57 protein-coding genes, 4 tRNA genes and 1 other annotated feature (2 of these 62 running past the window's edge) are annotated in these 55,618 nt (G+C 62.6%); of the genes, 31 read left to right on the plus strand and 30 right to left on the minus strand.

The genetic code is table 11. The features are described from left to right. Positions 1-228 carry the 3' end of a transporter substrate-binding domain-containing protein gene (locus OKC29_RS10935; protein WP_226031133.1) on the plus strand. The gene continues 3,186 nt to the left of window position 1, outside the view, so 228 of the gene's 3,414 nt are visible here — the last part of the coding sequence; the start codon falls outside the window, past its left edge; it ends in the stop codon at positions 226-228. Here OKC29_RS10935 and OKC29_RS10940 read toward each other — a convergent pair. The 4 genes from OKC29_RS10940 to OKC29_RS10955 form a co-directional block, all read right to left on the minus strand. Beyond that, entirely contained in the window at positions 190-483 is a 294-nt protein-coding gene (locus OKC29_RS10940; RefSeq protein WP_073349103.1) for a hypothetical protein, read from the minus strand. The two genes, OKC29_RS10935 and OKC29_RS10940, sit on opposite strands and share 39 nt — an antisense overlap. A gap of 134 nt (positions 484-617) precedes the next feature. Continuing rightward, a tRNA-Tyr gene (locus tag OKC29_RS10945) sits at positions 618-702 on the minus strand. Positions 703-733: 31 nt separating this feature from the next. After that, positions 734-818: transfer RNA gene (locus OKC29_RS10950), tRNA-Tyr, on the minus strand. Positions 819-849: 31 nt separating this feature from the next. Then, positions 850-934, minus strand: a tRNA-Tyr gene (locus OKC29_RS10955). 335 nt (positions 935-1,269) lie between these two features. On the opposite strand from OKC29_RS10955, the gene OKC29_RS10960 reads away from it, so the two are divergent. After that, positions 1,270-2,502 carry a cysteine desulfurase-like protein gene (locus tag OKC29_RS10960; RefSeq protein ID WP_162275624.1) on the plus strand — a complete coding sequence of 411 codons (1,233 nt, stop codon included), beginning with the start codon at positions 1,270-1,272 and terminating at the stop codon, positions 2,500-2,502. Between the two features lie 46 nt (positions 2,503-2,548). On the opposite strand, the gene OKC29_RS10965 is transcribed toward OKC29_RS10960, so the two are convergent. The 11 genes from OKC29_RS10965 to OKC29_RS11015 form a co-directional block, all read right to left on the minus strand. Next, complete coding sequence (locus OKC29_RS10965; RefSeq protein WP_039215468.1) at positions 2,549-3,610, minus strand: protein-glutamate methylesterase/protein-glutamine glutaminase; 1,062 nt, start codon at positions 3,608-3,610, stop codon at positions 2,549-2,551. Between the two features lie 10 nt (positions 3,611-3,620). Then, a complete protein-coding gene (gene cheD / locus OKC29_RS10970; RefSeq protein WP_011704960.1) occupies positions 3,621-4,091 on the minus strand; it encodes a chemoreceptor glutamine deamidase CheD in 471 nt (156 codons plus the stop codon). 10 nt (positions 4,092-4,101) lie between these two features. Beyond that, positions 4,102-4,905 (minus strand): CheR family methyltransferase, encoded by an 804-nt coding sequence (locus tag OKC29_RS10975; protein WP_029301656.1) that lies wholly within the window; start codon positions 4,903-4,905, stop codon positions 4,102-4,104. Positions 4,906-4,961: 56 nt separating this feature from the next. Continuing rightward, a complete protein-coding gene (locus OKC29_RS10980; protein ID WP_073349107.1) occupies positions 4,962-7,130 on the minus strand; it encodes a methyl-accepting chemotaxis protein in 2,169 nt (722 codons plus the stop codon). 75 nt (positions 7,131-7,205) lie between these two features. Further along, the gene (locus tag OKC29_RS10985) at positions 7,206-7,778 is read right to left on the minus strand and encodes a chemotaxis protein CheW (protein WP_029301654.1); all 573 of its coding nucleotides are present in this window, start codon (positions 7,776-7,778) and stop codon (positions 7,206-7,208) included. Between the two features lie 12 nt (positions 7,779-7,790). Beyond that, a complete protein-coding gene (locus OKC29_RS10990; RefSeq protein ID WP_073349109.1) occupies positions 7,791-9,713 on the minus strand; it encodes a methyl-accepting chemotaxis protein in 1,923 nt (640 codons plus the stop codon). A 15-nt stretch (positions 9,714-9,728) separates the two neighbouring features. After that, positions 9,729-11,942, minus strand: a complete 2,214-nt coding sequence (locus tag OKC29_RS10995; protein ID WP_073349111.1) for a chemotaxis protein CheA — start codon at positions 11,940-11,942, stop codon at positions 9,729-9,731. 26 nt (positions 11,943-11,968) lie between these two features. Then, on the minus strand, positions 11,969-12,295 hold the full coding sequence (locus OKC29_RS11000) for an STAS domain-containing protein (RefSeq protein ID WP_017408761.1): 327 nt from the start codon (positions 12,293-12,295) through the stop codon (positions 11,969-11,971). 14 nt (positions 12,296-12,309) lie between these two features. Further along, positions 12,310-12,678, minus strand: coding sequence for a response regulator (locus OKC29_RS11005; RefSeq protein WP_011704967.1), 369 nt, complete (start codon positions 12,676-12,678; stop codon positions 12,310-12,312). A gap of 9 nt (positions 12,679-12,687) precedes the next feature. Continuing rightward, entirely contained in the window at positions 12,688-13,902 is a 1,215-nt protein-coding gene (locus OKC29_RS11010) for a methyl-accepting chemotaxis protein (RefSeq protein ID WP_073349113.1), read from the minus strand. A 303-nt stretch (positions 13,903-14,205) separates the two neighbouring features. After that, positions 14,206-15,294 (minus strand): ketoacyl-ACP synthase III, encoded by a 1,089-nt coding sequence (locus tag OKC29_RS11015; protein ID WP_016349740.1) that lies wholly within the window; start codon positions 15,292-15,294, stop codon positions 14,206-14,208. Between the two features lie 203 nt (positions 15,295-15,497). On the opposite strand from OKC29_RS11015, the gene OKC29_RS11020 reads away from it, so the two are divergent. The 4 genes from OKC29_RS11020 (at position 15,498) to OKC29_RS11035 (ending at position 20,021) form a co-directional block, all read left to right on the plus strand. Then, complete coding sequence (locus OKC29_RS11020; RefSeq protein ID WP_073349115.1) at positions 15,498-16,439, plus strand: LysR family transcriptional regulator; 942 nt, start codon at positions 15,498-15,500, stop codon at positions 16,437-16,439. Positions 16,440-16,567: 128 nt separating this feature from the next. After that, positions 16,568-17,176, plus strand: a complete 609-nt coding sequence (locus OKC29_RS11025) for a LysE family translocator (protein ID WP_162275625.1) — start codon at positions 16,568-16,570, stop codon at positions 17,174-17,176. A 239-nt stretch (positions 17,177-17,415) separates the two neighbouring features. Next, a complete protein-coding gene (locus tag OKC29_RS11030; protein WP_073349121.1) occupies positions 17,416-19,275 on the plus strand; it encodes a peptidase U32 family protein in 1,860 nt (619 codons plus the stop codon). A gap of 83 nt (positions 19,276-19,358) precedes the next feature. After that, complete coding sequence (locus OKC29_RS11035) at positions 19,359-20,021, plus strand: class I SAM-dependent methyltransferase (RefSeq protein ID WP_073349123.1); 663 nt, start codon at positions 19,359-19,361, stop codon at positions 20,019-20,021. Positions 20,022-20,036: 15 nt separating this feature from the next. Here the strand turns inward: OKC29_RS11035 and OKC29_RS11040 are convergent, their stop codons facing one another. Next, positions 20,037-20,513, minus strand: coding sequence for a methylated-DNA--[protein]-cysteine S-methyltransferase (locus OKC29_RS11040; protein WP_060388711.1), 477 nt, complete (start codon positions 20,511-20,513; stop codon positions 20,037-20,039). After that, positions 20,510-22,072 carry an AlkA N-terminal domain-containing protein gene (locus OKC29_RS11045; RefSeq protein ID WP_073349125.1) on the minus strand — a complete coding sequence of 521 codons (1,563 nt, stop codon included), beginning with the start codon at positions 22,070-22,072 and terminating at the stop codon, positions 20,510-20,512. Before OKC29_RS11045 ends, OKC29_RS11040 begins: the two co-directional genes overlap by 4 nt. Before the next feature lie 209 nt (positions 22,073-22,281). Between OKC29_RS11045 and OKC29_RS11050 the strand changes: the two genes are divergently transcribed. Beyond that, the gene (locus tag OKC29_RS11050; RefSeq protein WP_045790482.1) at positions 22,282-22,683 is read left to right on the plus strand and encodes a VOC family protein; all 402 of its coding nucleotides are present in this window, start codon (positions 22,282-22,284) and stop codon (positions 22,681-22,683) included. A gap of 69 nt (positions 22,684-22,752) precedes the next feature. On the opposite strand, the gene OKC29_RS11055 is transcribed toward OKC29_RS11050, so the two are convergent. From OKC29_RS11055 to OKC29_RS11070, 4 genes are all read right to left on the minus strand, one after another. Further along, complete coding sequence (locus OKC29_RS11055; protein ID WP_045790481.1) at positions 22,753-24,231, minus strand: carboxypeptidase M32; 1,479 nt, start codon at positions 24,229-24,231, stop codon at positions 22,753-22,755. 102 nt (positions 24,232-24,333) lie between these two features. Further along, the gene (gene smrA / locus OKC29_RS11060) at positions 24,334-24,915 is read right to left on the minus strand and encodes a DNA endonuclease SmrA (protein ID WP_073349129.1); all 582 of its coding nucleotides are present in this window, start codon (positions 24,913-24,915) and stop codon (positions 24,334-24,336) included. 153 nt (positions 24,916-25,068) lie between these two features. Next, positions 25,069-25,254, minus strand: a complete 186-nt coding sequence (locus tag OKC29_RS11065) for a DUF3149 domain-containing protein (RefSeq protein ID WP_011704978.1) — start codon at positions 25,252-25,254, stop codon at positions 25,069-25,071. Positions 25,255-25,386: 132 nt separating this feature from the next. After that, the gene (locus OKC29_RS11070) at positions 25,387-26,280 is read right to left on the minus strand and encodes a TraB/GumN family protein (RefSeq protein WP_073349131.1); all 894 of its coding nucleotides are present in this window, start codon (positions 26,278-26,280) and stop codon (positions 25,387-25,389) included. Positions 26,281-26,367: 87 nt separating this feature from the next. On the opposite strand from OKC29_RS11070, the gene OKC29_RS11075 reads away from it, so the two are divergent. Then, positions 26,368-26,700 (plus strand): DUF1904 family protein, encoded by a 333-nt coding sequence (locus OKC29_RS11075; protein ID WP_024944408.1) that lies wholly within the window; start codon positions 26,368-26,370, stop codon positions 26,698-26,700. A 164-nt stretch (positions 26,701-26,864) separates the two neighbouring features. On the opposite strand, the gene OKC29_RS11080 is transcribed toward OKC29_RS11075, so the two are convergent. The 7 genes from OKC29_RS11080 to OKC29_RS11110 form a co-directional block, all read right to left on the minus strand. Further along, the gene (locus tag OKC29_RS11080; protein ID WP_043159901.1) at positions 26,865-27,692 is read right to left on the minus strand and encodes an SDR family oxidoreductase; all 828 of its coding nucleotides are present in this window, start codon (positions 27,690-27,692) and stop codon (positions 26,865-26,867) included. 118 nt (positions 27,693-27,810) lie between these two features. After that, the gene (locus OKC29_RS11085; protein ID WP_011704981.1) at positions 27,811-29,256 is read right to left on the minus strand and encodes an OprD family outer membrane porin; all 1,446 of its coding nucleotides are present in this window, start codon (positions 29,254-29,256) and stop codon (positions 27,811-27,813) included. 506 nt (positions 29,257-29,762) lie between these two features. Further along, positions 29,763-31,700 carry a methyl-accepting chemotaxis protein gene (locus tag OKC29_RS11090; RefSeq protein WP_073349133.1) on the minus strand — a complete coding sequence of 646 codons (1,938 nt, stop codon included), beginning with the start codon at positions 31,698-31,700 and terminating at the stop codon, positions 29,763-29,765. Positions 31,701-31,819: 119 nt separating this feature from the next. Continuing rightward, the gene (locus tag OKC29_RS11095) at positions 31,820-32,716 is read right to left on the minus strand and encodes a DMT family transporter (protein WP_073349135.1); all 897 of its coding nucleotides are present in this window, start codon (positions 32,714-32,716) and stop codon (positions 31,820-31,822) included. 91 nt (positions 32,717-32,807) lie between these two features. Then, positions 32,808-32,951: a hypothetical protein gene (locus OKC29_RS11100; RefSeq protein ID WP_162847498.1), complete on the minus strand. Its 144-nt coding sequence runs from the start codon at positions 32,949-32,951 to the stop codon at positions 32,808-32,810. 146 nt (positions 32,952-33,097) lie between these two features. Continuing rightward, positions 33,098-33,174: transfer RNA gene (locus OKC29_RS11105), tRNA-Arg, on the minus strand. A 50-nt stretch (positions 33,175-33,224) separates the two neighbouring features. Next, a complete protein-coding gene (locus OKC29_RS11110) occupies positions 33,225-34,379 on the minus strand; it encodes a flagellar assembly protein FlgT (protein ID WP_016349806.1) in 1,155 nt (384 codons plus the stop codon). 194 nt (positions 34,380-34,573) lie between these two features. Here OKC29_RS11110 and OKC29_RS11115 point away from each other — a divergent pair, with 194 nt between their 5' ends. Beyond that, positions 34,574-35,194: a FlgO family outer membrane protein gene (locus tag OKC29_RS11115; RefSeq protein WP_039215697.1), complete on the plus strand. Its 621-nt coding sequence runs from the start codon at positions 34,574-34,576 to the stop codon at positions 35,192-35,194. A gap of 15 nt (positions 35,195-35,209) precedes the next feature. After that, entirely contained in the window at positions 35,210-35,641 is a 432-nt protein-coding gene (locus OKC29_RS11120; RefSeq protein WP_011705018.1) for an LPP20 family lipoprotein, read from the plus strand. Positions 35,642-35,742: 101 nt separating this feature from the next. Here the strand turns inward: OKC29_RS11120 and pheA are convergent, their stop codons facing one another. After that, the gene (pheA, locus tag OKC29_RS11125; protein ID WP_011705019.1) at positions 35,743-36,915 is read right to left on the minus strand and encodes a prephenate dehydratase; all 1,173 of its coding nucleotides are present in this window, start codon (positions 36,913-36,915) and stop codon (positions 35,743-35,745) included. 38 nt (positions 36,916-36,953) lie between these two features. After that, positions 36,954-37,089, minus strand: a sequence feature (Phe leader region). Positions 37,090-37,257: 168 nt separating this feature from the next. Here pheA and OKC29_RS11130 point away from each other — a divergent pair. The 21 genes from OKC29_RS11130 (at position 37,258) to galE (ending at position 55,050) form a co-directional block, all read left to right on the plus strand. Next, the gene (locus OKC29_RS11130; protein ID WP_011705021.1) at positions 37,258-37,857 is read left to right on the plus strand and encodes an HAD family hydrolase; all 600 of its coding nucleotides are present in this window, start codon (positions 37,258-37,260) and stop codon (positions 37,855-37,857) included. Between the two features lie 25 nt (positions 37,858-37,882). Then, a complete protein-coding gene (locus OKC29_RS11135; protein ID WP_073349139.1) occupies positions 37,883-38,161 on the plus strand; it encodes a DUF6482 family protein in 279 nt (92 codons plus the stop codon). A gap of 45 nt (positions 38,162-38,206) precedes the next feature. Continuing rightward, on the plus strand, positions 38,207-39,079 hold the full coding sequence (locus OKC29_RS11140; RefSeq protein ID WP_011705023.1) for a hypothetical protein: 873 nt from the start codon (positions 38,207-38,209) through the stop codon (positions 39,077-39,079). Between the two features lie 95 nt (positions 39,080-39,174). Beyond that, the gene (locus tag OKC29_RS11145) at positions 39,175-39,723 is read left to right on the plus strand and encodes a DUF3157 family protein (RefSeq protein WP_024945692.1); all 549 of its coding nucleotides are present in this window, start codon (positions 39,175-39,177) and stop codon (positions 39,721-39,723) included. A 183-nt stretch (positions 39,724-39,906) separates the two neighbouring features. After that, the gene (locus OKC29_RS11150) at positions 39,907-40,536 is read left to right on the plus strand and encodes an outer membrane beta-barrel protein (protein WP_016349813.1); all 630 of its coding nucleotides are present in this window, start codon (positions 39,907-39,909) and stop codon (positions 40,534-40,536) included. A gap of 172 nt (positions 40,537-40,708) precedes the next feature. Continuing rightward, entirely contained in the window at positions 40,709-41,653 is a 945-nt protein-coding gene (locus OKC29_RS11155) for a YbgA family protein (protein ID WP_011705026.1), read from the plus strand. Between the two features lie 63 nt (positions 41,654-41,716). Beyond that, positions 41,717-42,604, plus strand: a complete 888-nt coding sequence (locus tag OKC29_RS11160) for a MerR family transcriptional regulator (protein WP_073349141.1) — start codon at positions 41,717-41,719, stop codon at positions 42,602-42,604. Continuing rightward, a complete protein-coding gene (phrB, locus tag OKC29_RS11165; RefSeq protein ID WP_073349143.1) occupies positions 42,601-44,022 on the plus strand; it encodes a deoxyribodipyrimidine photo-lyase in 1,422 nt (473 codons plus the stop codon). Before OKC29_RS11160 ends, phrB begins: the two co-directional genes overlap by 4 nt. A gap of 1 nt (position 44,023) precedes the next feature. After that, positions 44,024-44,452: a nuclear transport factor 2 family protein gene (locus OKC29_RS11170; RefSeq protein WP_073349145.1), complete on the plus strand. Its 429-nt coding sequence runs from the start codon at positions 44,024-44,026 to the stop codon at positions 44,450-44,452. Further along, positions 44,449-45,183 carry an SDR family NAD(P)-dependent oxidoreductase gene (locus OKC29_RS11175; protein ID WP_073349147.1) on the plus strand — a complete coding sequence of 245 codons (735 nt, stop codon included), beginning with the start codon at positions 44,449-44,451 and terminating at the stop codon, positions 45,181-45,183. The genes OKC29_RS11170 and OKC29_RS11175 overlap by 4 nt, the downstream gene beginning before the upstream one ends. Further along, complete coding sequence (locus tag OKC29_RS11180) at positions 45,183-46,442, plus strand: NAD(P)/FAD-dependent oxidoreductase (protein WP_073349149.1); 1,260 nt, start codon at positions 45,183-45,185, stop codon at positions 46,440-46,442. Before OKC29_RS11175 ends, OKC29_RS11180 begins: the two co-directional genes overlap by 1 nt. Beyond that, positions 46,439-47,221, plus strand: a complete 783-nt coding sequence (locus OKC29_RS11185) for a DUF1365 domain-containing protein (RefSeq protein WP_073349151.1) — start codon at positions 46,439-46,441, stop codon at positions 47,219-47,221. Before OKC29_RS11180 ends, OKC29_RS11185 begins: the two co-directional genes overlap by 4 nt. After that, positions 47,221-48,477: an SAM-dependent methyltransferase gene (locus tag OKC29_RS11190; protein WP_073349153.1), complete on the plus strand. Its 1,257-nt coding sequence runs from the start codon at positions 47,221-47,223 to the stop codon at positions 48,475-48,477. Before OKC29_RS11185 ends, OKC29_RS11190 begins: the two co-directional genes overlap by 1 nt. Before the next feature lie 20 nt (positions 48,478-48,497). Further along, on the plus strand, positions 48,498-48,959 hold the full coding sequence (locus OKC29_RS11195; RefSeq protein ID WP_232091010.1) for a DUF2878 domain-containing protein: 462 nt from the start codon (positions 48,498-48,500) through the stop codon (positions 48,957-48,959). Next, positions 48,956-49,174, plus strand: coding sequence for a TIGR02450 family Trp-rich protein (locus OKC29_RS11200; protein ID WP_011705034.1), 219 nt, complete (start codon positions 48,956-48,958; stop codon positions 49,172-49,174). Before OKC29_RS11195 ends, OKC29_RS11200 begins: the two co-directional genes overlap by 4 nt. 16 nt (positions 49,175-49,190) lie before the next feature. Beyond that, positions 49,191-49,682, plus strand: coding sequence for a chalcone isomerase family protein (locus OKC29_RS11205; protein ID WP_073349154.1), 492 nt, complete (start codon positions 49,191-49,193; stop codon positions 49,680-49,682). Continuing rightward, on the plus strand, positions 49,682-50,236 hold the full coding sequence (locus OKC29_RS11210; RefSeq protein ID WP_073349155.1) for a DUF3833 domain-containing protein: 555 nt from the start codon (positions 49,682-49,684) through the stop codon (positions 50,234-50,236). Before OKC29_RS11205 ends, OKC29_RS11210 begins: the two co-directional genes overlap by 1 nt. A 124-nt stretch (positions 50,237-50,360) precedes the next feature. Continuing rightward, on the plus strand, positions 50,361-50,828 hold the full coding sequence (locus tag OKC29_RS11215) for a Dps family protein (RefSeq protein WP_011705037.1): 468 nt from the start codon (positions 50,361-50,363) through the stop codon (positions 50,826-50,828). A gap of 327 nt (positions 50,829-51,155) precedes the next feature. Beyond that, positions 51,156-52,805, plus strand: coding sequence for a hydroxylamine reductase (hcp, locus tag OKC29_RS11220; RefSeq protein WP_073352358.1), 1,650 nt, complete (start codon positions 51,156-51,158; stop codon positions 52,803-52,805). A 114-nt stretch (positions 52,806-52,919) separates the two neighbouring features. Next, positions 52,920-53,939 (plus strand): hybrid-cluster NAD(P)-dependent oxidoreductase, encoded by a 1,020-nt coding sequence (locus OKC29_RS11225; RefSeq protein WP_073349156.1) that lies wholly within the window; start codon positions 52,920-52,922, stop codon positions 53,937-53,939. Between the two features lie 85 nt (positions 53,940-54,024). Then, a complete protein-coding gene (gene galE, locus OKC29_RS11230; RefSeq protein ID WP_073349158.1) occupies positions 54,025-55,050 on the plus strand; it encodes a UDP-glucose 4-epimerase GalE in 1,026 nt (341 codons plus the stop codon). A gap of 130 nt (positions 55,051-55,180) precedes the next feature. Here the strand turns inward: galE and OKC29_RS11235 are convergent, their stop codons facing one another. Beyond that, positions 55,181-55,618: the 3' portion of a DsbA family protein gene (locus OKC29_RS11235; RefSeq protein WP_073349160.1), read on the minus strand. It continues 312 nt past the right edge of the window; the window shows 438 of its 750 coding nt (coding positions 313-750); the start codon falls outside the window, past its right edge; the stop codon is at positions 55,181-55,183.

Consider the following 55,618-nt stretch of genomic DNA (forward strand, 5'->3'; position numbering starts at 1 on the left):
GATGACAAGGCGCTTGCAAATTGGGTGCATCGGCAGGCTGGAACGATAGCCATGATGAGGGTTGACGGAGTTGCAGAGCAGGCATGGCATCTGGAAGAGCAAATCCGCAAAGATGGGCGTGCAGGATGCGAGGTGGAGTTGATGAAATTTCGCGATGTTTTGCAACAACTTGTCGATGAGCTAGCGGCACTATCCCGAGACTGTCGTCAGCCTGCTGTGGCTATCTGATGATGACGCAGGGTGACCGGAGGAGGGCGCGGGCTGCACGGCCTGTGCCAGCCAGTCCCAGTCGAGCAGGGGGGTATCGGCCTTGAAGCGCTGATAGGCAAGGCCCTGGTCGACGGTCAGAAACAGGGTGGTCGGCAGGCCGATGCGGTTGATGTAGCGCACCATCACCTCGCCGCGATAGGAGCTCAGTCGTTGCTGCAGCTGCGGCAGACTCAGCCCGGTTGCCTGTCCCTTTTCATCCCAGATCTCGAACATGGTCATGTCTCTTGGTGCAATGGCAATACTGTTTCCAAAAGCGGGCCGGCAGGCAATTGTCAGATCTGACAGTGTCAAATGGATAGACGCGTGAAAAGCGAAAACCCGGCACTGGGCCGGGTTTTCTTGAATGATGGTGGAGGGAGAAGGATTCGAACCTTCGAAGGCAGAGCCGTCAGATTTACAGTCTGATCCCTTTGGCCGCTCGGGAACCCCTCCACAGGGGCCTTGCATATTGTGTTCAGGAAGATGGTGGAGGGAGAAGGATTCGAACCTTCGAAGGCAGAGCCGTCAGATTTACAGTCTGATCCCTTTGGCCGCTCGGGAACCCCTCCACGGGGTATTTTCCTGATTATTGCACTTGAATGGTGGAGGGAGAAGGATTCGAACCTTCGAAGGCAGAGCCGTCAGATTTACAGTCTGATCCCTTTGGCCGCTCGGGAACCCCTCCCCAAGTGCGAGGCGCATACTATCAGATCTTCGCTCTTTGTGAACCCCTGGTGGCCCTATCTGGCGATAAAAAAGTGCCATTCGGTCATTTTTTGATATTTGTCGCTCATTTTTCACGCTTATCAACGACTTCCCTGTCGCTGTCAGACCAGATCCAGGACTCATCGCGGGTGTGAAGCGTCACCAGACAAGATGTACCGAGTAGCGTTTTGTACTGAAAAAATCACCTTCTCTTCTAAGTGTGATGGCTGACCGCTTCCTTGATGGACATTGCTGCTGCCGCATTTTACTCTCGCCATGTTATTCAACTGTTAACATGGATTGTGGACTCTCCCTATGCAGGCTCTCGATATCGCCGTGTTGCGCGGCCAGTTTCCCGCTCTCAATCAGCTGGTTGAGGGCAAAGCCCCCATCTTCTTCGACGGCCCCGGCGGCGCTCAGGTGCCACATGCCGTACTCGCCGCCATGACCGATTACCTCGGTCACTTCAACGCCAATCTGGGTGGCCCCTTTTTCTCGGCCAGGGTGACCGAGCAGCAGGCACTGCGGGCCAGGCAGGCGGTGGCTGCGTTGCTGGGGGCTGAGTGGGCAGAGGAGATAGTGTTTGGCGCCAACTTCACCACCCTGACCTTTGCGCTCAGCCGAGCGCTGGCGCGGGAGTGGCAGGCCGGTGACGAGATCATCGTCAGCGCGCTCGATCATTACTCCAATGTCTCCAGCTGGCAGCAAGCGGCGGCGGATCGCGGCGTGGTGGTGCATCAGGCAAGAGTGGACGTGGCCACCGGTGGGCTGGACTATGAGCATCTGTGCAGCCTGCTGGGGCCCAAGACCCGGCTGGTGGCGGTGACGGCGGCCTCCAATACTACCGGCACCCTGGTCGATATCCCTCGCATCGCCGATGCGGTGCACGGGGTAGGGGCACTGCTCTATGTCGATGCGGTTCACTTTGCGCCCCACGAGCGTATCGATGTGCAAGCCTGGGATTGCGATTTTCTGGGGTGTTCCGCCTACAAGTTCTTCGGCCCGCATCTCGGCATTCTCTACGGCAAACATCGCCACCTGACGCATTTCACTCCCTACAAGGTTGAACCGGCCAAGAACGTGGCGCCCTACAAGTGGGAGACCGGCACCCAGAGCTGGGAAGCGCTGGCCGGGGTGGAGGCCACCGTCGAATACCTGGCCTCCTTGTCTGGGTTGGACGGCACCGAGCATGAGCTGGAAGTTCGCCTCGATCTGGCGTTTGCCCGCAGCCAGGCCCACGAACGCGAGCTCAGTGAACATCTGCTGGCCAAGCTGGCCGAGCGGCCTTGGTTCACCCTGCACGGCATTCACAACAGCCTGGGGCGCACCCCGACCTTCGCCCTGACGTCAAACCGCCATACCCCGGCCGAAATGGCCGAGTTTTTGGGGCAGCATCAGGTATGCAGCTGGGCCGGCCATTTCTATGCCTTGGCACTGGTTGAGCAACTGGGGGTGAGCGATGGGGTGCTGCGCATAGGCTGCATGCACTACAACACCTCGGCCGAGATTGACCGCCTGTTTGCCCTGCTCGACGATATGCCGCATTGAGATAAAACAGCCCGGTTATGCCGGGCTGTGTCGTCTCATCTCTCTGCTAGCGGCCCACGATGGCGTGATGGATATCCTGCAGCGGCAAGACATGGCGGGCGGCGCCAAGCTTGATGGCCTCCTTGGGCATGCCGAAGACCACGCAGGAGGCCTCATCTTGGGCGAAGGTGTTGGCGCCGGCCTCCAGCATTTCCCGCAAGCCGCGGGCACCGTCATCCCCCATCCCGGTCATGATGATGCCGGTGGCATTGCCGCCGGCAAACTTGGCCACCGAGCGAAACAGCACGTCCACCGAAGGGCGGTGGCGGTTGATGAGGGGGCCATCCATCACGTCGACGTGATAGTAGGCGCCGCTGCGTTTGAGCAGCATGTGCTTGCCGCCGGGGGCGATCAGCGCCAGCCCGGGGATCACCCTGTCATTGCTCTTGGCCTCCCGCACTTCTATCTGACACAGGCTGTTGAGCCGCTCGGCAAACGAAGCGGTGAACTTCTCCGGCATGTGCTGCACGATGACGATGCCGGGGCAGACCCGGGGCAGGGTGGTCAACACGGCTTCCAGCGCCTGGGTGCCGCCGGTGGAGGTACCGATCGCCACTATCCGCTCGGTGGTCTGGGCCATGGCATGCTGGCTGGCGGCGGGCATGATGGCGTCTGCGTTGAGCTTGGGGGCGACGCTGGGGGTGGGCACTTTGGCCAGTCGTCTGACATTGGCCTGGGCGGCGGCGCGTACCGCCATGGCCAGCTCCTGCGCTGACTCCTGCAGAAAGCTTTTCAGGCCGACGGTGGGCTTGGTGATGATATCCACGGCGCCAGCGGCCATGGCCTGCAGCGTGGTCTCTGCTCCCTTCTCGGTCAGGGAGGAGCAGATGACCACAGGGGTGGGGTGTTCGGCCATGATCTTGGTGAGGAAGGTAATGCCATCCATGCGCGGCATCTCCACGTCCAGCACGATCACGTCCGGCCACTCCTTCTTCAGCTTCTCCAGTGCAAACAGCGGATCAGACGCGGTGGCGATGACCTTGATATCCGGCTCCTGCTCGAGAATAGCCTGCAATACCTGCCTGACCACGGCGGAATCATCCACCAGCATGACCTTGATCTGTTTCATTCCCGTCCCCTTAGCGATGTGGCAAGCGGTGATGACGCACCCAGACATTGCCGTTGGCCAGCTCAAAAATCAGGCTTCTGTGTCCCGCATGGCCAAGATGGTGGGCCTTGATGGTGAGGCCCAGGTGCTGGGTCAGTTGCCAGGCAGCCTTGATGTTCCTGATGGCCACATTCATGGTGTTGAGCGTTTGTTGTTCGATAAACATGTTGCCGCCACCAAACAGCTTGACCTCGTATTCGTGGATGGGGGCGGGATATTTGCTTATCTCATTGATAAATAATTGAATTGCCTCATCAGCATAGCGACCGTCCAGACTCATGGTGCTGTGACCGCGGCTGGGCAGCATGTAGTGGCACATGCCGCCTCGCTTCTGTTCCGGGTGCCACATGGTAATGGCCACACAGGAACCAAGATGGGTGCGGATGATGGTGTCATCCTGCCCAAAATAGAATTCTCCGGGTTGCAGCGAGACCTCTCTCATATTGAAACCCTTATGGTTTCAGATAGATGGAAGGCGATACCAGTTGCAGGCCATGAGGCAGACCGTTCAGGCTCTCGGCATGGCTGACGATGAGATAGCCCCCTTTGCGCAGGCGCGGCACCAACCGTTGCAGTACCTGGGCCTTGGTCTCCCGGTTGAAATAGATCATCACGTTGCGGATCAGGATGACGTCGAACAGCCCGATGTCGGGCAGTTCCTGATTCAGATTGATGTGATGAAACTGCACCTTCTCGCGCAGCTTGCGATCGATGATGAAGGTGCCTTCCTGAAAACCGACCCCTTTCAGGCAGTACTTCATCAAAAATGGCAGCGGGATGTTGTGGGCCCGCTCGATGGGATATTGCCCCGCTCTGGCCTGCTCCAGCACGCGGGTCGAGATATCCGAGGCGATGACCTCCCAACTGCCATGGTTCAGATTGTCGGCCAGGGTCATGGCCAGGCTGTAGGGCTCTTCACCGGAAGAGCTGGCCGCGCTCCAGATCCGCACCGCCCGTTCTTTTGGCAGTTGTGCCAATACCTTGTTGCCGAGAAATTCAAAGTGCTTGGGTTCGCGGAAAAAATAGGTCTCGTTGGTGGTGAGCAGATCGAGTGCAACCTGCAGCTCTGCCCCCCGGTTATTCATGATCAGGCTGAAATAGTCGCCGTAGCTCTCCAGCTCGTAGTGGCAGAGCCGCTTTGACAGGCGACTGGCGACCAGGGCCTTCTTGGCCGGAGACAAGTCGATACCCGCCGTCTGGTGGATCCAGCGTTGAAACTGCGCAAATTCATCATCATGCAACTGGGTCTGATACACGCGCAAACTCCCTGCGGTGAGCGGGATGCGGGTGAGCTTGGCCCACCCGCATCAGGCTAGAAGCGGATAAAGTCGGCGTCATTGTGAGGGCGTGGCGTGGTGCCTACACCTTCCTGGCCGTTGCCCTCGTGCATGAAACGCCCCCGTGGGCCACCACGGGCCGGTGCCTTCTGGTTGGCGCCGTGCTTGTGCTGTTCCAGCGTGAAGAACTCCATCGCCAACTGCAGCTGCTCTGCCTGGCTGCTCATCTCCTCGGCGGTGGCAGCCAGCTCCTCACTGCAGGAGGCATTTTGTTGAGTGACCTGGCTCAGCTGATTCATGGCGATGTTGATCTGGCTGACGCCGGTGGACTGCTCGGCGGAGGCGGCGCTGATCTCCTGCACCAGATCCGAGGTCTTGTTGATGGAGGGCACCATCTGATCGAGCAGACGGCCCGCCTTCTCCGCCATGTCGACACTGCTAGAGGCGAGCTCACCGATCTCCTGGGCCGCTACCTGGCTGCGCTCCGCCAGTTTGCGCACTTCGGCAGCCACCACGGCGAAGCCCTTGCCGTGCTCCCCCGCCCGGGCGGCCTCGATGGCGGCATTGAGGGCCAGCAGATTGGTCTGATAGGCGATGTCGTCGATGATGCCGATCCGCTTGGCGATCTGTTTCATGGCATCGACCGTGAGCTTGACGGCCTCACCGCCTTCCACGGCCTCCTTGGCGGCCTTGCTGGCCATGCCATCGGTGACCTGAGCATTGTCGGTGTTCTGGTTGATGCTGGCGCTCATCTGCTCGATGGAGGCGCTGGTCTCTTCCATGCTGGAAGCCTGTTCGCTGCTTGACTGGCTGATGGACTGGGCGGTGGCGCTGACCTGCTCGGCCGCGCTGGAGAGATTGTCAGATGCGCCCCGTACTTCGGTGACGATATTGGTCAGCGAGACGATGGTCTGGTTGAGGGAGTCCTTGGTTGTGCCAAATACACCGGGGTAGTCGGCCTCGACCTGTTGGGTCAGGTCGCCTCTGGCCAGGGATTGCACCACCCGGATCACGTCGTTGAGGCTGGTGTCGATCACCTCCGCGATGCGATTGATGCCCTCTCCCAGGGTCTGGAAGAAGCCACTTTTACCGGTCAGGTCCATGCGGCGGTGCAATTCGCCGTTGATCACCGCCTGCACGATCTCCGACATCTCCCGTTCGATGGCGACTTCCTTGGTGCGATCCGACCACTCGACCACGGAGCCCAGTCGTTCACCATCGTCGCCAAATACCGGGTTGGCGATGAGCGAGAAGGTGCGCCCGCCGAGCAGGATCTGGGTGCGATAGGTATTGTTCAGCTTGGCCAGCATGCTGCGCTGATGACCCGGATTCTTGTGGAAGCTGTCGATGTTGGCTCCCATCAGGGTGCCTGCATTGAAGTTGTAGAGTTCTTTGCGAATATCGGGTTCAGCCAGGCTCAGCATCTCTTTGACGGATTCATTCATGTAGATGATGTTGAGATCGGTGTCGGCGATCATCACGTTGGTGCTGGCACCATCGAGCGCCTTCTTGACGCGCAGGCTCTCTGCTGCGGCGATCTTGGCCGCAGCGCTGGCAGCCTTCATCTCGTTCTCGATGGCGATCTCCTTGGTCCGATCGGCCCACTCGACAACGGAGCCAAGCCGTTCGCCGCCATCGTTGAAGACCGGATTGGCGATCAGCGAGAAAATGCGCCCCCCGACGGTTATCTGGGCGCGATAGGTGCTGTTCAGTTTGGCCAGCATGCTGCGCTGATGGGAGGGATCTTTGTGGAAGGTATCAATGTTCTTGCCCATCAGCTGTCTGACATCAAAATTGGGCAGGTCCTTGCGAATGTCCGATTCGGCCTGGCCCAGCATGGCGAGCACGGCTTCATTCATATAGACGATGTCGAGATTGGTATCGGCGATCATCACATTGGTCGAGGCCCCATCCAGCGCCTTGCGCACTCGCAGATTTTCGTCATACAGGGTCTGGTTGGCACTGATGGTGGCGATAGTGTTGCTAAGGCGCTCCCCCAGCAGCGTCAGCACGGTATTGAATTCCTGACAGAGTTCCCGCAGCGGGCCGCTGAGCGAACCCAGTTCAAGCTGGGCTGACTGGTCGCCTTGTTTGATCCCCTGCTGGAGCGATCGGGTTGCACCAATGAGCTGGAGCAGTTGTTCCTGCAGCAAGGCATGAGCGCTGCCGTTGCCGAACAGATTGCCAAAAAATGATTGAGTCATGAGCCTTATCCTTGTGCGACATGTCATTGCTGTGTGGTGTGGTGAGCGACACTCTTGTTGCTTGCTACGCCTGAATCACGGTGTCTGTGGCTTCTGTTCCAGCAACCGTTCCTGCTGCTGGGTCAGTTCGCTGAGCTGTGCCATTTCGTCGATGGAGAGCACCTTCTCGGTATTGATGAGGATGACAAATTTGCCATTTACCTTGCCCATGCCGCTGATAAAGTCCGCCCGGATGCGAGCCCCGAAACTCGGTGGTGGCTCTATCTCATTGCAGGGAATGGTCAGCACTTCGGAGACGGAGTCGACCACCACGCCGATGTCCTGATTGCCGTGTTCCGGATCGTCCGGATGCACTCCCTCGATAATGACGATGCAACTGCGACGGGTGATGCTGGAGGGGGCATTGCCAAAGCGGGCATTGAGATCCACCACCGAGACCACGGCTCCCCTGAGGTTGATCACGCCGCGGATGAAGCTCGGCATCATGGGGATGGGGGTGATGTTGCCGTATTCGATGATCTCCTTGACCCCGAGGATGTTGATGGCAAACATCTCGCCGTTGATGAGAAAGGTCAGGTACTGGGCATCGCCCTGGTTATCAGGGGCCAGCGTGCCATGCTGGACGGCCACTTCGGTAGACATGCTCATGGGGCTCTCCGGTTAAAAACGGACAAAATCGGCCTCGTCAACCTGAGGTTGCGCTGCCGTATTGCCGTGCAGTGGGTGCTGGGTCGGCATGACAAATTTGCCTCTGGGGGGCAATCCTTTATGTCCGCTCTCGTGGGTCCTTGCCGGTTTGCTCAGGTTCTCCAGCGAGAAAAAATCCATGGTCTGCTGCAGCTCGTTGGCCTGAGAGCTCATCTCTTCGGCCGTGGCCGCCAGCTCCTCGCTGCTGGCGGCATTTTGCTGGGTTACCTGGTTGAGCTGGCTCATAGCGAGGCTTATCTGGTTGGCGGCGCTGGCCTGCTCACCGGAGGCGGCATTGATCTCCTGCACCAGATCGGAAGTCTTGCGAATGGAGGGCACTATCTTGTCGAGCAGGCTGCCGGCCTTCTCGGCAGTATCGACGCTGCTCGATGAGAGTTCACCTATCTCCTGCGCCGCTATCTGGCTGCGTTCGGCCAGTTTGCGGACCTCGGCGGCCACCACCGCGAAGCCCTTGCCGTGTTCACCGGCCCGCGCCGCCTCGATGGCGGCGTTGAGTGCCAGCAGATTGGTCTGGTAGGCAATATCGTCGATGATGCTGACCTTGCGGGCGATCTGCTGCATCGCGGCCACCGTCTGCTGGACCGAGCGGCCACCTTCGGTGGCTTCGAGCACGGCACTGCTGGCCATGTTGTCGGTGACCTTGGCGTTGTCGGTGTTCTGGTTGATGCTGGCGCTCATCTGCTCGATGGAGGCGCTGGTCTCTTCCACGCTGGCAGCCTGTTCGCTGGTGGCCTGACTCAGGGACTGGGCCGTGGTGCTGACCTGGTTGGAGGCATTGGTCAGGTTGTCGGCGGCGTTGCGCACTTCTTCGATGATGGCGGTCAGCGCCTCTATGGTGCTGTTGAGGCCATCCTTTGTCTGGCCAAAAATACCCGGATAGGGTTGTTCTATCTTCTGGGTCAGATCACCCCGCGACAGGGCGGTGGCGATGCGCATCACATCGTTGAGGCTGGTGTCGGTGACGTTGGATAGGCGGTTGAGCAGTTCGGACAACCGCTTGATGTAGCCCTGGCGTCCATCCAGTTCGATCTTGTAACTGAAGTTTCCCTGCTCGACGGCGGCAGTCACCAGGGTCTCGATGTCGTTGATGAGTGCGGTCAGCTTGTTGACCATGTTCTGCATGGCCAGCAGCAGTTGTCCAGCTTCGTCGTGGGCACCGATGTCGATGGTGACGTCGAGGTTGCCTTCGGCCAGGTGGTTGGCTACCTGCAGTGCCTGGTTGATGGGGGAGATGATGCTGCGGATGAGGACGATGCCAAACCAGGCGGCAGCCACCATGCCCGCGGCAACGACCGCCAGCATGGTGAGCAGCATGACGTCGTACCAGGCCTGCGCCTGCTCGTACTCGGATTTGGCGACGTCGAGCTGCAGGCTGACCAGCTCGGTTATCTTGCCACCGATGGGATCGATGGAGCTGTACAGCTTGCCGTCAAATTCGTTGAGCATGCCGGTGACGACACCGCGCTGGGTCGAGAGAAACGCTTCCAGTCGGGTAATATCCCGATCCGCTGCGCTGAACAGGCTGTTGGCCTCGGCTGACAGCTTCTGCTCGGCTTCGGTCAGCTTGGTGGCCTGGTAATGCTGCCACTCCAGTTTGATCTGCTGCTGGGCATGCTGGATCTGCTGCCGCGCCTCTTCAGCGCTGATGAGGCCCGCATTGGCCTTGTTGACGTTGTCGATGATGGCGACGGCATAATTGTCTGAGATGGTCTTGAGCTGTTTGAGCGGCACCACCCGATCGTTGTAGACCCGCTGCAGACCCTTGTTGCTGCTCTGCATGTTGTAGAGCCCCAAGGCACCCACTCCCAGCAGCAGTGTGCAGAGCAGGCAGAGTAAAATGGTGAGTCGCAGCTTGATGGTGGAGTTTTTAAACATGACAGGCTCCTGGCGTTAATTGACTCTAGGTTGGGTTTGCAGACGTGGAATGGCGTACTGGCTCAGCTGGCCCAGCTCCTGCTCGATGGCGTGCTGAATGAGAGAGGGGATATCCAGAATGAGGGCAACTTCACCACCTCCCAGAATGGTGGAGCCGCTGATCCCCTGCAGGCGCTGGAACAGCTTGCCAAGCGGTTTGATGACGGTCTGGAATTCACCCAGCAGCTCGTCAACCACCAGGCCGGATTTCTTGCCGCCGTGGCTGACGACCACGATGTTTTCCCGGCGACCTCTGGTTCCCTCGACATCGAAATAGTGCTGCAGCCGGACAAAAGGCAGCACTTCGCCGCGCAGATTGATGTAGTTGCGTCCCTGGGTATCGGCCAGCGCGCTCTGGGTCAGCTCCACGCATTCGATCACCATGTCGAGGGGGATGACGTAGTGGGTCGTGCTGACGCGCACCAAAAAACCATCGATGATGGCCAGAGTTAGCGGCAGCCGGATCTGGACCCGGGTGCCGAGGCCGGGTTTGCTGTCGAGTTCGACACTGCCACGCAGGGCCTGGATGTTGCGTTTGACCACATCCATGCCCACCCCGCGCCCGGAGAGATTGGTGATGGCCTCCGCCGTGGAGAAGCCGGGTTCGAAGATGAGCTGGTAGATCTCCTGATCCGTCAGGGTGGTATTGGTGGTCACCAGGCCGCGTTCTTGCGCCTTTTGCAGGATCTTGGCCTTGTTGAGGCCGGCGCCATCGTCCTGGATTTCGATGACGATGCTGCCGGAGTCGTGATAGGCGTTGAGAGTCAGGGTGCCCCGTGCCGGCTTGCCGGCGGCCACTCTTCTTTCAGCCGGCTCGATGCCGTGGTCCATGGCGTTGCGTACCAGGTGCATCAAGGGATCGCCGATCTTCTCCACCACTGATTTGTCCAGTTCGGTATCGCCGCCGGTGATGACCAGCGCGATGTCTTTGTCCAGTTCATGGCTGACATCCCGCACTACCCGCTGGAAGCGGTTGAAGGTATCGCCGATGGGCACCATGCGCAGGCGCAGCGCACCATCCCGGATCTCTTCGACCAGCATGGCAATGGTGGAGTTGGCCTCCTGCAGCTGGCTGTCCCGTGAACGCTGGGCCAGCAGGTTGGCTCCCGAGCTGGCGACCACCAGTTCGCCCACCAGATTGATCAGGTCATCCAGCTTGTCGGCATGGACCCGGACATAGCGTCCCTCCTTGTTTTTGCTCTCCTTGTTCTGGCTCTGCTTCTTGAGCGCGGCATCCACCACCACCTCGCTGACGGCACCCTGGGCAATCAGGATCTCTCCTAGTTTGCCGGCGTCGGTCTGCGGCTGTTCATGCTGGGTCTGCAGCCCGAGTACCAGCTCGCTGGCCGTCAGGGCACCGGTCTTGACCAGCAACTGCCCCAGCATCTCGTTGTCTTCCGGCAGGGCATTGATGAGGTCGATGTACTCGGCCAGCTTGCTGTGGGGCGGGATAATGGTGATACGGCAGTCATCGCGCACGAATTCGAACACATCGCTCAGGGCATTCTTGTCGGCCTGGGTATCCAGATCGAGTTCATAGCCCAAGTAGCAGCTCTCCGGATCGAAATGTTCCCAGTCGGGCAGAGCATGGTGAATGGTCTCGATGGCGCAGAGGGTACCCATGGTGCCGAGGTAGCGCAGAAAAGAGGTGGGATCCATGCCATTGCGCAGCACATCCGGGCCAAAGCGCAGGGAGATGTGCCACAGAGACGTGGCGCTGACATGGCCCTCCTCCTTGCTGACCAGGCTGGTCTCGGCCGGCGGGTTTCGTTCCGGCAGGCCGGCTTGGCTGGTGGTTTGATGGCGTGCCAGGTTGCTTCTCAGCTGCTCATCCTGAGCCTGCTCATCCGCACCGAGCGCTTCCCCTTGTTCGGCCACCAGGCTGACCAGGCGTTCGATGTGATCCCGGCTCTCCAGCAGATCCTTGATGAGTGCTTCACTGATCGCCAGCTGCTGGTTGCGTACCTGATCGAGCAGATCCTCGACGATGTGGGTGAAGCTGACGATGGGTTGCAGGCCAAACAGGCCGGCGGAGCCCTTGATGGTGTGGGCCGCCCGAAAGATGGCGCCGATGAGCTCGCTATTGTCCGGCTCGTTTTCCAGCGTCAGCAGTGCGGACTCCATCTCCTCAAGCAGCTCACGCGCCTCGGCGATGTAGGTTTGCAGGGCTTGATCAAGATTGATGTTCACGAATGACTCCTTGTCCGCAGAACCGGCTAGGCGTGATCGGGGTGGGGGATGAGTGTGGGATCGCCGAAGAAGGTTGCCAGCTGGCACAGCTCAAGGGCATCAAGTACCGCATGGCTGTGCATGACCAGATGCAGCGGATAGCCGCCCTGCAGCGCCGTCTTCTTGGCGGCCAGCAGCAGTTGCAGGCCGGCACTGTCCATTTCGCTGACCTGGGAGAGATCCAGCTCTAGCTCTTGCTGGCGATAGAGCAGGGGTGTGAGCGCCTGTTTGAGTTCGGCTGCGGTATAGATGGTCATCTCACCCGCAATGGCCACAACTGTCTTCTCTTCGCCCGTTTCGATATGCAGCGGCATGAACGCCTCCCGACTCAGGGCATGATGAGCTTGGCGACGGCAGCCAGCATCTGGTCCGGCTGGAACGGCTTGACCACCCAGGCCTTGGCTCCCGCAGCCTGCCCTTCCTGCTTCTTGCTGTCCTGGGACTCGGTAGTCAGCATGATCACCGGGGTGAACTTGTAGCTGGCCAGTTTCTTGGCCTCCTTGACGAAGCTGATGCCGTCCATGTTCGGCATGTTGACGTCGCTGATGATGAGGTTGATCTTCTTGCCGTCGAGTTTCTTGAGGGCGTCCTTGCCATCACAAGCCTCCATCACCTCGTAACCGGCGCCCTTGAGCGTCATGCCGACGACCTGGCGTATGGTTGCCGAGTCATCCACGATCAGGACTGTTTTGGCCATATCTCTCTCCTAGAAAAAAGTGACATCAGCGTTGCTGGATGGGGTTGCCGTCGGGGTTTTGCGACCGTGATGGATATTGCGCTGCTCATCGGTGGCATATGAGAGTTCCATGTCTGCCAGCCAGCTTTCCGCATCGATCTGGATGGGGCCGGACTGGTGCGTTCTGGTGCGCGACGAGATCAGGTGATCGTTGAGGCTGTCCATGTTCTGACGAACATGGCCAAGGATTTGACTGACTCTATCCTGGAACTGTAACGAAACGATGACATCGGAAATCTCACGGTGGATCCCGGTACTCTCGCTCTGCAGCAGGGCAGCCGATTCGGCCAGGCTGGTGGTGGCCATCCGAAAGCGCTCCAGTACCTGTTCGATGGCATGTTCGGCGTCGCTGACGGCGGCCTGATCCCGCCCTGCCGCACTCTCGGCAATCTGGAAGGCCCGGCCGATGCCGGTGTTGATGGTATCGACCTTGTCGGTCATCTTCTGGGCGGTCTCGCTGGAGAGGCGCGACAGGGTGCGCACCTCGTCCGCCACCACCGCGAAGCCACGACCCGCTTCACCGGCCCTGGCCGCCTCGATGGCGGCGTTGAGGGCAAGCAGGTTGGTCTGGGAGGCTATCTTTGCCACGTCGAGCGCCATGGTGTTGAGTTCGATGGTGTAGGCGGTGAGGGTTTTTATCTCTGCCAGCATGGCGTCACGGTTGGCCTGGGTGGAGTGCATGATGGCGACGACCTGGTTGAGCTGGGCCTGACTCTCGGCCAGCACGGCGGTCATGCCGGCGGATTTCTCGCCGCCCAGATCACCGGCGGCGTTGTGGGAGGCGGCGACCGCCTCTTCCAGCTTGGTGGTCAGCCCGGCAAAACGCTGGGTGAGGTCAATCATGGCCCCTTCGGTTTGCTGGCGAGAGTTTTCAATCTGTTGCGACCAGATGGGCACGGCCTTTTCGCACACCTGCTCGAGCCCGATGATGGAGTGGTTGAGCCCGGCAGCGGACCATGACGGAGTCTGTTCTTGTTCATCGGGCTTGCCGGCAGGTTTGGCGTGGTAGTGGCGGGCACTCCACAGGGCGGCAGCCACGGCCAGTACCAGGTTGGCCAGCAGATACGGCAAGGGGCTGCCTGCAAGTACCAGCAGCAGGGTGCTGAACAGGCCCAAGCCAAGGCCGCAGGCCCAGCTGACAGGCTCCCAGAAAGGGGAGGAGTGTGCCCTTGTGTTGTCTGTCATACGCGAACTTGCCCCTGCATATGGATGGAAGAAGGTGAACCGCCGTCCCCTCAGGTAGGGACCCAAGCGCCAACTTGCTAGTTATCAATAGCTCAGTAAGGTTAGCGCAAAAAAATGGGCTGGTTACAAATTGGTCCTATTCGGGGGGCGCTACTGAGAAAACTGGAATATGGAGACTGTCACAGGGCCATCGTCGGGAGTCACAGCGGTGAGAGGGCCAGAGCCTGGGAGGAGGGGAAAAGTGCTGGGCGCGGCAATAAAAAGAGCCTGCATTGGCAGGCTCTTGGTGCTGTATGTGTAGATTTACGCTTCGTCGGCGTGGGCCTTCTGGCACCCTTCCACGGCATGGGCGATAAGCTCGAGCGCGCTCTTGTCGCACGGCGGCAGTTCGGCCTCGCACGCCTTGATGGGCGTCACGCGATCGCCCCACTTGATGATGGCTGCGCCCCAGGTCAGGCCGGCACCGAAAGCGGCGGTCAGCAGATAGCTGTTCGGCTGGACGCGGCCCTGCTCCAGTGCCTCGCACAGGGCGATGGGCACGGTGGCGGCGGAGGTGTTGCCGTAATGCTCGATGTTGACCATCACCTTCTCCATCGGTGCGTTCATGCGCTTGGCGAGGGTCTCGATGATGCGGATGTTGGCCTGGTGCGGCACGATCAGGTCGATCTGCTCCGGTGCGATGCCGGCCTGTGCCAGTACCGTATTGGTGGCTTCGCCCATGCCGCGTACGGCCCGCTTGAAGATCTCCTGGCCTTCAAAGTTGAAGGTAAACAGGCCGTCGATGTCGGCAAAGCGCACCCGGTCGGTACCGAAGTTCGGCACGTGCAGGATCTCGCGCGCCTCGCTGTCACAGCCCAGCTTGTTGGCGATCAGGCCGCTCTCCTGCTCGCTCGCCTCGATCACCACGGCGCCGGCGCCGTCGCCAAACAGCACGGCGGTATCGCGACGGGCCCAGTCCAGCAGATAGGTGAGGCGTTCGGCACCGATCACCAGCACCTTCTTCATCATGCCGGTCTGTACCAGCGAGGTGGCGACCGAGAGGGAGTAGACGAAACCGGTGCAGGCGGCGTTGAGGTCGAACACGGCGGCATTGACGGCGCCCAGCTTCTTCTGCACCGCGGAGGCGGCGCTCGGCAGCAGGTTGTCCGGCGTGGCGGTGGCCAGGATGATGCCGTCGAGGTCGCTGGCTTCCAGCCCGGCGCAGGCCAGTGCACGACGCCCGGCCAGGGTGGCCAGATCGGACGTGCTGACATGGGAGATGCGGCGAGCCTTGATGCCGGTGCGCGGGTAGATCCACTCATCCGACGTATCCATGATGGTGCTGAGGTCGTCGTTGGTCAGTACGGAGGGAGGCAGGCATTTGCCCCAGCCTGTGATATTGGCGTATTTCATCTTGTTACCGCTTCTCAAGTGGATCGCCCGCGGGCGGAAAATCGCGCAATTATGCCGCACGAGGCAACCACTGTCATCTTGTGGTCATGGTTATCTGGCAGCTGGGTCACGCCAGGTTACGAGCGCCAACGGGAAATTTTGCTTAAACCACAGGGCTTGCCTGCCCTAAGATAGGGCTTTCGTCACTGGATGGAACTCCCCCCTTGCACAAAGCCAATCTCAACCTGCTGCCCACCCTCAAGGTGCTGCTGGAGACTCGCAACATCAGCCGGGCGGCGGAGCTGCTGCACCTGAGCCAGCCCTCCATCAGCAAGCAGCTGGGCCAGCTGCGCAGCGAGTTTGGCGACGAGTTGTTGGTGCGGGAGGGGCAGCGCTGGCTGCTTACACCGAGGGCCGAGGCGCTGGCTGCCCAGCTGGCGGACTCCCTCGGTGCGCTGGAGCGGCTCTACGAGGCCCCCGGTTTTGACCCGAGCCGCTGCGAGCGGGTGTTCCGGCTCGCCTCCTCCGATTACGTGGCCCAGCACATCCTGCCGGATATCTGCGCGGCGCTGGCCAGGGAGGCGCCGCTGGCGGCGCTGGAGTACAGCCTGTGGGACAAGCGACTGCTGCCGCAGCTGTGGCAATCCGAGCTGGACATGGTTTCCACCATCACCGAACTGGTGCCGGATCAGATCCGCGGCCTGCATCAGGGGGAAGATCGGCTGGTGGTGTTGATGGGTAGCCACCACCCGTTGGCGGGGCGGGCGCTCAGTCTCGATGACTACCTCGCCTGGCCTCACCTGCAGGTGAGTGGCGGTGGCGACAAGGACAGCCCGGTGGAACAGGTGCTGGCCCCGCAGGGGCTGTCCCGGCGCTGGTTTGCCCGGGTGCCCTTCTTTCAGGCGGCGGTGGAGGTGTTGCTGCGCACCGACTGCCTGCTGACCACCCCGGCCCACATCGCCTGGCAGCTCTCCTGCGAACACGCCCTGCACTTTTGTGATCTGCCGTTTGTCAGCCGTACCCAGCAGTATCATCTGCTGTGGCACCAGCGCCACCATCAGGATCCTGCCCACAAGTGGTTTCGCGAACTGGCCTATCCCTTCCTGCGCGAGCACCTGCAGCGCACGGTGGCGGCGAGCCGCAAGGTGTTGATCCTGCCTCGCTAGCAACAGACGCTTGTGTTGGCCTATAGCCGTTGGCTATGGGTTCTATTCCCAACTTTCACTTCTGGCATAACCAAGGGCCCTTTACCCTGAGCGCAGACATTCATCTTCCGCTTGAGACAAGGAACACCATGGAACTGACGAGTTGGCTGGCACTGGCTGCAATCTGCGTGATGGGCGCCATCAGCCCGGGACCGAGCCTGGCGCTGATCATCCGCAACACGGTGCAGGGGGGGCAGGGACACGGAGTGGCCACCGCGCTTGGCCACGGCTTCGGGGTTGGCATCTATGCGCTGATCACGGCTTTGGGTCTGGCCATCCTGATCACCCAGACCCCGCTGCTGTTTGATGTTATCCGCTACGGCGGCGCCGCGTTTCTCGCCTGGCTCGGGGTCAAGGCGCTGCTGGCCAAACCCGCCAAGGGGGAGGCGAGCGAAGAGGTGCACCAGCTGCGCGGTCGGCAAGGCGCCTTCGAAGGCTTTATGGTGGCCTTTCTCAACCCCCAGCTCGCGGTCTTCTTCATCGCCCTGTTCAGCCAGTTTGTGCATGCCGACACCGACTGGCGCGAGGGGGGCATCATGATGCTGACCACCGGCGGGATCGACGCGGTCTGGTACGTGCTGGTGGCGCTGGTGCTCTCTCGTGGCCCCGTATTGGCCTGGCTCAAGGCCAAGTCCTTCGTCATCGACAAGGTAAGCGGTCTGGTGCTGCTGGGGCTGGCCTTGAAGGTGGTGCTCTAGTCATCCCGCGGCACGATCTGCTGCTTGCCTGGCTCAAGGCAAAATCCTTCGTCATCGACAAGGTGAGCGGTCTGGTGCTGCTGGGGCTGGCCTTGAAGGTGGTGCTCTGATCCGGCGCCCCTGAGATAAGGGTCTGATCCAATCCTGTATTTTGCGGTGATCTTAAGCGGGATCAAGGCGGGGAGGGGGGCAATGCCCTAGAGTGGCGCCCATTTGCTGTCCGCCCTGATCCAGAGACCATGCACCAGAACAAGCACCCGTTAAGCCACACCAACCGGTTGGAGCTGCTGGCTCCGGCCAAGAACCTCGCCTACGGCATCGAAGCCATCAACCATGGCGCCGATGCCGTCTACATGGGCGGCCCCGCCTTTGGCGCCCGCAGCGCGGCGGGCAACTCCCTCGAGGATATCGAAGCGCTGGCGCGCCATGCCCATCGCTTCGGTGCCCAGGTCTTTGTCGCCTTCAACACCCTGCTGCACGATCACGAACTGGAACAGGCCCGGCGGCTGACTCACCAAATTTACGAAGCGGGGGCCGATGCGCTGATCGTGCAGGACATGGGGTTGTTGGCGCTCGATTTGCCCCCCATCGCGCTCCATGCCAGTACCCAGACCGACAACCGTACCCCGGAGAAGGTGAAATTTCTGCAGGATGTGGGCTTCTCCCAGGTGGTGCTGGCGCGTGAGCTGTCCCTTGCGCAGATCCGCGATATTAGCGCCACGACCAACGTGCAGCTGGAGTTCTTTATCCACGGAGCGCTCTGCGTCTCCTACAGCGGTCAGTGCAACATCAGCCATGCCCGGACCGGCCGCAGCGCCAACCGTGGCGAATGTGCCCAGCTCTGTCGCCTGCCCTGCTCGCTGCAAAAGCCGGATGGCGAGGTGCTGGTGGCCGACAGCCACCTGCTCTCCCTCAAGGACATGGATCAGACCGACAACCTGGAGGCGCTGATCGAGGCGGGGATCCGCTCCTTCAAGATTGAGGGGCGCCTCAAGGGGCTCGATTACGTCAAGAACGTCACCGCCTGGTATCGGCAGAAGCTTGATGCCATTCTGGATAGCCGCAGCGATCTGGTAGCCTCTTCGGCTGGCCGTTGCAGCTACAGCTTCACGCCTGATCCAAAAAAGAGTTTCAACCGCGGCAGCACCGACTACTTCCTCCATGGCCGCCAGCCCGGGATCGACTCCACCAAGAGCCCGAAATACGTGGGCGAGCCGTTGGGCCGGGTCACCAGAGTCACCAAGGATAGCATCGAGATCGATGGCAAGCCTGTGAGCCTCAACAACGGCGATGGCCTTGGCTTCTTCAAGCCGAACAACGAGCTGGTAGGGACGCGTCTGAACAAGGTTGATGGTAAGCAGTTACTCCTGTCAGAGCGCATGCCGGGCTTGAAGGTAGGCACCGAAATCTACCGCAACCACGATCAGGCATTCAGCAAGGTGCTGGAGAAGACCAGCGCCGATCGCCGCATCCGGGTCGATATGCAACTCTCTGAGTGCGATGAGGGCTTGCGCCTCACGCTTACCGACGAGCAGGGCATCAGTGCCGCGGTCGCGCTCCCCTGTGACAAACAGCCGGCCGGCAACCCGGAGCGGGCGCTGCAACAGGCGCGCGACCAACTCGGTAAACTCGGCAATACCCTGTTTGTGGCGCGCAAGGTTGAGTTGGCGTTTACTCACCCGCTATTCGTTGCCGCATCCATGCTCAACGGCTTGCGCCGGGAGGGTATCGCTGCGCTGGAGGCTGCCCGTCTGGCCAGCTACCAGCGCCCCGAGCGGCGCATCGCGCTGCGGGATATCCACTATCCCCAGCACCGTCTCTCCTACCTTGGCAACGTGCTGAACAGTGCGGCCGAACAATTCTTCCGCGAGCACGGGGTGGAGCGCATCGCGCCCGCCTATGAGGCGAACAAGGAGGAGCGGGAAGTGGTGCTGATGATCACCAAACACTGCATCCGCTACAGCCAGAACCTCTGCCCGAACGAGGTGCCGGGCCTCAAGGCCGAGCCACTGGAACTCAAGATGGGCAAGGACATCTTCCGCCTGCGGTTTGACTGCCACCGCTGCGAAATGCATGTGATGGGGAGTTTGAAGCGTTGATGAAGCTCACCTCTCCCGACATCTGATGCTTTACCTTCTCCCGGCGGCAGGCTCTATCAAGGAGCTTTTATGGGGAGGAGAGGATGACGCGATTCAATGGAGAGGGGGCGCTGGATTATGATCTGCGCATTACCCGATTGGTGCCCGGTTATGAGCTGCTGCACCAGCTCAGCGCGTCCCAATTGATGGGACGGCTTGGGCAGGAGGCACGCGTTCTGCTGGTGGGAGTCGGCACGGGCAGCGAACTGCTGTTGCTGGGCAGCCTGTGTCCCCGCTGGCAGTTCATTGCCCAGGACATATCGGCCGACATGCTGGCGCAGGCCAGAAGGCAAGCCGAGCAGGCGGGGATGGCGGCGCGGATCACATGGTGGGAGGGGCCGTTGCCGGCCGACAGCATGGCGTGTGACGGTGCACTCTGTCTGCTGGTGCTGCACTTTCTGCCGCAGGAACAAAAGGCGGCACTGCTCGCCGACATCGCCCGCCAGCTCAGGCGCGGTGCCCCTCTGTTGCTGGCCGACCTGATGGCTGCGCAAGACGATGACGAGCACGCCGTGATGGGGCTGCACGCGCACCGTGCCGGTCTGCCTCGGAGCGCCAGCGAACAGATGGTACTGCGCCTGGCACAGGACTTCTTTCCCCTCGATGAGACACAGACCCGGCACCTGTTGCAGGCGGCGGGCTTTGGCGTTGGTCGGCGCTATTTTCAGGCGCTCGGGTTCCATGGCTGGCTGGCCGAGCGCCTGTGAGTGGGCGCCGTGTCGTCAACCAGAGATACCCTCCAGAGTGAGCAGCGCCTGCTTGATGGGCAAGCCCCCCGCATAGCCGGTCAGGCTGCCGTTTTGGCCGATCACCCGGTGGCAGGGGATGATGATCGAGAGCGGGTTTCGGCCGTTGGCGGCGCCCACCGCCCGCACTGCATTGGGCTTGCCGATGGCACGGGCGATGTCGCTGTAGCTGCGGGTCTCGCCGTAGGGAATGTCGCACAGCGCCTGCCAGACCGCTTGCTGAAACGCCGTGCCTCTTGGTGCGAGCGGCAGGGTGAAGCGTTGCAGGCGGCCGGCAAAATAGGCCTCAAATTGCGCGAGAAAAGGGGCCAGCGCCACCTTGTCTTGTAGCCAGCCACTCATGTCGGGCAGCGCGCGCAGTCCCGCCACGAAGTCCACGTGCAGCAGGCCGCGCTCGTCGATGGCCACCAGCAGATCGCCGCAGCGGCTGGGCAGGATATCATAGCGGATCATGGGGTTGTCTCCTCTGCTTGGTTGTCGCTTGCTGCGCCTGGTGCCGACTCGGTCAACAGTGCTGGCTCCTCACTCATGGCATGCCATAGCCAGCTCGCCGCGTAGCCGCGCCAGGGCCGCCACCTTTCGCTGTGGGCCAATACCGTTTTCACCGGCAACTTGGTGCCGCCCCCCAGCGCCTTCAGTAGCACCAGATCCGAGGCGGGGAAGGCATCCGGGTCCAGCCCGCAGCGCAGCCGCCAGTAGGCGACCGTCCAGGGGCCGATACCGGGCAGTGCCAGCAGCTGTTCATCGCTGGCGCTGGTCAGGCTCAACTCGCCGCTAGCCAGCGCCTGCGCCAGTCCCTGCAGCGTTCTGATCCGGCTGCCGGGCATGCCGATACCGTCCAGATTGAGCTCGCACAGCTGGGCAGGGGTGGGCAACTGCGCCACCCCGAATTGCGCCTCGGTGCGTGCCACCAGCCGCCCGAGTATGGTGATGGCCCCCTTGACCGACACCTGCTGGCCGACGATGGCGCGCAGCATCACCTCGTACTCATCCCAGCCGGCGGGCAGCCTAACCCCCGGCCAGCGCGCCTGCAGGCGCGCCAGCAGCGGATCCTGCCCGAGCCGCGCACCGATGCGCTGCATGTCGGCATCGAGATCCCACATCCGGCGCACCCGATACAGCAGATCCGGCAGCGCGGTGGGCGGCAGATCATGGACGCTGAGCTGCAGGCTGTTCCCCTTGCCCTGGCTGATGCGCACCCGCGCGAGCTGATCGCCGACCCGGTGCCAGCGTTCATAGACCTCGCCATCCACCCGCTCCAGCCCCGGAATGGCGCGCAGCCGGTAGAACGCCAGCATGGCCGCCACGTCGTACGGGGGGCGGTAGGGCAGTTGCAGCGTGAGCATCGCCCCCTCCTCGGTCTGCGGTTCAGTCTGCGTCAGGGAGGCGGCGGCGCCGGCTGGCTCGCTCTGACGGCGCAGCGCCCGCGGCGCCAGCCCGTATGCCTGCTGCCAGGCGTCATTGAAGCGGCGAATGCTGGCAAAGCCCGCCGCAAACGCGATATCGGTGATGGGCAGCCGGGTTTCGGTCAGTAGTCGCTTGGCGAGCAGCAGCCGGCGCGTCTGCTCCACCTGTTTCGGCGAGGCGCCGAGGTGCTGCTCAAACTGGCGGCGCAGCGTGCGCTCACTGATACCGGCCTGTTCCGCCAGCGTGGTGAGCGAGCCTTCCGCCAGCTCGCCGCGATCGATCCGGGCCAGCAGGCGCGCCAGCGTCGGCGGCAGATCGCCGGGGGCGGCGGGCGCGAGCTCAGGCCGGCAGCGCAGGCAGGGGCGCAGGCCGTGCTGCTCCGCTGCGGCGGCGCTTTGGAAGTAGCGCACGTTGTGCTCGTGCGGTGGTCGCGCCGGACAGACAGGCCGGCAGTAGATGCCGGTGGAGAGTACGCCGGTAAAGAAGCGGCCGTCGAAGCGCGCATCGCGGGCCAGACGGGCGGCATGGCACTGCTCGGCGCTGAGCGGCAGGTCTGCCTCATCCTCTGTGGCCGGCGGCATCGTCATGGCGTGATCTGTTGGCATCGGTGGCTCCTTGCGCCGAAGACGGGGTGGGCGCAGCGGCCCGGATGAGTGAGAGACTAAGCAGGAACGAAGGCGATGACTAGCCAGAAACGGACAGCAATTGAAATAAAACCGAGGCCGCGCCCGCGACTGCAGGGCGTGAAAAACAGATCGGTTTGGCGTGGCAAGTGTGCGAATCTGGGGTGACAACATCCAAGGAGGAGAGAGCCATGCCAGGACCCGCACGTGCCGGCGCCCTGATCTATGCCAGGGATCCCGGCCTGCTGAGCCACTTTTATCGCACCCTGCTGCAGATGGAGATCCGCAGCCAGAGTGACGAGCTGATCGTGCAGGAAAACGCTGACATCCAGCTGTTGCTGCACGCAATCCCCGCTCCCTATGCCGAGCAGGTGGTCATCACCACGCCGCCGCAGCTGCGCGAGCAGGGTGCCATCAAGTTGTTCTTTACCGTGCCGAGCCTCGCCTGGGCGGAGGCAAAGGCGGCCGATCTCGGCGGCGGCTTGCTGCCGCAGCAGTGGTCCGGCCCCGGTTTCGTGGTGCGCAATGCGTTCGACCCCGAGGGCAACATCCTGCAGCTGCGCGAGTTCGTTGGTGTGCCGGAGGGGCGCTGATGCGCCGTGTCACCATGAAAAACGGGGCCGCGAGGCCCCGTTTGTTATCTGCTGGCGGGCGCGCTGGCCCTACTTCAGATAGCGCTGCTCCAGATGGCGGCGCAGCCAGTGCGGGTTCAGCGCCTCGCCGGTGGCACGGCTGACCAGTTCGTCGGTGCCGTAGCGGCTGCCCTGGGACCAGATGTGACGGCCCAGCCAGGCGAAGATCTCCGGCAGGCGGCCCGCCGCGATCAGCTCGCCCATGTTGCCGAGCTCCCGCTCGAGCGCGAAGCGCAGCTGCGCCGCGTACATGGCGCCGAGCGTGTAGCTCGGGAAGTAGCCGAACGAGCCGTCGGTCCAGTGAATGTCCTGCATGCAGCCATTCTGGTAGTTGCCCTGGGTGGAGAGCCCTAGCCACTGCTGCATCTTGGCGTCCCACAGTGCGGGGATGTCTGCCACCTCGATGCGCCCCTCGATAAGGTCGCGCTCCAGCTCGTAGCGTAGGATGACGTGGGCCGGGTAGGTCACCTCGTCCGCATCGACCCGGATAAAGCCGGGCTCGACCCGATTGTAGAGCTTGACCAGGTTCGCCGGCGCCAACGCCGCCTGCTCGCCGAAGTGGGCGCGAATGTGCGGCGCCAGCAGCGTGAGGAAGGCGGGATCATGGCCGAGCTGCATCTCGCAGAACAGGCTCTGGCTTTCGTGAATGCCCATGGAGCGCGCCTCGGCCACCGGCTGACCCAGCAACTGGCGCGGCAGGCCCTGCTCGTAACGGGCATGACCGGTTTCGTGGACTATGCCCATCAGGCTGGAGACGAACTCCTGTTCGTTGTAGCGGGTGGTGATGCGCACGTCGGTCGGCACCCCGCCGCAGAACGGATGGCTGCTCACATCGAGCCGGCCGTGGGCAAAATCGAAGCCGAGCAGCCCCATCACCTGCTGGCCGAGCGCCTGCTGGGCGGCGATGGGGAAGGGGCCTTGCGGGATCAGCACCGACTCGCGCTTTTGTTGCTCGCTCACGGTCTGGATCAGGTTAGGCAGCCAGCCGGTCAGATCGCCGAAGATCTCGTCGAGCCGGGCGCTGGTCATGCCCGGCTCATAGAGCGCCAGCATGGCATCGTAGGGGCGTACCCCCAGCGCGTCGGCACGCAGGCGAGCCACCTCGCGCGAGAGCGTCACCACCTCGGTGAGGTTGGGGGCAAAGCCGGCCCAGTCGTTCTCCTTGCGCTGGCGGCGCCAGGCGTGCTCGCACTTGCTGCCGGCGAGCGACAGCGCCTCCACGAGATCCCCGGGCAGCAGGCTCGCATCCTGCCAGTGGCGCTTGATCTCGCGCAGGTTGGCGCGCTGGATCTCGTCCAGCGGCTCGCTCTCGGCCTTGGCAATCCAGTCGCCCAGCTCGGGGGCGGTGCGCCTGTGGTGGATCAGCAGCCCCAGTTCGGCCATGGCCTCGGCGCGGGCTTCGTTGCCCCCCTCCGGCATCATGGCGGCCTGATCCCAGCCACAGATGGCAGAGAGGTGGGAGAGCCGGTGCAGCTGTTGCTGATGTTGTTCAAGTTTCTGATATGACATGGGATTGTCCTTGTTATCGTCCCTGATGGCGTGTACCCCGTACCTGGCATGCTCGGGGCCGTTCGATGCTACCACTGCTCACCGGTCGGTGCGAGTCGCTACTCAGCCGAGCCGTTTCTGATGGCGTTCGCGGTTCTCTGCCTTCTTGCGCTCGCTCTTGCGCAGCAGCACGTAGAGGGCCCCGCCGCCGCCGTGGCGACGCTCGGCGCTGTGCATGGCCATCACCGCCGGCAGTTGCGGCAGCCAGGCGCTGACATAGCTTTTGAGCAGGGCGCGCGGCGTGCTGCGCTCTCCCTTCCCGTGCAGGATCAGCAGGCAGCGGATGTCGCGCAGTGCGCAATCCGCAATGAACTGCACCAGGCTCTGGCGCGCTTCGTTCAGGGTCTTCTGGTGCAGGTCCAGGCTTGCCTGCAGCTCGTATTTGCCGAGTCGCAGCTTCTTGTAGACCCCCTCCTGTACCCCGTCGCGCTTGAAGCCGACAATGGCGTGGGGGTCGAGCATCTCGACCGCTTCCATGCTGAGGTGATCCAGGGCGAGTTGCTCGGCGGTGGCGGCCTGGCGCCGCGCCAGCTGGGCATCGGTCGGGCTGTTGCCGGCCGTCTGGAGGCGGATATGGTCGTTGCGAATGGGGCGCACATCGGCCACTTCATTGCGAAACAGTGAGAGTTCGTCGTTATGAGACACGGCAGGCTCCCCGCAGGTGGAATGAGCGGCCATTATAGCGGGCGGGGGCGGATCTGAAAGTGGCGGGCGTGCTGGTGGCGCTGGGTTGCTCAGCCCGTGAGCAAAGGGGAGGCGAGCGCGGGATCAGGCGATCGGGGATCGCCTGACGCAGGCTTATTGGCCCTCTTTCGGTGGCTTGGCGTTCATCACCTTGTAGATGAAATAGGCCGCGTAGGAACTGATCAGCAGGAAGGTACCGATAATCACCAACATGGACATCAGTCCCACGCTGTTGCCGAACATCAGGTTCATCCAAAATTCCATCTCATGCACTCCAGTCATCCCATTGATGACAGGCATGATAGATACCTCTTTGGGAGCAAAGAGATGATCTCGATCAAGTCCTTTCGTGGTTATTAAATCGGCAACCAGATCTGTGAGCGCCCTCCCATATAAAGACCCTGACGGGGCCGATGTGGCCCCGCCTGCGCCCTACTGGCGGGCCGGCTTGCGTGGACCCGGCTCGGTGAGCGGGGTGATGCGCCAACCCTGCTGCTCCAGCAAGGCGAGCAAGCCCTGATCGCCATAAAGATGCAGCGCCCCTACCACGATGAAGCTCTCGTTCGGCAGGGTGGACCATTTCTTCAGCCAGTTGTGGTTGCGCTCCGCCAGCAGGGTCTGTTCCAGCCAGGCCTGCAACTTGGGCGGCGCCATTTCCGATTTGAGCAGGTTGATGAGGGTCGCCTCGTCCCCCTCTTCCCACGCCTTCATCACCTCGCGAAAGCCGCGCTCGAGCTCGGGCAGCTCGTCCAGGGTGCTCTCCAGCATCAGGGTCTGGTTGTCGCCGACGCTGGCGAGGTAGCCGAGCTGCTCGAGCAGGGTCTCGAAGCCGATGATGGGCTTGCCGCTGTCGCCGGCCTGCTTGGCGAAGTGCTGATCCACCCCGAGCGCGCTACTGAAGTCGGTGCGCTCCAGCGCCGCCTGGGTGAGGGTGATGGCGGCGAACCAGGGGCGCAGCGGGGCCAGCATGTTCTCGGTCAGGCCGTTCTGGCCGGCGGCGATGATGGTGCGCCGGTAGAGAGCGAGCGGCACGTGCTCCTTGAGGGTCTTGCCGTCCACCAGCCGGGTGATGGCCCCCATCTCCTGCCACTGCTGCTGGCTGATGTGGGTCAGGTCGACCTCCAGCACCAGGGCGCGACTCTGCAGCCAGGCCCGCTCGATGGGGTCGGGCAGCGGATAGAGCGAGGGCTTGCCCGCGTGGATGGAGCCCAGCAGCCAGTGCTGCTGATCGCCCTTGCTGACCTTATAGAAGGCGGGGTCGGCAAAGACGCTCAGCGGCAGCAGCAGGCAGAGCAGGAAGGGGAGCAGCAGGCGATGGAGTCTCATGGGGCACCTTATGTCAGCGGATGGCTTCTCTTCGTCACAATAACCCCTATGATAAGTCCTCATTTGTCACAGCCAAGAGGTTTTCCCATGCCCCACCTTCGTTTTCGGGCCGTCTCCGTCGACACCCTCAAGCAGATAAGCGCTCCCCTGCTGGCGGATCTCTGTGCCCTCACCGGGGGCAAACCGGAGTTCGTCACCCTGGAGAGCATCGACAGCCACTGGGTGCGCGAGGGGGAGGTCGAGGCCGGCTTTCCGTTCGTCGAGCTGGTCTGGTTCGAACGCCCGCAGGAGCTGCAGGACGCGGCGGCAGCGCTGATCACCCGTCACCTGAAAGCGGTGCTAGGGGAGCAGACCTATGTGGTGGTGCAGGTGCTGCCCATCGTCAAGAGCGGCTATTACAGCAACGGCCAGCACTACTGAGCGGGGACTGCCAGGGATGGCGGTTTGGCTGATTCAAGCCACTCTGGTGCCGCATTCTGGTGCCGGTTGGTGGGGATGAGACGAGAGGCGACGATGCTCGTCGTCGCCTCTGGCCCCTGGCTGCAGGCTGCTTGCGGGCGTGCCGGGCAGCGAAGCGGTCGCCGTCAGGCCGACTTGGCCAGGATCCGGTCGAGCAGGCGACTGGGCAACAGGCGGCGCAGCACCCCGAACAGCCGGGTCGGGAAGGTGACCGGGTAGCGGTGCTTGGGGCGCGGGCTGCCGAGTGCGTGCAGCAGCGGCGCGATGCAGGCCTCGCTTGGCAGGGTAAAACCGCGGGCACCCCCTTCACGCTCCAGCCGGCTCAGGGTCTGCTGGTAGGCGGCCTGATGGCGGCTGGCGGCGGGCTCTATGTGGCGCAGGAAGGCGGCGCGGGCATTGGCCCGAAAGCGGGTGTCGATGGGACCCGGCTCGATCAGGCTGATCTGCACGCCGCTGCCGGCCAGCTCCAGGCGCAGGGTATCGGTATATCCTTCCAGCGCGAACTTGCTGGCGTTGTAGGCGCCGCGATATTTCATGGCCACCAGCCCCAGCACCGAGCTGTTCTGCACGATGCGCCCCTCGCCGGCCGCCAGCATGGCCGGCAGCAGCTGGCGAATCAGGTGGTGCCAGCCAAACAGGTTGGTGTCGAACTGCTCGCGCAGCGCCTGGGTGGGCAAATCCTCCAGCGCGCCGGGCTGGCCGTAGGCGCCGTTGTTGAACAGGCCATAGAGGCGGCCGCCGGCCAGTGCCTGCGCCTCGGCCGCGCCCCTCTCTATGCTGGCCTCGTTGGCCAGATCCAGCTCGACCGCCAGCAAACCCAGCTGGCGCAGCTGCGCCACGTCCTCGGCCTTGCGGGCCGAGGCGATGACGGTGTAGCCGTGCTGGCCGAGCGCCTTGGCGGCGGCCAGGCCGATGCCGCTGGAGCAGCCGGTGATCAGAACGAAGCGGGACATGGGCGCATCCTTGTGTGACGAGGCAGGCAGAAGCGCCTGCGGTTTTGCATGTTAACCCGCTGATCAGAAAAAAGAAAACCGGGCCAATCGGCCCGGTTTGCTAACTTCAACCACCTGCTTACAGGATGGTGAACGGCATGATGATGTGGAACTTGACGTCTTTCTCGGAGGCGAAGATGTTGGGGTATTCGGTCCAACCGCCGCTCTGGCTGATGTCGTTGTTGTAATCGGTGTAGTGCAGCTTGAACAGGGTGCCCTTCAGCTTGCCATCCTGCACTGTGTACATGACGTCGAAGTTGGCTGCCCATTCGGTATCTTCACCGTTGGTGGCCTTGGTGCCGTCGCCTTTCTGGATATCCCAGCCGTAGGCACCGGAGACACCGACGGACCAGCCAGGTGCACCCACCAGGTCATCCAGGGAACGGGTCACGCCGAAGTACAGCGCTTTCTCGTTGTTGGCGTTCCAGTCGGAGCGGGAGTCCCACCAGATTTCGTTCGCGCCCTGGGAGTTGCCGTAGCCACGGGTCAGACGGGGCAGGTAGTTGCCTTCGTTACCCTCGGCCTTGGTCCACAGACCTTCCAGACGGAAGCCGTACGGGCCCATGCCCCAGGCGGCGGTCAGCGCTTGCTGCCATGCCAGACCATCGTAAGTCTCGATGTCGGCACCACCCTTCTGATAGGTCTTGGTGTCGGAACCGTAGAACTGGTAGCTGGTGGAGAGGCCGTTCAGCACGTCGAATTTATGGGCCAGCTTGAAGTGGTAGCTGTCCATGTAGTTTTCGGAGTTACCGTAGGAACCGGTGATGGCGGTGCCGTTCTCGAAGGTGTAACGGGCGGCGACACCCTGGATGTAGTCGATGACGTTTTCATCGGCGAACGGATCCATCCATGCCTTGGCACGGGAGAACTTCTGGGTCTCTTTGTACCAGGGAGATTTGTACTCGTCGGCGATGGCGTAGGTCAGGTAGAGACCACCGAAGTTACCCTCGATCTGGCCACCACGGTAGGTACCCGGCTGATAGGACCAGTTCACACCGATCACGCCCGGTACGTAGAGCTGGGTCAGGCCACCCTTGGCGGTGAGGGCACCGTCCAGCGCCTTGAATTTCAGCGAGGCGTTGGCCAGGCTGAAGCCGCCTTCCGGGGAGCCGTCCTTGTAGTTTTCGCCCCATTTGTTGCCGGCGAAGGAGAATTCGTTCTCCTGGTTGACCGGGTGGTTTTCGGTCACGGCCAGGTCATAGGCACCGAAACCGCCCACATCGATACCCACCACGTCCCAGGCGTAGCCGGAGTTGAAGTTCAGGGAGGCCTGGGTGGTGGCGTGGCTCAGGTTGGACTGGTACTTGCCTTCTTTGTTCTTGGCAGTGGGGTCGCCGTCGATACGCTGACGATCACGCTGGAAGTAGAAGAGGCCACCGTTGAGTTTGCCTTCTTCATAGAATTTGCTGGCGGCGGCTGCATAGGTGGGGCCGGCTTCGTCGGCAGCCAACACCATACCGGGGGCGAGCATGGCAGCAACGATGGCTGCGCTCAATGCGGCACGTTTGAAGATCACTTTTTCCATTTTGTATTGCTCCTGATTTTATGGACTTAGCTTTTTTTGTCCGGCAGTCAGGCAAGCGCCCGCCGCTCGGTATTGGCATTGCAATCAAGACCCCGAAGGGCAAAAAGTTCGAGTATGTCGGCTGCGGCCGCGACGTCTTGGCACATCTGCGGTGGTGCAGTTCTGTTCATCACATAGTTTGTTTTTTGTGTTCCGATCCTTGGCTATCGGACAATCCAAGAGTACGTTCGCGGTGCGAAATATCAATGGAAAGTTCCCACCAAGTTTCAAAAATATGACCGAGTGCAAATAATCATGACGCTTGCTGTGGACACTCCCAGCCCGCTGATATCGGTGATGATAACGTTTTCAGGTGAAATTGCCGGCCGATCCGGACGGATCGCACTGTGCAGAGGGATCTTTCTTCGTTAACTAGCGGATAACAGATAATTTTGTGCCACAAAAAAAGATAAACCCCTGCGCGATGGCAGGGGCCGGGTAGGGGGCGCCGGCTAAACCGGCGCGGATCAGGCCTGGTGGCCGAGGATGCGCGGGATCTGGCTGGCCTGGTGGTGGATGTGCTCCGACACCTGCACCGAGAGGCGGCTGCCCTGGCGGGCGTGCTGGCTGATGCGGCCGATGAGATCGGCAAAACTGGCCAGCTTGTGCTCCTGGCTCTTGGCGTTGTCGGCCCCCTGCAGGGCGATGACCGCCGTGCTGCGCGCCATCTCCCGCACCGCCTGGGTGGTCTGGCGCAGCTGCTCCGCCTGCTGGCGCTGGGCGGCGGCTTCTGCGGTGATCCGCGCCAGCACGGCGCCGAGCTGCTCCCCCGCCAGGGTCAGCCTGGTCAGGATCTCGGTGATCTGGCCAAGGGATCGCTGGGTATCGGCGGAGAGGTGGCGCACCTCGTCGGCCACCACCGCAAAGCCACGCCCCTGCTCGCCGGCCCGCGCCGCCTCGATGGCCGCGTTGAGCGCCAGCAGGTTGGTCTGCTGGGAGATGTGGCCAATCACGTCGACGATGGCGGTCACATCTTCCACCGAGCGCTTGAGCTGGTTCAGGGCGCCGCCGCTCTCATCGATGGCGAGCCCGGTCTGGGCGGTGGCCTGCAACATGCCGCCCACCAGCTGCTCGCTCTGGCTCATGGAGTGCTCGTTGTGCTGGGCGTGCTGCGCTATCTCGGCGGCCACCTGATGCACCTCGCCGGCCAGCTGGTTCAGCTCGCTCATCATCAGATCGCTCTCGTCCACCGCCTGCTCCGTGGTGCGGGTGCTGTGATGGATCTCCTGCACCTGGTTGACCATCCCTTGCAGGCTTTGCGACACCGCCGACAGCTGGCCCTCTTTCTGCTGCTGATCCTGCTGCAGCCGCAGGATGAGGCGGTTGTAACTGGCGACGATGTCAGCCAGCTCGTTGCGCTCGCGCCCCTCTGGCAGGGTTTCGGCCTGCCCGGTCTCGTCGAGCTGCAGAAAGGCCGTGCGCAGGCGCAGCAGCGGCCTGACCAGCCAGCGGCGCTGCACCAGCGCAAACAGCAGGGCGACCAGTACCAGACAGAGCGCCAGACTGCCGAGGATGGCGGCCAGCCGCTGGTTGACCGCCTGGCGGGCAGCGGCCAGTTCGCTGCCCATCTGGCCGGTGGCCTGCAGCATCTGGCCTATGTCTTGTTGCACCGCGAGACGGCCCGTCTGCTGCTGTTGCAGCGCCTTGCGGCTGTTCTCCAGCTCCTGCGGGTAGCGCTTGAGCAGCGAGAGCAGTTCGGCTTTGGGCAGCTCCCCGAGCTCCTTGCGCTCCGGTTCCCCCAGGGTGAATTCGTCGGCGGGGGGCACCTCGAACAGGCCGAGCGGCGGCAGGGCCGCCAGCTGCTCAGCTTGTTTTTGCAGGGCTGCCAGCTCGAACTGCAACCCTTCCAGCAGCTTGGGGCTGGCCTGCTCCATGTAGTTCTGGCGCAGGTGAGCGAGCCCCGGCAGGGCCGCCAGCAGGTCGCCGGCCAGCTGGCGATAGTGCTCTGCGCTGGCCGGGTCGCTCCCCGTTGCCCCTTGCTGGCCGTAACGCAGCAGCGCCCTGGCCTGATCGGTCAGCTCGTTCTCGGCATTTTGCAGCAGCCACTGGCTGTTGCCGGAGAGCTTGCCGGCCGCCAGATAGTCGCTGTCGATGCGCGCTCCCATCTGTTCGAGCAGGGTGCGCAGCGGGGCGATGAGCGCCACATCCTGCTGGGTGAGCTGGGCAAGCGCCTGTTTGCGCACCGCTTCGGCCTCGGTCAGCCGCAGCGGATCGCCGCTGGCGAGGTAGTCGCGCAGGGTGCCCTGCAGGGTATCGGTGAGCCGCTGCTGCAGCCGTTCGTGCTGGTACTGGGCCTGCTCGGCCTGGTTCAGCTGTTGCCAGCCGTGCCAGAGGGCACCGACCTGCACGGCGGCGACCAGCAGCAGAGCGAGAGAAGAGAGGGAGGCGTAATGGGCAATTTTCACGGCAGCATTCCTGCTTGTTGAACCACGGCGATGGGCGTCGGCGTGAGCTTAAGCAGCAGAGATGGCGCTTTTATGACAGTCAGCCCGGCGGCCAGGGCTGACTGTCGAGGGGGATTGGCTTATGGCTGCGGTGCCGGGGCTTCCTGCAGCTGGCGGGCAGGGGGCTTGCCCAGCATGCCGAGCAGGGCGCCACCCATGATGAGGGCGCCGGCCAGCAGGTGACGGGGGGTGAGCTGCTCGCCATTGAGCAGCACCAGCAACAGCGTACTCAACAGCGGCGTCAGATAGGCCAGCGCCCCGATCCGGCGCGGATCCCCGTCCCGCAGCGCCAGATACCAGGTGACGAAAGCCGCCCCCATGGGGCCGAGCGCCAGCCCGATGATGAGGCCCCAGTCACCGGCCGGGATGTGGGCCACCGGCAGCGGTCCCTCCAGCAGCCAGGCCAGCAGCAGCGCCAGCAGCCCGGCGGGCAGGCAGGCTGCCGCCGTCATCACCGCCGGGGCTGGCGGCAGCCGGCGCGACAGCACCGAGTAGGCGCCCCAGACGATGGCGGCCCCAAGCGCCAGCAGATAGCCCGGCAGATAGGCCTGTTGCAGTTGCAGCTCGCCGTTCACCATCACCAGTACCGAGCCAGCCAGGCCCAGGGCGCCGGCCAGCAGGTGACGGCCGTGCAGCGGGTGGCCCGGCAGCAGCAATGGGGTGAACAAGATGATGCACAGCGGCCACAGGTAGTTGATGAGGTTCGCCTCCAGCACGGGGGCATGGCGAAAGCTCATGAACAATAGCAGGTGGTAGAGCAGCAGGGCACTGATGGTCACCAGCCAGTTGACCGGACGAGCCCGCCACTGACGCCAGAACGGCAGGGCTCCCACCCCGCAGAAAAACAGCACCAGTCCCACCAGCACCAGCGGCGACACGCTGGTAACCCGGGAGGTGAGCGCCGCCAGCGAGGCCCACAGCACTATGGTCAGCAGCGCCAGTCCGGTGGACTTGTCCCACCACGAAGCAGCAGACATCCAACACTCCTTTGCAGATGAATGAACAAAAAGAGGGCCAGTCTAGCAGACCGGCCCTCCCTGGTGGCCATACCTCGGTGTGGCGACGGGATTATTTGCTGTCAGCCACCGCGCTGCTGATGGCTGGCAACTGCTGGCGACGCACGCCCCAGATGATAAGCGCCAGTACCAGCAGGGGCAGCAAGGGATCAAACCAGGTGCCGCCAGAACCAAACAGCAGGTTCAGCAGCGCCACGCCACGGGGCTGGCAGGTTAGTTTGGGCAGGCATGGTTGTGGCGGGATGCGGGGCGGCTGACGTGACTGCAATCAGCCGAATGGCGGCCTTGGCCTGAAACGAGCAAGGGGTTGGCATCGTGATGATGCCAACCCCTTGTTTTGTATGGCGCTCCCGACTGGAGTCGAACCAGTGGCCTGTCCCTTAGGAGGGGACCGCTCTATCCTACTGAGCTACGGGAGCCTTGTGGCGGGCATTATACAAGAAGCCGCTCCCTTTTAAACCCTTGATTCTTATTCCAATACTGCCAGATCCCCGATCTGGATGTTAAACGGCGAATATTTGTTCTGGCTGCTGATGATGGCGCCATCCTCGAACACCTGCACCACTTCGAACAGGCCGTCGGCGGGGTTGCGCATCATGCGCGACTTGCCATAGGGGTCGATGAAATCGGCATCGTGCTGGATGCGGAACTGATCCCCGAGCCGGACGCCGTTGCGGCGGCCCAGATTGATATGGGGGCCGCGCTCGTTCTGGCCGACCACCCGGGCGGTGACCGGGGCGCAGCTGAGCTGGGCCACCAGATCCTGCACCGCTTCCTGCAACTGGTAGTTGACCTCCTGGCCGTAGCTAGACTGCCAGAACTGGCCGCTGCTGCTGCCCACCTGATCCCGCTTGGCAAAGGTCCAGTTGGCCCGGCCTTGGTATTCCTTGCGGCCGAGCAGGCTGCCGTTGATGCCGTCGAACAGATAGAGCTGCATGCGAAAGTTGCGGATGGGGTCTTCATACCAGCTGGTCAGCTGGTTGCCCTGCGGTTCGAGGGAGAGATCGTCGATGCTGCCGAGCACCAGATACTGGCTGTCGGTGCGCAGGCTGAGCGCCTTGATCTCCTCGAGGGCGCTGCGATCCCCCTGTTGCAGGTGGAGCGGGTCGATGCGCAGGTTTTCGTCCAGCCACTGGCGTACGGCCACCCCTTGCGGCGCGTTGGCCAGGGCCTCGAACATGCGGCGTGACAGGTTGGCGGGCATGTCGTCGAGGGCGCCGTAGCTCGCCTGCTCGGGATAGCGCAGCCGCAGCCGTACCAGCGTCAAATCCTTGGCGTAGTGCTGGGTCTGGCAGATCTGGCGCTCGGCCTGGATGTCGGCCTGTACTGTTATATACATGCGGCCGTTGCGCACCTCTTCCCGCTTGAGCCGGTACTGGCGAATGTCGCCGCCGGAACGGATCTGGATCTGCTCGGAGCGCAGGCTGCCGTTTTCCAGGCGCTGGATGCTGGAGACGGCGGCGCCGCTGGCCAGCAGAGCCTGCCGCAGGGCATCGCGGGTCGCCTGCTCGCGGGCGTAAACCTCGTCTCCGCCCAGGATGGCGGCACTGCCCTGCGCCTCGATGATCTCGGCTCGGGCCGACAGACTGGCCAGCAGCAGGGTTAACAGCAGCGGTAATTTCATGACAAGCACCTTGAATATGCGGGTCGGCGTGATTCACCCCTGTCGAAGCGAGGTCGCCGGCCGATACAGATCACAGAACCGTGCCGGTTGCACAGCACACGCGAATATTTAGCAAGATCCATGCCTCATTCCCGGCTCAAGCTTTGGCCGGTCGAACCGATAACAAATCAGGTGCAGATACAGGAAAGGTATCCATGAACAAACTCATCACGGCGTTGGCGCTCGCCCTGGCATTGGCCGGCTGCGGCTCCGACCCCATCAACCGGGAGCAGGGTGATCCTCGTCAGGCGGCGCAGGGGATGGAACTCAACTGGCTGGTGGCGCGCATGACCGATCAGCTGATGGAGCGCAAGTCGCTCTCCACCCTGACCGAACCCATCGCGGTCTCCTCTTTCGTCGATCTCGATACCCTGCAGGACACCAACTGGATGGGGCAGCAGATCGAGGAGAGCTTTATTTACGAGCTGAACCGGCGCGGGGAAGTGGTGGTGGATTTCAAGCTGACCGGCAGCATCAAGGTCACCCCGCAGGGGGACTTCGTGATGAGCCGCAACTATCGGGATCTCTCCCCCCGGCTGCCCATCTCCCGCATCCTGACCGGCACCTTCAGCCGCAACAAGCAGGGGATCCTGGTCAATGCCCGCATCATCGACCTGCGTACCAAGATGGTGGAGACCACGGCCCAGAGCCTGATCCCGCAACAATACCTGTTCGGTGCCAACAATTCGTTTGGCCGGGCCTCGATCAACCGCGGTTACCTGATGCGTGACAGCCAGGCGCGTCCCGGCGGCCATCTGGTCAATCTGACGCCCTGACAAGGAGTAGATGCAATGAAAATCCTGTTCGGATGCCTGCTGGCCCTGCTGCTGACGGCGTGCAGCGGCGGCAATCGGGTGGTCAACTATGGCGGCGGCAACAACAAGCCGGATGACTTCCCGGTGCTCAAGGCGGTCGGTTACGCGGTGATCGACATCCAGCCCGGTCCGTCCCAATCCGAGAAGATGCTGCAGGCCATCCGCGCTTCCAAGATGGATGCCTATCGGGAGCTGGCGGAACAGCTCAACGGCCAGCAGGTGCGTGGCCAGAGCAGCTACAAGGACTTGACCCAGACCTCCAACTCGCTGGACGTGTCGGTAGCCGGCATGGTGCGCGGCGCCAGGGTGGTGGCCTCCTATCCCCGCGGCAACACCTATGCCACCGAGATGGAGCTCGATACCCGCGCCCTCTACAACATCAACCAGCTGATGGCGGGCCAGTTCTGACGGCGTGCACGCGAAGAATGGACGACAAAAAGGCGACCCCGGTGGGTCGCCTTTTTCATTGGCGGTGTCGGCCGCCCAAGCCTGGCTGATTGCAGCGCTGGCTAGTTGCCCAGCAGCACCGGCGGCACGGCGGTCGGCTTGACGTCTTCGCTCGGGTAGCAGCCGAGCACCTTGATGTAGCGGGTGATCTTGGTCAGCTCCATCAGCGCGGCCTGCATGGCCGGAGTCTGCAGGTTGGCGGAGACATCCAGGTAGAACATCTCCTCCCACGGGTTGCCCTGCACCGGGCGGGACTCGAGCTTGGTCATGTTGATCTCGTTGCTGCGCAGCACCAGCAGCGCCTCCACCAGCGAGCCCGGTTTCTGGGAGGTGGACATGATGAGGGTGGTCTTGGCCGGGATCTGCGGTGCCACGTCGATGGGCTTGCGTGCCACCACGATGAAACGGCTGTAGTTCTCTTTCTGGTTGGCCAGCTGCTCGGCCAGCACGTCCAGCCCATACAGCTCGCCGCCGGCGGCGCTGCCGATGGCCGCTGCCTCCGGGCTCGCCAGTTCCTTCACCTTCATCATGGCGCTGGAGGAAGAGTCGCAGATCTCGTGGCGCGCCCCTTCCAGCTTGCTGAGGTAATGGGAGCACTGCTGGAATACCTGCGGGTGGGCATAGAAGGTCTTGATGCGGCCCAGTTCGGTCGGCACGGCGGTGAGGATGCAGTGCTCGATGGGGTAGGTCAGCTCACCGACGATGGAGAGGCTGGTGTGCTGCATCACGTCGTACACCTCGTTGATGGAGCCCGAGCTGGTGTTCTCGATGGGCAGCACGCCGAAGGCGGCACGGCCCGACTCCACCGCATCCAGCACCTCGCGGAAATTCTGGCAGTTCACCTCGATCACCTGATCCTTGTAGCGGGCCAGGTACTTGCGGGCGGCGAGACTGGAGTAGGAACCGCGCGGCCCCAGGTAGGCGACGCTGGTCATCGGCTCCTGCTGCTCCGGGTTGAGCAGGCTCTGCAGATAGGCCTGCTGGGAGAGTACCGAGTCTTCGATGATGGTGTGGTAGATGCGGGTGATGTACTGGGCGTCCAGCCCCAGCACACGCCCTTTCTGGATCAGGGCGACCAGCAGATCCTGCTCGCGCTGGGGATCGCGGATCGGGCGCGGGTTGGCCTGCTTGGCGCGGGCGACCTCGATGCTGAGGGTCTTGCGTTTGGCCAGCAGGGCGAGCAGCTCCTGATCCAACTGGGTGATGTCTTGTCTGATCTCGTCGAGCGTTGCCATGATGGTTCCCTATCCAAGTAATCGATTGTGGTGGCTGCAAAAAAAAAACCTCCGCTAGGGGAGGCTCGATTCGTCTTTGCTTTCTGTTTACGCGAGTGCTTCACGTGACGACGGGCCTTCCCTCATGAGGGCCGGATAAACGAGAAAGCAAAAAAGAATGGTGCGTGCATGAGTGTGTCCTTGAGGTAACGCCATAACCATTAAGGGATTTGACCGTGCGATGCAAGTAAAACTTGCCCGGGGGAGGCGAACGGGGCAGGGTAGGGGCGTGAGCCTGCGGGGCAAAATAGGGTAAAACGGACCCGCTTGCTGTCGTAATGATGCAGATAGCTGGAGGTGAAGATGGCGATTATTTTCGATCTGGGACGGGTGGTGGTGAGCTGGGATCCGGTCGGTATCGTGCGCTCGGTACGCGGGGAGCACGGAGCGGAGCAGCTGGCGGAGCGGCTGTTCAACCACCCGGACTGGCTGGAGGTGGACCGCGGCACCCTGTCGCTGCACACCATGGCCCGCCAGGCCGAGCATCGCACCGGGCTGAGCGCCGCCGAAAACCTGGCGATTTTGCAGGCGGTGCCCGCCTCGCTGGTGCCGGATCCCGCTATGCTGAGCCTGATAGAGAGCCTGCATGGGGCGGGTCATACCCTCTACGCACTCTCCAACATGGGTCATGCCAGCATCGACTGGCTGGAACAGCATCAGCCCTTCTGGCGTTTCTTCAGTGGCAAGGTGGTGTCGGCAAGGGTACGGATGATGAAGCCGGAGCCGGATATCTACCGCTATCTGCTGGTATCGTTCGACTTGCAGGCCGAGCAGTGCCTGTTCATCGATGACAGCCCGGCCAACGTGACTGCCGCACAGGCGTTGGGGATCGGCGGCCTGGTGTTTACCGATGCATACAGTTGTCGCCAGCAACTGGTGGCGCAGGGTTACCTGCCCGCCTGAATGGCAGGATGTAGAGGGAGAGGGTATGGAGCATGGCCGGTTTCGCAATTGGCTCAGTCACTATCCGGACGCGGGGCTGCTGATCGCCTGTCTGGATGGCAGCGGGTATCAGCTCTGCGTCGAGGCCGACGGCGAGATGCAGTGTCTCACCGACAGCGGAGGGGGCCGGCTGACCTTTGTCTCCCTCGAGCAGGCGGAGGGATTTCTGCGCATGCATCAGGTTCATCAGGCGAAACTTCGGATTTATGATGCTCAGCTGGATGAAAATGAAACTAATTGGCATGAAATTATCATTAAATTCTGATTTATCCCTGCCCTTTAAGGGTTTATTCAGGATTGTTGCAGCACAATGGCGCCCAATTCATCATCCGGTGCCGTCGTTATGGATGCCAATATCGTTGTGCTGAATCGGGGATACGATCAGACCTTTCAGACCAGGGAACAGTCACTTATCGAGACCCTGGCTGGCTACGGCGAACTGGCGGTCTCCTTCTCCGGTCGACTGGAATCCTGCTACAGCATGGACCTGTGCCGCGCCAGCGGTATCCGGATCCGGGCCATCACCCTGGACAGCCCGACCCGCAGCCGCAAGGAGGTGGCGCGCGCCAAGCGCTACTGCCAGCGTTACGGCATCGAGCAGCGGGTGATCAAGACCGATGAGATGATCTTCTGCGATCACCTGCGCCACCTCAACGAGGTGATCGACCCGGTGCGCTACATCTGCCACCTCACCGCGCTGGAAACCGACTGGAGCCACCTGCCCATGCTGCTGCCGGCGCCGGTGGAGGAGCTGCAGGAGTATCTGCGTCGTTTCGGCAGCCTGCCGACCAATACCCTCTGGCTGTTCGCCAAGCAGGGCATGACCCACAGGGACTTTCGCTACGGCTTCAACAAGCGCCAGCTTGGGCGCTGGGGCAAGAGTGCCCACGGCTGCTTGAGCTACCGTTTTTCCGACCCCGAGCTGGTGGAGCGCCGTCATCTGCGGATGGTGGACATGGCGGAGCAGATGCTGGCCGACATGGGGCTGGAGGAGGCACAGGTGTTCTTTCATACCCTCGCCGATCGGGCCACCACCTTGGCCCGGGTGCGGGTGCCAGCCCGGCTGCGGGCGCAGGCCTTCGATCTGCAGCCGGATATCCTCACCGCCCTCAAGAGCACGGCCTTCGATCTGGTGACGCTGGACATGGCGGCGGAAGAGGAGCGGCAAGAGCTGGTGGTCTAGGCAACCGAGGGCAGGAACGTGAGTGCGGTCATAGGCAAGCCGGGACGGACTCTTTATACTGACGCCCTTTTCCATCGACGCCGAGTCATCACCCTATGAAACCCTTGTCCCGTCTGCTGGTTGCCCTCTGCCTCTCACCCCTGCTGGTGCAGGCCGCTCCGCTCACCCAGGTGACCCTGCCGGATGGCCGCCAGGTGCAGCTCAACGATGACTTCACCTGGGAATACCTGCTGCTCAAACCCGCCGCCGACGGCAGCGCGGTGCAGGGCACGGTGGCCGTGCCGGTGCTGACCGAGCAGGCGATGAGCAACCCCGAGCTGCTGGCTCAGGCCGTCAAGGACGGGATCGGCGTCAAGCTGGCCAAGGTGGAGGGCTCGGATCCTCTGCAACTGCAATTCATGGTGAGCAACACCGGCACCCGCAATGTGGTACGGGTGCGCGGCAGCGTCACCCTGTTCAGCGAGCAGGGGGCCCAGCTGGCCAAGCAGGAGGCCCGCTTCTGGGTCGGCGAGAACCGCCTGCCGGAGTCCTATCTGCGCAAGGGGCAGCAGCGCCCCTCCATGGTGCTGGAGGTGCCGCGCCCGGCCGGCCTCACCGGCAAGCCCCTGGTGCGGGTCGAGATTGAGGAAGTGGAGTTCCGCTGATCCCTCATGCAACAGGCTCCTTCGTGGAGCCTGTCTTGATTGTTAACCCGGTAACCACCTGCAACAGTTGCTTACATCTGACATGATTTGGCAACAGCTTGCCGCTCGGCATTTCTCCCCGCCCTCTGCACAATGACCCCATTCCAGCTAGGTCCCAACTAGCTCAACGATGGAGTCATCAAAATGAAAAAAGCTGCACTTTCAGTTCTGGTTCTGGCCGGTTTCGCTTCCACTTCCGCTCTGGCTGAGGATGCCTTCAGCTACGCCAAAGGCGGCCTGACCTGGGCGCACACCAAGTCCGATTACATCGGCGGCAAGGATAGCAACAACCGCGACTTCGGCGGTCTGAACCTGGACCTCTCCAAGAGCTTCGGTTCCAACTTCTACGGTCGTCTGGGCAGCGAGTACACCTCCCGCAACGATGGCAACGACAGCATGGGCATCTCCAGCCTGGGTCTGGGTGTCTACACCCCGCTCAGCACAGGTCTGAACCTGTATGGAGAAGCGGGCCTGATGGGTTACACCATGGAGCGTCAGGTGGCTGCCAACGTCAAAGACAGCGGCTGGGACGTGATCACCCGCAAGAACAGCGGCAGCATGTACGGTGAAGCCGGCCTGCGCTACGACATCGGCGCGGTCGAACTCTCCACCGGCTACCGCTACGCCAACATGACCGACGACATGCACGACTTCAAAGTGGGCGCCGCCTACAAGGTGAGCCAGAACCTGGCCCTCACCGCCGACTACACCTATCGCAAGTGGGACCTGCAACAGGGCTCCATCACCAGCTTGGGTGTGAAGTACAGCTTCTAATCATCCTTCCTGTAGTGTCTTCATTTTTACCCATGACTTCGGTCATGGGTTTTTTCATTTCCGGTTGATCCACCCTTCACCCTTGTGCCGTATCAGTCCGCAATAGTTATACGACTTCCAATTTTTTGTATAACTGCTATAACTGATTCAGACTTATACAAGGAGTGATGGTATGTACAAGATCAAGGTTGGTATCAGCGCCTGCCTGCTGGGACAGGAGGTACGGTTCGACGGGGGCCACAAGCGTTCCAGCTTCTGCGAGCGGGATCTCGGTGCCCACTTTGACTATCACCCCGTCTGTCCCGAGATGGCCATTGGCCTGGGGGCACCCCGCGCCGCGATCCGGCTGGTCAAGCGCCACGGCGAGATCCGTGCCGAGGCGAGCAACGGCAGCTTCGACGTCACCGAGAAGCTGATTGCTTTCAGCGAGCAGAAGGCGCGCCAGCTCGACTTCATCTCCGGCTACATCCTCTGCGCCAAATCCCCCAGCTGCGGCATGGAGCGTGTGAGAATCTATGGCGCCAACAACGAGGGGAGTGCCAAGGAGGGGGTCGGCCTGTTTGCCAAGGCGCTGATGGAGGCCAATCCCCTGCTGCCGGTGGAGGAAGATGGCCGTCTGTGCGATCCCATCTTGCGGGAGAACTTCGTGCTGCGGGTCTTTGCCTACCACGACTGGCAGCAGCTCTGTGCGCGCGGCATCACCGCCTCTGCGCTGATCCGCTTCCACTCCCGCTACAAGTATCTGGTGCTCTCCCACGCCACCACCCACTACCGGGCGCTTGGCAAGCTGCTCGGCAATCTGGCCAAGGCCGACCTGCAGCAGGTGGCCGACAGCTACATCAAGGGGTTGATGGCGGCGCTGACTTTGCGGGCCAACCGGCGCAGCCACACCAATGTGCTGATGCACCTGCAGGGCTACTTCAAGCGGGTGCTGACCCCGGCCCAGAAGCAGGAACTGTGCGACACCATCGACAAGTACCGCACGGGCGTCTTTCCGCTGCTGGTGCCGCTCACCCTGATCCGCCACTACCTGCGCGAGTACCCCAATCCCTATCTCGCCGAGCAGGTGTACCTCAATCCCCATCCCGACACGCTGAAACTGCGCTACGGGCTCTGAATATCCTGTGCAGGCCCCGGCGGATGGCCGGGGCCTCTCCCTCAACCTTTGCTGGATGCCGTTATGTCTGATTTACCGCACGCCGCTTCTCCTTCGCCGGAGGAGGGGATCTACCCCATTCGCGAGGTTTCCCGCCTCACCGGCGTCAACGCCGTGACCCTGCGCGCCTGGCAGCGCCGCTACGGGCTGGTGCAGCCGGCCCGTACCGAGAAGGGCCACCGCCTCTACAGCGAGCAGGATATCCGCCAGATCGGCGAGATCCTGAGCTGGCTGGAGCGGGGAGTGAGTATCGGGCAGGTGAAGGGGCTCTTGAGTGAACCCCATGCCCAGCCGGTGAGCGATCACTGGCAGCAAACCCTGGAGCAGTTCAGTCAGGCGCTGCTCGCCTTCAACCAGCGCAAGGCGGAGGCCGAGCTGAATGACCTGCTGGCGAGCTACCCGTTCGAACTGGTGCGCAGCCGGGTGCTGCAGCCGCTGGTGGAGCGGCTGCTCGGGCTGTGGCGCGAGCGGCCCGATGGCGAGCTGCTGCAACAGGTATGGCTGGGTTGGCTGCATACTCGCTTCGCCCGCCACCTCATCGAGCAGGAGAAGGGCGTACCGGTCACCTTGGCGAGCTGGGGACAGGTCGGCCCGCTCGATCTGGTCTGGGCCGCTTACGAGCTGATCGGTCAGGGTCATGAGGTGCAGCTGCTGGGGGCGGTGGAGCCGCGCCATGCCAGCCTGCTGGAGGGGCGCGCCGTCACCCCCTGGCTGGTGCTGCTGGGGGCCGGCCTTGGCAAGCAGGAGCTGGCTGCCGACTGGCCAGCCGGTACCCGCTTCTTTGGTGAGCTGGGGCGCCTCTACGATGGCGAGTGGCTGCAAGCCCACGGCTGGCAGGCAAGCCTTGCCGAGGCGATGGCGGGCAGGCCCGCAGCGGGTGGCGCCAGCGGATGCGGGAGGAAAAAATCATGAAGCTGGTCTGGTTTCGCAATGATCTGCGCCTGGCAGACAACCCGGCGCTGCGGCATGCCTGCGCCGGTGATGAGCCGGTGGCCGCGCTCTTTATCCTCTCCCCCACCCAGTGGCAGCAGCATAAACTGGCCCCCGTCCGTCAGCGCTTTGTGCTAGCCCAGGTTGAAGTGCTGGGCCGCGAGCTGGCGGCGCTCGGCATCCCGCTCCATCTGTTGCGAGTGGAGACTTTTGCCGAGGTGCCGGCGGCGCTGGCAGATCTTTGTCGCGAGCTGGGCGTAACCCAGCTCTACGCCAATCAGGCCATCGAGATCGATGAGCAGCGTCGGGATCAGGCCGTCAGCGCCGCGCTGGCGGAGCAGGCGGTGGGTTGCCACTGGCTAAACGGCTGCTGCGTGCTGCCGCCTGGGCGGGTGCTGACTGGCTCTGGCGAGATGTTCAAGGTTTTCACTCCCTTCAGCCGCGCCTGGCTCAAGGCCCTCGACGAGGATGGTTTCGTCATTCATCGCGCGCCCACGGCCCGCGGTGAGCCGCTGCCGTGGCAGCCGCTGACGGAGCGGGACTTCGTTGATGCCGCCCTTGGCGAACTGACGGCAGAGCCCCGCTGGCCGGTGGGGGAAGCCGAGGCCAGCCGCCGTCTGAATGATTTTCTGGAGCAGGCGGTGCTCGATTATGGCGAGACCCGGGATTTTCCTGCCATAGCGGGTACCTCCGTGCTCTCTCCCTATCTGGCGGCGGGCATCATCAGCCCGCGCCAGTGCGTGGCTGCGCTGCAGCAGCGACTCGGTTACCGGCCCCAGTCGAAGGCTCAACCCGGCTTTGTCTGGCTCAATGAGCTCATCTGGCGCGAGTTCTATCGCCACCTGTTGGTGCTGATCCCGACCCTTTCCATGAATCGGCCCTTCAAACCGGAGACGGCGGCCCTGCCGTGGAGCTGGGATCCGGATGCCTTCGCCGCCTGGTGTGAGGGACGTACCGGCTATCCCATCGTCGATGCGGCGATGCGCTGCCTCAACGCCACCGGCTGGATGCACAACCGGCTGCGGATGATAGTGGCGAGTTTTCTCACCAAGGATCTGCACATCCATTGGCGGCTTGGGGAGGATTATTTCATGAGCCGCCTGATCGACGGCGATCTGGCGGCCAACAACGGTGGCTGGCAGTGGGCGGCGGGCACAGGCGCCGATGCGGCGCCCTATTTCCGGGTGTTCAACCCCACCACTCAGGGGCAACGGTTTGATCCGCAAGGGGAGTTCATTCGTACCTGGGTCTCTGAGCTGGCTGATCTGCCTGCCGCCTATCTGCATCAGCCCCACGACTGGTTGCGGCTCAAGGGGCGACACGATTATCCGGCCCCCATGGTGGACCACGCCGTTGCCCGGGTGAGAGCCATCGAGATGTTTCGCGCCCTGGAGAAATAGCATGGATGAGTCGCTGGCCCGCTTTGTGGCCCTCTATCAGCAGCTAAGCAGAGACGAGCTGCACCGTTTGCCGGAGGTTTACTCAAACGAGGTGGTTTTTACCGATCCTGCTCACCGCATTGAGGGGCTGGCGGCGCTCACCGACTATTTTGCCGTCCTCTATCAGCGTCTGGCCTACTGCCGTTTCGTCATCACCAGCCAGCTGCTGCAGGGGCGCCAGGCCTGGCTCGGCTGGACCATGACTTTCTCCCATCCCAGATTGCGTGGCGGTGCGCCGGTGACGGTGGAGGGGGCAACCCGCCTGGAGTTCGATGAGGCGGGCAAGGTGTGCCTGCATCGCGACTACTTCGATCTGGGCGCCATGCTCTACGAGCAGTTGCCGCTGATAGGCCCCCTGGTGCGCACCATCAAGGGGAGGCTGGGCGCATGAGTGGCGGCAGGGTGCTGATTACCGGAGCCACCTCGGGCATCGGCTTTCAGCTGGCGCTCGATTATCGGCGTGCAGGCTGGCAGGTGTGGGGTTGTGGTCGCGATGGCGAGCGGCTGCTGGCACTGGGTCGTCACGACATCACACCGCTGCAGTTTGACGGGCGCGATGCAAGCGCCGTGAGCGAGGCGGCCGCCTGCTTGCCGCAGGTTGATCTGGTGATCCTCAATGCCGGCAACTGCGAGTATATGGATGTCGCCGAGGGGTTTGACGGCGCCCTGTTTGCTAGGGTCATCGAGACCAACCTCGTTGCCACCGGTCATGCCCTGGCCGCTTTTTTGCCGCTGCTCGGGGCGGGCGGGCGCCTTGCCATCGTCAGCTCGTCGGTAAGCTGGCTGCCGCTGCCCAGGGCCGAAGCCTATGGCGCCTCCAAGGCGGCCCTCGACTATCTGGCGGATACCTTGCGTCTCGATTTGGCCGGCAAAGGGATTGGCGTGACCCTGATCCGCCCCGGTTTCGTGGCGACGCCGCTCACCGCTAAAAATGATTTTGCCATGCCCTGCCTGGTGACGGTGGAAGAGGCTTCCCGCGCCATCATGGTGGGGCTCGCCGCCAGTCGTCACCAGATCCACTTTCCCCGCCGTTTCATCTGGCTGCTGCGCCTGCTCGGCGCGCTGCCGACGGGGCTCTGGCTGCGCCTTGGCCGCGCACTCGTATCGAAAGGACGCCCTTAATGAAGAAAAAGATCGCCATCGTCGGTTCCGGCATTTCAGGTCTCACCGCCGGTTTCCTGCTCCACAAGCTGCACGACATCACCCTGTTTGAGGCGGCGCCGACCCTGGGTGGCCACACCGCCACCGTCGACGTCCACCAGGCGGGGCGAAGCTATGCCATCGACACCGGCTTCATCGTCTTCAATGACCGCACCTACCCCAACTTCCTGCGGCTGCTCGAGCGGATCGGGGTGGCGCGGCAGCCGGCCGAGATGAGCTTCTCGGTGAAAAGCTCGCAGGGGCTGGAGTACAACGGTCACAACCTGGATACCCTGTTTTCCCAGCGCAGCAACCTGTTGAGCCCCCGTTTCTACGGCTTCGTCGCCGAGATCCTGCGCTTCAACCGCGAGGCGCGGGCTTGGCTGGCCGATGGTCAACATCAGGGCGAGGGCCCCGAGCTGACCCTGGGGGATTTTCTGCAGGTGGGGGAGTTCAGCGACTACTTCGCCCGCCACTACATTTTGCCGATGGGGGCCGCCATCTGGTCGTCGACCCTGGCCGATATGCGCGCCTTTCCGCTGGGCTTCTTCCTGCGCTTTTTTGCCAACCACGGGCTGCTCGAGGTGGCCAACCGGCCTCAGTGGTACGTGATCCCTGGCGGCTCGCGGGAATATATCGGCCCGCTGACGGCCGGCTGGCAGGCTCACATTCGTCTGGCCTGTCCGGTGCAGGGGATCCGGCGCCAGGCGGACGGCGTGCTGATCCAGAGCAGCTACGGCGAGGAGCGGTTTGACGAGGTGATCCTCGCCTGTCACAGCGATCAGGCGCTGGCGTTGCTGGCGGATCCGGGCGAGCGGGAGCAGGTCATTCTGGGCGCCATGCCCTATCAGGCCAACGACGTCTGGCTGCACACCGATGTGCGCTGCCTGCCGGTGCGCCGCAAGGCGTGGGCCAGCTGGAACTATCAGCTGGGCGAGGATGACGGGGCGCGGCCGCTGGTGAGCTACAACATGAACATACTGCAGGGGGTGAGCTCGCCGCAGCCCTTCTGCGTCAGCCTCAATCCCCAGGGCAAGGTGGACGAGAGCAAGGTGCTGCGCCGCTTCGTCTATCACCATCCGGTGTTCAATCAGGCCGCCATCGCCGCCCAGCAGCGGCGCGCCGAGATCTGCGGCCAGCAGCACACCCACTTCTGCGGTGCCTACTGGTACAACGGCTTTCATGAAGACGGGGTGCGCAGCGCGCTGGACGTGGCCAGACGGTTCGGGGCCGAGCTATGAAGGGTGCAGTCCTGAGCGGCCAGGAGGCGAGTGCCGAGGCCATGACCGGCACCCTCAGCGCCATCTGGCAGGGGTCGGTGCGCCATCGCCGTTTCGCCCCCCGCGCCCACGCTTTCTCCTACAACCTCTTCATGCTGGGGCTGGATCTCGACGAGTTGGCCACGCTCGACAAGGGGCGCTGGTTCGGGGTGGAGCGAGCAGGTCTGCTCTCGTTTCGCCGTGACGACTACCTGCGCGGCAGCGAGGGGCCGCTCAAGCAGGCGGTGTGGGAAAAAGTGAGCGAACTGGGTGGCGATGCCGAGCCCGAGGGGCGGGTGCTGCTGCTCGGCAACGTGCGCTGTCTGGGCTTCTACTTCAGCCCGGTCAATTTCTACTTCTGCTACCGGCAGGGGGGGGCGCGCTATCTGCTGGCAGAAGTGTCGAACACCCCCTGGAACGAGCGCCACTACTACCTGCTGGATCTGGCGGCGCTGGCCCCTCACGACAAGGATTTTCACGTCTCTCCCTTCATGGGGCTGGCGATGCGCTATCACTGGCGCATTCGTCCGCCCACGCAGGAGACACTGATCCACATCGAGAGTCATCCCGTATCCGGGGAGGCCAAGCTGTTTGACGCCACCCTGGCGCTGCGCCGGGCGCCGCTGTCGCGCAAGGGGCTGGTGGCCCTGCTGGCCCGCTGGCCCTGGATGACCATGAAGGTGCTGCTCGGGATCTACTGGCAGGCCCTGCGTCTTTTTATCAAACGAACACCCATCTTTACCCATCCGGAGAGCCGCTAATGGAACTTGTGCAATCAACCCTCTCTGCCTCTTTCATCGACAAGGGGGCCAGGCAACTGCTGCTCAATCTGCTGGGGCGCCTCGAACACGGCCAGCTGCTGCTGCGGGATGGCGCTGAGCGCCACAGTTTTGGCGTGGCGGGCACCGACCTGCACGCCGAGCTGGTGGTGCAGGATCCGGCCTTCTATCGCCGCCTGCTGCTGGGGGGCAGCATCGCCGCCGGAGAAACCTGGGTGGAGGGGCTCTGGACCAGCCCGGATCCGGTGGCACTGGTGCGGCTGCTGGCCCGCAATCTGACCCTGCTCGACTCCCTCGAACGGCGCCTCGGCTGGCTCAGTTTTCCCTTCAACAAGGTGCGCCACTGGCTCAATCGCAATACCCTGACCGGTTCGCGCTCCAACATCGCCGCCCACTACGATCTCGGCAACACCCTCTATCAGGGTTTTCTCGACAGCCACATGCAGTACTCGAGTGCCATCTACCCCCATGCAGAGGCCAGCCTGGAAGAGGGACAGCAGGCCAAGCTGCGCACCATCTGCGAGCGGCTGGCGCTCGGCCCTGACGATCATCTGCTGGAGATCGGCACCGGCTGGGGCGGCCTCGCCGTCTATGCGGCCCGTCACTACGGCTGCCGGGTGACCACCACCACCATCTCCCGGGCCCAGCACGATTACGCCAAGGAGTGGATTGCGCGGGAGGGGCTGGGAGATCGCATCACCTTGCTGCTGGAGGACTATCGCAAGCTGGAGGGGACTTACGACAAGCTGGTTTCCATCGAGATGATCGAGGCGGTGGGGCACGCCTTCCTGCCCGATTATTTCCGCCAGCTGTCGCGGCTGCTCAAACCCGGTGGTCGCCTGCTCATTCAGGCCATCACCATCGCCGATCAGCGCCATGCCCAGTATCTGCGCGGGGTTGATTTCATCCAGCGTTACATCTTCCCCGGCGGCTGCCTGCCGAGCGTCTCCCAGATGGCGGGGCTGCTGGCGCGCGAGACCGACATGCAGCTGGTGCGGCTGCACGATCACGGCCACCACTATGCCCGCACGCTGGCTGATTGGTGCGAGCGCTTCCTGGCGCTGGCGCCCGAGCTGCCAGCCCTCGGCTACAGCCAGGACTTCATCCGCTTGTGGCACTTCTATTTCGCCTACTGCGAGGGGGGGTTCTGGGAGCGCACCATCAGCCTGGTGCAGCTGGAGGCGGCCAAACCGGGCCCACTCGGCTGGAGTGGGGATCTGCCTGTCGGCGGGCACTGATCATGTGACAGTGGGCCCATCTGCTGGGGTTCAACCTCTACTGGTTGCTGGCGGTGAAGTGGCAGCAGCCGGGCCCGCTGATGGCACTGTTGCTGCTTCATTTTCTTTTTTCTCCCTGCCGCTGGCACGACTGGCGGCTCATCCCGGTCGCTCTTGCCGGCAGCCTGCTCGATGCCTTGCTCTGGCTGCTCGGGCTGTTTTATTTCAACACCGGTTTTCCGCTCTGGCTGGTGCTGCTCTGGTGCGGTTTTGCCCTGACCCTCTCCCACGGCCTGCGTTGGCTGCGGCCCTTGCCGCGCTGGCAGCAGGGGCTGTTCGGCATGGTTGGGGGTGCCTCCTCTTATGTGGCGGGTGCTGCCATGGGGGCAGTACACTTACCTTGGGGCATCGGGATCAGTGCGGTACTGCTGGCGGTGATCTGGATGTGGTGGTTACCCGTACTCCTGTGGGTAACGGTCAAGCTGGAGGGTGAAGCGAGATGAACACCTTTTCGACCGACACCTTGTTGTTTTCCAAATGGACCAAAGAGAGCCGGCACGAGTTGACCGAGCGTTTCTATCTGGTGGTGGCCTGTCAGCGCGATGCGCAGGGGCAGCTGCAGCAGGTGGTGATGCAGGACATCAACACGCTGCTGGAACAGGAGATGGACTGGCATGAACTCGAAGATCCTGCCCATTGGCACATGGGGTGGAATTAGCCTGCTGCTGGCAGGCTTGAGCCTACCACTGACCCCTTTCGCCCAGACCGGGCAAGCCCTGGTTACTCCCTGGCAGCAGCTGCAGCCGGTCGGGCGCGGCGAGATGAGCTGGCTCTGGTTCAAGCTCTATGACGCCACCCTCTACAGCGAGAACGGCCACTATCGGCCGGGTCACTATCCTCAGGCACTCAGCCTCACCTACGCCAGAGCCATAGAGCGGGACGATCTGTTGAGCGCCACCGCCGCCGAGTGGCAGCGACTAGGAATTGGCAGCGAGCAGCAGCGCCAGGGCTGGCTTGGTCAGCTCGCCGCGCTCTGGCCCGATGTCCAGGCGGGTGACCGGCTTACCTTCTATGTCGACAGGGGCGGCGCGGGCCATTTCTGGTGGCGGGACAAGCCGCTTGGCACCCTCGCCGATCCGCAATTTTCGGCGGCCTTTCTTGCCATCTGGCTGACACAAGGGAGCCGCGATCCGGCGCTTACCCGCCGTCTGCGGGGAGAGCGCTGATGCAGAAGGGATTCATGAAATACATCCACGCCTGTCGCTACCTGCTGTTGTTGCCGCTGCTGCTGGCTGGTTGCGGCAGCAGTCTGGAGGATTATCGCGGTCAGGGCCCCGAGTGGGATCTCGCTCGCTTTTTCAATGGCAAGCTGACGGCGCACGGTCTGGTGACCGATCGCAGCGGCGAGGTGACCAGCCGTTTTCGGGTGGAGATGCGCGGGCACTGGCAGGGGGACAAGGGGGAGCTGTTCGAGCAGTTCTACTTTGACGATGGGCGCCAGCAGACCCGCACCTGGTTTTTGAGCAAGGGGGCGGATGGCCACTGGCGCGGCACGGCGGCTGACGTGGTGGGGGAGGCGGTAGGCAAGACGGCAGGCTTTGCCCTCAACTGGCGTTATCAGCTCGATCTGGCGCTGCCTGACGGCAGCGTGGTGCGGGTGAGTTTCGATGACTGGATGTATCTGCTGGATGAAAATCGCCTGCTCAACCGGGCTGCCATCAGCAAGTTCGGCATCCAGCTGGGGGAGGTGCTTCTCTACATCGAGCGTCAGCCTGAATGAGCCGCCTAGTCCGGCCTACAACGGGGATGATAGCCGCGCTCTATCAATCAGTTAGATCTTAACTATTACCTTTTGAGTCTGATGGGTTCTAAGATGACCAGGTCGTCAAATCTGGAGGTGAAACATGAAGAGTCCGATTGGTCTTGATACCGTTCAATCACAAGCGCTGGCCGCCGAGCTGAACAAATTGCTGGCCAGCTACCAGATCCTTTACATGAACGTTCGCGGCTTCCACTGGAACATCCGCGGCAACCAGTTTTTCGAGCTGCACCTGAAGTTCGAAGAGATTTACAACGACCTGCTGCTGAAGGTCGATGCGCTGGCCGAGCGCATCCTGACCCTGGATGGCGTGCCGCTGCACAGCTTCAGCGACTACCTGAAAGTTTCCGCCATTCCCGAGCAGAAGGGGTTGCATGACGGTCGTGCCTGCGTCGAATCCCTGCTGGAGAGTTTCCGCGAACTGCTGGTGGCCCAGCGCCGTATTCTGGGGCAGGCCGCCGATGCCGGTGATGAAGGTACTGCGTCCATTCTCTCCGACTATGTGCAGCAGCAGGAGAAACTGGTCTGGATGCTGCGTGCTTACCTGGCCTGATAACCAACCAAGCCGGATGCTGCGGAGCATGCTGGCCTGATAGTTAACCAAGCCGGACGCTGCGAAGCATGCCGGCTTGATGAAGCGAAGGGCTGGACCTGCCTGACCAGATGCCAGCCCGACCCGTTCCATTATCGTGTTCTGTTGCAAACCTGAGTTGTCTCTCCTTTTATCCACCCGCTTGCCGCCCTGTTTGGGCGGCTTTTTTGTTTTTGATCTGCATCAATGAAAATTGAATTGGCAAATTGAATGCCTATTAAGTTCTGAGCCGTAGGAATAGAATCGCCACAAAACAAACAACTGAAATGTCCAATTAGGAGAGGCATGATGTTTTGTGTGCAATGTGAACAGACAATTCGTACCCCGGCAGGCAACGGCTGCGCCTATGCACAAGGTATGTGCGGCAAGACGGCTGAAACTTCTGATCTGCAGGATGTGCTGATCTATACCCTGCAGGGGCTCAGCGCCTGGGCGCTGGCCGCCCGCGAGCACGGCATCGTCGACAGCGAGATCGACGCCTTCGTGCCCAAGGCCTTCTTCGCCACCCTCACCAACGTCAACTTTGACTCCGCCCGCATCGTGGCTTATGTCAACCAGGCGTTGACCTATCGTCAGCAACTGGCCGCCAAGCTGGCACCGCTGGCGGTACAGGCCGATGCACTGCCCGCTGCCGCCCGTTTCGAGCCGGGTGCCGATCTGCTGGCCCAGCTGGCTCAGGCGCCGCAGACCGCAGTCAACCGTGGCAAGAACGAGGTCAACGAAGACATCATGGGGCTGCGCTTGCTCTGCCTCTACGGCCTCAAGGGCGCCGCCGCCTACATGGAGCATGCCCGGGTGCTGGATCAGCAGGATGCCGGGGTAGCCGCCGAATTCCATCGCATCATGAGCTGGCTCGGCACGGATCCGAGCGATCTGGATCCGCTGTTCAAGTGCGCCATGGACATTGGCCTGCTCAACTTCAAGATCATGGAGATGCTGGATCTCGGTGAAACCACCGCCTTCGGCCACCCCGAGCCGACCCAGGTACGCGTCACTCCGGTACCGGGCAAATGCATCCTGGTCTCCGGTCACGACATGGTGGATCTCAAGCTCATCCTGGAGCAGACCAAGGGCACCGGCATCAAGGTCTACACCCATGGCGAGATGCTGCCGGCGCTGGCCTACCCCTTCTTCAAGCAGTACCCGCACCTGGTGGGCAACTACGGCTCCGCCTGGCAGAACCAGCAGAAGGAGTTTGCCAACTTCCCGGGCGCTGTGGTGATGACCTCCAACTGCATCATCGACCCGAACGTGGGCAACTACTCGGATCGCATCTTCACCCGCTCCATCGTCGGCTGGCCGGGCGTGACCCATCTGGAAGGGGAAGATTTCTCCGCCGTGATCGCCAAGGCGCAAGCGCTGGAAGGCTTCAAGCACGTTGAGCTGGAGCACTTCATCACCATCGGCTTTGCCCGCAACGCCCTGATGCAGGCTGCCCCGGCGGTGATCGACAAGGTCAAGGCCGGCGAAATCAGCCACTTCTTCCTGGTCGGTGGTTGTGACGGTGACCGTGCAGAGCGCGCCTACTACACCGAATTTGCCAAGGCGATCCCGCAGGACAGCCTGCTGCTGACCCTGGGCTGCGGCAAGTACAAGTTCAACAAGCTCGACTTCGGCGACATCGGCGGCATTCCCCGTCTGCTGGATGTGGGTCAGTGCAACGATGCCTACTCCGCCATCCAGCTGGCGCTGGCGCTCTCCGAGGCGTTCGAGTGCGGCGTCAACGATCTGCCGCTGACCCTGGTGCTCTCCTGGTTCGAGCAAAAAGCCATCGTCATCCTGCTCACCCTGCTGGCGCTGGGTGTGAAGGACATCCGTACCGGCCCGACCGCTCCGGCCTTCCTCACCCCGGCCCTGCTCAAGGTGCTGGAGGAGCAGTTCGGCCTGAAAGGAACCACCACGGCCGAAGCCGATCTCGCCGAGATCCTGGTGGCCTGAGCTGCGCCACATCCGCCTTACACGCTCAGCATGTTGTAAGCCTTTGGCGAGCCTGATGGCTCGCCTTTTTTTAACGACACCTGTCCAACATTTTTCAGCAAGAGGAGCCTTGCGATGACCTCCACCTCTCTCACCCTCAGGTGCATCGGCCGCCGGGCGGATACCCACGACGTGGCGAGCTGGCAGTTCGTGCCGCAGACGGGCAGCCTGCCTGCCGTGCTGGCTGGCCAGTGCGTGACGTTGCACACCGAGATTGACGGCAAGCCCCACTGCCGTGCCTATACCCTCTCCTCCAGCCCGCAGGATGCCTGCTGGCAGGTCACCATCAAGGATGTCGGACTGGTCTCCCACCATCTGCACCAGACCCTGCAAGTGGGGGACGAGATCCGGGTCGATGGCCCCTTCGGCGACTTCAACCTGACTGCCTTGCCCTGCGAGCGGCCGCTGCTCTTGAGTGCCGGCTCCGGCATCACCCCCATGTGGGCCATGCTGCGGGACGAGCTGGCCAAACGGCCGGACGCCGACATCCGCTTCATTCACAGTGCCCGCTCGCCGGAGGATGTGATCTTCTCAGACGACCTGGCTGCGCTGGCCGCAGCCCATTCCTGCGTGCGCCACGCGTTAGTGCTGGAGCAAGTACGGGAAGAGGCGCCGACGGCTTATCCCTGGGTTGGCCGGCTCACACCGGAGATGCTGAGGGAATTGGCGCCGGATTTGCTCGCGCGCCACATCTATCTGTGCGGGCCTGCCCCCTACATGACCGCAGTCTGCACCATGCTGGCGGAGCTGGGCCTGCCGGCAGCGCAGTTGCACCAGGAGTCATTCGGTCTGCCTGCTGCTACATCGAGTGCGGCGCCAGTTGCGGCCGGCAGCGACCACTTCTGGCTGACCCTCAAAAAGAGCGGCAAGAAGGTGAAGATCCTGCCGGGTCAGACCCTGCTGGCGGCGCTGGAGGGGGCGGGGGAGACCATGATGGCGGCCTGCCGTGCCGGGGTGTGCGGGGCCTGCCGCTGCACCACGGAAGGCGAAATCGAGCGCCAGAGCGTAATGACCCTGAGTGCGCAGGATCTCGAGCGCGGGGTGGCACTGGCCTGTTCCTGCACCGCCAGCGGGGATGTCAGCGTTGACTATTGAGGGCGTCATTGGCATCCCGCTCTTTTCCTGAGAAGGCTGGGCGGGTAGACTCTGCCCCCAGTTTCAGTCGAACACGGGATACATAATGACAATTCTGGTCACAGGGGGCGCCGGCTATATCGGCTCCCATACCCTGGTTGAACTCTTGAACGTCGGGCAGCAGGTCGTGGTGCTGGACAACCTCTCCAACTCCTCCCCCGAATCGCTCAAACGGGTCGAGCGGATCACCGGCAAGCCGGTCATCTTCGTCGAAGGGGATGTGCTGGACCGGGCCTGCCTGCAGCAGCTGTTTGCCGCCCACCAGATCGAGTCGGTGATCCATTTCGCCGGGCTCAAGGCCGTCGGCGAGTCGAGCCAGATCCCGCTCACCTACTACCAGAACAACATCACCGGCACCCTGGTGCTGTGCGAAGAGATGGCCAGGGCCGGGGTGTTCCGGCTGGTATTCAGCTCCTCGGCCACCGTTTACGGCGATCCTGCCTCGGTACCGCTGCGGGAAGATTTCCCCACCAGCGCCACCAACCCTTATGGCCGCTCCAAGCTGATGGTCGAAGAGATCCTGCGCGATCTCGCCAAGTCCGATGCCCGCTGGGCCATCGTGCTGTTGCGCTATTTCAACCCGGTCGGTGCCCACGAGAGCGGTCTGATTGGTGAAGATCCCAACGGCATTCCCAACAACCTGCTGCCTTATATCAGTCAGGTCGGCGTGGGCAAGCTCAAGGAACTGGGGGTGTTTGGCAACGACTACCCGACGCCGGACGGTACCGGGGTGCGCGACTACATCCATGTGGTGGATCTCGCCATCGGTCACCTCAAAGCGCTGGCGCGCATCGCGTCGGATACCGGGGTCTTTACCTACAACCTGGGCACCGGTCAGGGCTATTCGGTGCTGGAGATGATCAAGGCATTTGAAGCGGCCAGCGGTCGCACCATTCCCTACCAGATCAAGCCCCGTCGCCCCGGCGACATCGCCGAGTGCTGGGCCGAACCGCACAAGGCCCGTGCCGAGCTGGGCTGGCAGGCCGAGCGCGGTCTGGAGCGGATGATGGTGGATACCTGGCGCTGGCAAAGCCAGAACCCGAACGGTTATGGTCCTGCTGCGAAGCCGTGATCAAGGGTCATGCGCTGCTCTTCGCTTTGCTGACAGCTTCTCGCAACGGCCCATCAGGCCTGATGGTTTGCAGCATGAATAGCAAAACGCCCCGGCATGCCGGGGCGTTTTTTTATGTGCAGAAGCGGGATTACTGAATGCTCTTGCCGGCGCGCACATCCTTGATGAAACCTTTCAGGCTGGCCAGATCACGGGGGGCGCCGCGCAGGATCTGATCGCCTATGATGAAGGCCGGTGTGCCCGAGATGCTCATGGCTTCGGCCAGCGCCCGGTTGGTGCCGAGATTCTGATCGATGCTGCCATCCTTGATCTTGGCTTCAACCTTGCTCCAGTTGACGCCGGCTGCTTCTGCCAGCTGCTTCACCTGTGCCTCGTCGGCCAGCGGGCCCTGATGGGCGTAGAGCTTCTCGTGGAAGGCCTGGTACTTGTCGGGCTGACCCAGCTGTACCGCCAGGGCGGCGCGGGCGGCGAAGTAGGAGGTCTCGCTCAGGATCGGGAACTGCTTGTAGATGTAACGAATGTCCTTGTCTTCCGCCAGCAGCTGCTTGATCAGCGGGTGGGCGCGTTT

It is taken from the genome of Aeromonas sp. QDB34, from assembly GCF_027705405.1.
Lineage (GTDB): Bacteria > Pseudomonadota > Gammaproteobacteria > Enterobacterales > Aeromonadaceae > Aeromonas > Aeromonas hydrophila.

Bases quoted from the DNA above. Each gene is read 5' to 3' on its own strand.
- OKC29_RS11065 (WP_011704978.1), bottom strand. From the start codon at position 25,254: ATGCCTGTCATCAATGGGATGACTGGAGTGCATGAGATGGAATTTTGG.
- OKC29_RS11070 (WP_073349131.1), bottom strand. From the start codon at position 26,280: ATGAGACTCCATCGCCTGCTGCTCCCCTTCCTGCTCTGCCTGCTGCTG.
- OKC29_RS11130 (WP_011705021.1), top strand. From the start codon at position 37,258: ATGGCGATTATTTTCGATCTGGGACGGGTGGTGGTGAGCTGGGATCCG.
- OKC29_RS11095 (WP_073349135.1), bottom strand. From the start codon at position 32,716: ATGTCTGCTGCTTCGTGGTGGGACAAGTCCACCGGACTGGCGCTGCTG.
- OKC29_RS11180 (WP_073349149.1), top strand. From the start codon at position 45,183: ATGAAGAAAAAGATCGCCATCGTCGGTTCCGGCATTTCAGGTCTCACC.
- galE (WP_073349158.1), top strand. From the start codon at position 54,025: ATGACAATTCTGGTCACAGGGGGCGCCGGCTATATCGGCTCCCATACC.
- OKC29_RS11030 (WP_073349121.1), top strand. From the start codon at position 17,416: ATGCACCAGAACAAGCACCCGTTAAGCCACACCAACCGGTTGGAGCTG.
- OKC29_RS11190 (WP_073349153.1), top strand. From the start codon at position 47,221: ATGGAACTTGTGCAATCAACCCTCTCTGCCTCTTTCATCGACAAGGGG.
- OKC29_RS11035 (WP_073349123.1), top strand. From the start codon at position 19,359: ATGACGCGATTCAATGGAGAGGGGGCGCTGGATTATGATCTGCGCATT.
- OKC29_RS11000 (WP_017408761.1), bottom strand. From the start codon at position 12,295: ATGCCGCTGCATATCGAAACGGGCGAAGAGAAGACAGTTGTGGCCATT.
- OKC29_RS11050 (WP_045790482.1), top strand. From the start codon at position 22,282: ATGCCAGGACCCGCACGTGCCGGCGCCCTGATCTATGCCAGGGATCCC.
- OKC29_RS10940 (WP_073349103.1), bottom strand. From the start codon at position 483: ATGTTCGAGATCTGGGATGAAAAGGGACAGGCAACCGGGCTGAGTCTG.
- OKC29_RS11175 (WP_073349147.1), top strand. From the start codon at position 44,449: ATGAGTGGCGGCAGGGTGCTGATTACCGGAGCCACCTCGGGCATCGGC.
- hcp (WP_073352358.1), top strand. From the start codon at position 51,156: ATGTTTTGTGTGCAATGTGAACAGACAATTCGTACCCCGGCAGGCAAC.
- OKC29_RS10965 (WP_039215468.1), bottom strand. From the start codon at position 3,610: ATGAAACAGATCAAGGTCATGCTGGTGGATGATTCCGCCGTGGTCAGG.
- OKC29_RS11085 (WP_011704981.1), bottom strand. From the start codon at position 29,256: ATGGAAAAAGTGATCTTCAAACGTGCCGCATTGAGCGCAGCCATCGTT.
- OKC29_RS11170 (WP_073349145.1), top strand. From the start codon at position 44,024: ATGGATGAGTCGCTGGCCCGCTTTGTGGCCCTCTATCAGCAGCTAAGC.
- phrB (WP_073349143.1), top strand. From the start codon at position 42,601: ATGAAGCTGGTCTGGTTTCGCAATGATCTGCGCCTGGCAGACAACCCG.
- OKC29_RS11160 (WP_073349141.1), top strand. From the start codon at position 41,717: ATGTCTGATTTACCGCACGCCGCTTCTCCTTCGCCGGAGGAGGGGATC.
- OKC29_RS11045 (WP_073349125.1), bottom strand. From the start codon at position 22,072: ATGCCAACAGATCACGCCATGACGATGCCGCCGGCCACAGAGGATGAG.
- OKC29_RS11225 (WP_073349156.1), top strand. From the start codon at position 52,920: ATGACCTCCACCTCTCTCACCCTCAGGTGCATCGGCCGCCGGGCGGAT.
- OKC29_RS11040 (WP_060388711.1), bottom strand. From the start codon at position 20,513: ATGATCCGCTATGATATCCTGCCCAGCCGCTGCGGCGATCTGCTGGTG.
- OKC29_RS11155 (WP_011705026.1), top strand. From the start codon at position 40,709: ATGTACAAGATCAAGGTTGGTATCAGCGCCTGCCTGCTGGGACAGGAG.
- OKC29_RS11185 (WP_073349151.1), top strand. From the start codon at position 46,439: ATGAAGGGTGCAGTCCTGAGCGGCCAGGAGGCGAGTGCCGAGGCCATG.
- OKC29_RS10980 (WP_073349107.1), bottom strand. From the start codon at position 7,130: ATGACTCAATCATTTTTTGGCAATCTGTTCGGCAACGGCAGCGCTCAT.
- OKC29_RS11140 (WP_011705023.1), top strand. From the start codon at position 38,207: ATGGCGCCCAATTCATCATCCGGTGCCGTCGTTATGGATGCCAATATC.
- OKC29_RS11115 (WP_039215697.1), top strand. From the start codon at position 34,574: ATGAACAAACTCATCACGGCGTTGGCGCTCGCCCTGGCATTGGCCGGC.
- OKC29_RS11200 (WP_011705034.1), top strand. From the start codon at position 48,956: ATGAACACCTTTTCGACCGACACCTTGTTGTTTTCCAAATGGACCAAA.
- OKC29_RS11215 (WP_011705037.1), top strand. From the start codon at position 50,361: ATGAAGAGTCCGATTGGTCTTGATACCGTTCAATCACAAGCGCTGGCC.
- cheD (WP_011704960.1), bottom strand. From the start codon at position 4,091: ATGAGAGAGGTCTCGCTGCAACCCGGAGAATTCTATTTTGGGCAGGAT.
- OKC29_RS11145 (WP_024945692.1), top strand. From the start codon at position 39,175: ATGAAACCCTTGTCCCGTCTGCTGGTTGCCCTCTGCCTCTCACCCCTG.
- OKC29_RS11110 (WP_016349806.1), bottom strand. From the start codon at position 34,379: ATGAAATTACCGCTGCTGTTAACCCTGCTGCTGGCCAGTCTGTCGGCC.
- OKC29_RS11005 (WP_011704967.1), bottom strand. From the start codon at position 12,678: ATGGCCAAAACAGTCCTGATCGTGGATGACTCGGCAACCATACGCCAG.
- OKC29_RS11025 (WP_162275625.1), top strand. From the start codon at position 16,568: ATGGAACTGACGAGTTGGCTGGCACTGGCTGCAATCTGCGTGATGGGC.
- pheA (WP_011705019.1), bottom strand. From the start codon at position 36,915: ATGGCAACGCTCGACGAGATCAGACAAGACATCACCCAGTTGGATCAG.
- OKC29_RS11080 (WP_043159901.1), bottom strand. From the start codon at position 27,692: ATGTCCCGCTTCGTTCTGATCACCGGCTGCTCCAGCGGCATCGGCCTG.
- OKC29_RS11075 (WP_024944408.1), top strand. From the start codon at position 26,368: ATGCCCCACCTTCGTTTTCGGGCCGTCTCCGTCGACACCCTCAAGCAG.
- OKC29_RS10985 (WP_029301654.1), bottom strand. From the start codon at position 7,778: ATGAGCATGTCTACCGAAGTGGCCGTCCAGCATGGCACGCTGGCCCCT.
- OKC29_RS11055 (WP_045790481.1), bottom strand. From the start codon at position 24,231: ATGTCATATCAGAAACTTGAACAACATCAGCAACAGCTGCACCGGCTC.
- OKC29_RS11135 (WP_073349139.1), top strand. From the start codon at position 37,883: ATGGAGCATGGCCGGTTTCGCAATTGGCTCAGTCACTATCCGGACGCG.
- OKC29_RS10960 (WP_162275624.1), top strand. From the start codon at position 1,270: ATGCAGGCTCTCGATATCGCCGTGTTGCGCGGCCAGTTTCCCGCTCTC.
- OKC29_RS11120 (WP_011705018.1), top strand. From the start codon at position 35,210: ATGAAAATCCTGTTCGGATGCCTGCTGGCCCTGCTGCTGACGGCGTGC.
- OKC29_RS10990 (WP_073349109.1), bottom strand. From the start codon at position 9,713: ATGTTTAAAAACTCCACCATCAAGCTGCGACTCACCATTTTACTCTGC.
- OKC29_RS11150 (WP_016349813.1), top strand. From the start codon at position 39,907: ATGAAAAAAGCTGCACTTTCAGTTCTGGTTCTGGCCGGTTTCGCTTCC.
- OKC29_RS11010 (WP_073349113.1), bottom strand. From the start codon at position 13,902: ATGACAGACAACACAAGGGCACACTCCTCCCCTTTCTGGGAGCCTGTC.
- OKC29_RS11015 (WP_016349740.1), bottom strand. From the start codon at position 15,294: ATGAAATACGCCAATATCACAGGCTGGGGCAAATGCCTGCCTCCCTCC.
- OKC29_RS11210 (WP_073349155.1), top strand. From the start codon at position 49,682: ATGCAGAAGGGATTCATGAAATACATCCACGCCTGTCGCTACCTGCTG.